Source organism: Paenibacillus sp. FSL W8-1187 (assembly GCF_037965485.1).
In the GTDB taxonomy this organism is placed as follows: domain Bacteria; phylum Bacillota; class Bacilli; order Paenibacillales; family Paenibacillaceae; genus Paenibacillus_O; species Paenibacillus_O pasadenensis.
This window is the reverse complement of the sequence record NZ_CP150181.1, coordinates 4401405-4457785: the sequence shown is the minus strand read 5'-3', so window position 1 is coordinate 4457785 and position 56381 is coordinate 4401405. Positions and strand designations below refer to the sequence as shown.

General features: G+C 65.2%; 51 protein-coding genes and 1 pseudogene (2 of these 52 cut by a window edge). 29 read left to right on the top strand and 23 right to left on the bottom strand.

Translation table 11 applies throughout. The annotated features are described in order from the left end of the window. From NYE40_RS19310 to NYE40_RS19270, 9 genes and pseudogenes are all read left to right on the top strand, one after another. On the top strand, positions 1-286 hold the final stretch of the coding sequence (locus NYE40_RS19310; RefSeq protein WP_028598393.1) for a 4-hydroxyphenylacetate 3-hydroxylase C-terminal domain-containing protein. It extends 1046 nt beyond the left edge of the window; only the last 286 of its 1332 coding nucleotides appear in the window; the start codon falls outside the window, past its left edge; its stop codon occupies positions 284-286. Between the two features lie 29 nt (positions 287-315). After that, a pseudogene (locus tag NYE40_RS19305) lies at positions 316-1053 on the top strand (ABC transporter ATP-binding protein); the annotation flags it as partial. A 287-nt stretch (positions 1054-1340) separates the two neighbouring features. Next, a complete protein-coding gene (locus tag NYE40_RS19300; protein ID WP_028598394.1) occupies positions 1341-2783 on the top strand; it encodes a 4-hydroxyphenylacetate 3-hydroxylase N-terminal domain-containing protein in 1443 nt (480 codons plus the stop codon). 596 nt (positions 2784-3379) lie between these two features. Next, on the top strand, positions 3380-4408 hold the full coding sequence (locus tag NYE40_RS19295) for an ABC transporter substrate-binding protein (protein WP_101808103.1): 1029 nt from the start codon (positions 3380-3382) through the stop codon (positions 4406-4408). A gap of 147 nt (positions 4409-4555) precedes the next feature. Then, positions 4556-5344, top strand: a complete 789-nt coding sequence (locus NYE40_RS19290; RefSeq protein WP_101808102.1) for an ABC transporter permease — start codon at positions 4556-4558, stop codon at positions 5342-5344. Then, a complete protein-coding gene (locus NYE40_RS19285) occupies positions 5337-6596 on the top strand; it encodes an ABC transporter substrate-binding protein (protein WP_180968396.1) in 1260 nt (419 codons plus the stop codon). Before NYE40_RS19290 ends, NYE40_RS19285 begins: the two co-directional genes overlap by 8 nt. Before the next feature lie 681 nt (positions 6597-7277). Continuing rightward, on the top strand, positions 7278-9281 hold the full coding sequence (locus NYE40_RS19280; RefSeq protein WP_101808100.1) for a Na+/H+ antiporter: 2004 nt from the start codon (positions 7278-7280) through the stop codon (positions 9279-9281). A 145-nt stretch (positions 9282-9426) separates the two neighbouring features. Then, positions 9427-10584 carry a winged helix-turn-helix domain-containing protein gene (locus tag NYE40_RS19275; RefSeq protein ID WP_101808099.1) on the top strand — a complete coding sequence of 386 codons (1158 nt, stop codon included), beginning with the start codon at positions 9427-9429 and terminating at the stop codon, positions 10582-10584. A 174-nt stretch (positions 10585-10758) separates the two neighbouring features. Next, positions 10759-12003, top strand: coding sequence for an MFS transporter (locus tag NYE40_RS19270; RefSeq protein ID WP_339278801.1), 1245 nt, complete (start codon positions 10759-10761; stop codon positions 12001-12003). 141 nt (positions 12004-12144) lie between these two features. On the opposite strand, the gene speD is transcribed toward NYE40_RS19270, so the two are convergent. The 5 genes from speD to NYE40_RS19245 form a co-directional block, all read right to left on the bottom strand. Continuing rightward, on the bottom strand, positions 12145-12951 hold the full coding sequence (gene speD, locus NYE40_RS19265; protein ID WP_028600743.1) for an adenosylmethionine decarboxylase: 807 nt from the start codon (positions 12949-12951) through the stop codon (positions 12145-12147). Between the two features lie 88 nt (positions 12952-13039). Next, complete coding sequence (locus tag NYE40_RS19260; protein WP_101808097.1) at positions 13040-13765, bottom strand: ABC transporter permease; 726 nt, start codon at positions 13763-13765, stop codon at positions 13040-13042. 11 nt (positions 13766-13776) lie between these two features. Then, positions 13777-14778: a glycine betaine ABC transporter substrate-binding protein gene (locus tag NYE40_RS19255; RefSeq protein ID WP_339278800.1), complete on the bottom strand. Its 1002-nt coding sequence runs from the start codon at positions 14776-14778 to the stop codon at positions 13777-13779. Further along, positions 14775-15443: an ABC transporter permease gene (locus NYE40_RS19250; RefSeq protein ID WP_101808095.1), complete on the bottom strand. Its 669-nt coding sequence runs from the start codon at positions 15441-15443 to the stop codon at positions 14775-14777. Before NYE40_RS19250 ends, NYE40_RS19255 begins: the two co-directional genes overlap by 4 nt. Continuing rightward, positions 15440-16687, bottom strand: coding sequence for a betaine/proline/choline family ABC transporter ATP-binding protein (locus NYE40_RS19245; RefSeq protein WP_339280078.1), 1248 nt, complete (start codon positions 16685-16687; stop codon positions 15440-15442). Before NYE40_RS19245 ends, NYE40_RS19250 begins: the two co-directional genes overlap by 4 nt. 178 nt (positions 16688-16865) lie before the next feature. Here NYE40_RS19245 and NYE40_RS19240 point away from each other — a divergent pair, with 178 nt between their 5' ends. The 4 genes from NYE40_RS19240 (at position 16866) to NYE40_RS19225 (ending at position 19438) form a co-directional block, all read left to right on the top strand. Further along, positions 16866-17591 (top strand): hypothetical protein, encoded by a 726-nt coding sequence (locus tag NYE40_RS19240; protein ID WP_028600745.1) that lies wholly within the window; start codon positions 16866-16868, stop codon positions 17589-17591. A 29-nt stretch (positions 17592-17620) separates the two neighbouring features. Continuing rightward, positions 17621-18361 (top strand): pirin-like bicupin family protein, encoded by a 741-nt coding sequence (locus NYE40_RS19235; protein WP_028600746.1) that lies wholly within the window; start codon positions 17621-17623, stop codon positions 18359-18361. Next, positions 18358-18699: a hypothetical protein gene (locus NYE40_RS19230; protein WP_028600747.1), complete on the top strand. Its 342-nt coding sequence runs from the start codon at positions 18358-18360 to the stop codon at positions 18697-18699. The genes NYE40_RS19235 and NYE40_RS19230 overlap by 4 nt, the downstream gene beginning before the upstream one ends. Before the next feature lie 94 nt (positions 18700-18793). Further along, positions 18794-19438 (top strand): hemolysin III family protein, encoded by a 645-nt coding sequence (locus NYE40_RS19225; RefSeq protein WP_028600748.1) that lies wholly within the window; start codon positions 18794-18796, stop codon positions 19436-19438. A 107-nt stretch (positions 19439-19545) separates the two neighbouring features. Here NYE40_RS19225 and NYE40_RS19220 read toward each other — a convergent pair whose 3' ends face one another. Continuing rightward, complete coding sequence (locus NYE40_RS19220; RefSeq protein ID WP_028600749.1) at positions 19546-20187, bottom strand: GntR family transcriptional regulator; 642 nt, start codon at positions 20185-20187, stop codon at positions 19546-19548. 502 nt (positions 20188-20689) lie between these two features. Between NYE40_RS19220 and rocD the strand changes: the two genes are divergently transcribed. The 6 genes from rocD to NYE40_RS19190 all read left to right on the top strand — a co-directional run bounded on the left by rocD (position 20690) and on the right by NYE40_RS19190 (position 30733). Beyond that, positions 20690-21898 carry an ornithine--oxo-acid transaminase gene (gene rocD, locus NYE40_RS19215; protein ID WP_028600750.1) on the top strand — a complete coding sequence of 403 codons (1209 nt, stop codon included), beginning with the start codon at positions 20690-20692 and terminating at the stop codon, positions 21896-21898. Between the two features lie 78 nt (positions 21899-21976). Beyond that, entirely contained in the window at positions 21977-22918 is a 942-nt protein-coding gene (gene rocF, locus NYE40_RS19210) for an arginase (RefSeq protein ID WP_052333667.1), read from the top strand. A gap of 844 nt (positions 22919-23762) precedes the next feature. Then, on the top strand, positions 23763-28196 hold the full coding sequence (locus NYE40_RS19205; protein ID WP_339278799.1) for a M20/M25/M40 family metallo-hydrolase: 4434 nt from the start codon (positions 23763-23765) through the stop codon (positions 28194-28196). A 301-nt stretch (positions 28197-28497) separates the two neighbouring features. Next, complete coding sequence (locus NYE40_RS19200) at positions 28498-29337, top strand: transporter substrate-binding domain-containing protein (protein WP_339278798.1); 840 nt, start codon at positions 28498-28500, stop codon at positions 29335-29337. A 23-nt stretch (positions 29338-29360) separates the two neighbouring features. Further along, the gene (locus NYE40_RS19195) at positions 29361-30014 is read left to right on the top strand and encodes an amino acid ABC transporter permease (RefSeq protein WP_339278797.1); all 654 of its coding nucleotides are present in this window, start codon (positions 29361-29363) and stop codon (positions 30012-30014) included. Next, entirely contained in the window at positions 30011-30733 is a 723-nt protein-coding gene (locus tag NYE40_RS19190) for an amino acid ABC transporter ATP-binding protein (protein ID WP_028600755.1), read from the top strand. Before NYE40_RS19195 ends, NYE40_RS19190 begins: the two co-directional genes overlap by 4 nt. A 119-nt stretch (positions 30734-30852) precedes the next feature. Here the strand turns inward: NYE40_RS19190 and map are convergent, their stop codons facing one another. The 4 genes from map to NYE40_RS19170 form a co-directional block, all read right to left on the bottom strand. Then, positions 30853-31596: a type I methionyl aminopeptidase gene (gene map / locus NYE40_RS19185; RefSeq protein WP_339278796.1), complete on the bottom strand. Its 744-nt coding sequence runs from the start codon at positions 31594-31596 to the stop codon at positions 30853-30855. 90 nt (positions 31597-31686) lie between these two features. Next, positions 31687-32049 carry a helix-turn-helix transcriptional regulator gene (locus tag NYE40_RS19180; protein ID WP_339278795.1) on the bottom strand — a complete coding sequence of 121 codons (363 nt, stop codon included), beginning with the start codon at positions 32047-32049 and terminating at the stop codon, positions 31687-31689. 119 nt (positions 32050-32168) lie between these two features. Then, entirely contained in the window at positions 32169-33002 is an 834-nt protein-coding gene (locus NYE40_RS19175; protein WP_244912729.1) for a lipase family protein, read from the bottom strand. A 179-nt stretch (positions 33003-33181) separates the two neighbouring features. After that, positions 33182-33346 carry a DUF1328 domain-containing protein gene (locus NYE40_RS19170; protein WP_028600758.1) on the bottom strand — a complete coding sequence of 55 codons (165 nt, stop codon included), beginning with the start codon at positions 33344-33346 and terminating at the stop codon, positions 33182-33184. Positions 33347-33694: 348 nt separating this feature from the next. On the opposite strand from NYE40_RS19170, the gene NYE40_RS19165 reads away from it, so the two are divergent. From NYE40_RS19165 to NYE40_RS19155, 3 genes are all read left to right on the top strand, one after another. After that, positions 33695-34297, top strand: a complete 603-nt coding sequence (locus NYE40_RS19165; protein ID WP_101808085.1) for a DUF948 domain-containing protein — start codon at positions 33695-33697, stop codon at positions 34295-34297. A gap of 144 nt (positions 34298-34441) precedes the next feature. Next, positions 34442-35596 carry a fused response regulator/phosphatase gene (locus tag NYE40_RS19160; RefSeq protein ID WP_028600760.1) on the top strand — a complete coding sequence of 385 codons (1155 nt, stop codon included), beginning with the start codon at positions 34442-34444 and terminating at the stop codon, positions 35594-35596. A 128-nt stretch (positions 35597-35724) separates the two neighbouring features. Then, complete coding sequence (locus NYE40_RS19155; protein WP_146000463.1) at positions 35725-36729, top strand: hypothetical protein; 1005 nt, start codon at positions 35725-35727, stop codon at positions 36727-36729. A 296-nt stretch (positions 36730-37025) separates the two neighbouring features. On the opposite strand, the gene NYE40_RS19150 is transcribed toward NYE40_RS19155, so the two are convergent. From NYE40_RS19150 to NYE40_RS19110, 9 genes are all read right to left on the bottom strand, one after another. Continuing rightward, positions 37026-37250 (bottom strand): hypothetical protein, encoded by a 225-nt coding sequence (locus NYE40_RS19150; protein ID WP_043112096.1) that lies wholly within the window; start codon positions 37248-37250, stop codon positions 37026-37028. Continuing rightward, positions 37247-37891 (bottom strand): DUF5345 family protein, encoded by a 645-nt coding sequence (locus tag NYE40_RS19145; protein WP_028600763.1) that lies wholly within the window; start codon positions 37889-37891, stop codon positions 37247-37249. The genes NYE40_RS19150 and NYE40_RS19145 overlap by 4 nt, the downstream gene beginning before the upstream one ends. After that, positions 37888-38376 carry a sigma-70 family RNA polymerase sigma factor gene (locus NYE40_RS19140; protein ID WP_255309803.1) on the bottom strand — a complete coding sequence of 163 codons (489 nt, stop codon included), beginning with the start codon at positions 38374-38376 and terminating at the stop codon, positions 37888-37890. The genes NYE40_RS19145 and NYE40_RS19140 overlap by 4 nt, the downstream gene beginning before the upstream one ends. 87 nt (positions 38377-38463) lie before the next feature. Further along, positions 38464-39345 carry an ABC transporter permease subunit gene (locus NYE40_RS19135; protein ID WP_028600765.1) on the bottom strand — a complete coding sequence of 294 codons (882 nt, stop codon included), beginning with the start codon at positions 39343-39345 and terminating at the stop codon, positions 38464-38466. Further along, a complete protein-coding gene (locus NYE40_RS19130) occupies positions 39345-40205 on the bottom strand; it encodes an ABC transporter ATP-binding protein (protein WP_339278794.1) in 861 nt (286 codons plus the stop codon). The genes NYE40_RS19135 and NYE40_RS19130 overlap by 1 nt, the downstream gene beginning before the upstream one ends. Positions 40206-41189: 984 nt before the next feature. Further along, on the bottom strand, positions 41190-42419 hold the full coding sequence (locus NYE40_RS19125) for a magnesium transporter CorA family protein (RefSeq protein ID WP_052333669.1): 1230 nt from the start codon (positions 42417-42419) through the stop codon (positions 41190-41192). Positions 42420-42568: 149 nt separating this feature from the next. Then, positions 42569-43351, bottom strand: a complete 783-nt coding sequence (locus tag NYE40_RS19120) for a sigma-70 family RNA polymerase sigma factor (protein ID WP_028600767.1) — start codon at positions 43349-43351, stop codon at positions 42569-42571. After that, complete coding sequence (rsbW, locus tag NYE40_RS19115; protein ID WP_028600768.1) at positions 43348-43806, bottom strand: anti-sigma B factor RsbW; 459 nt, start codon at positions 43804-43806, stop codon at positions 43348-43350. The genes NYE40_RS19120 and rsbW overlap by 4 nt, the downstream gene beginning before the upstream one ends. A gap of 33 nt (positions 43807-43839) precedes the next feature. Next, positions 43840-44160: an STAS domain-containing protein gene (locus tag NYE40_RS19110; protein ID WP_028600769.1), complete on the bottom strand. Its 321-nt coding sequence runs from the start codon at positions 44158-44160 to the stop codon at positions 43840-43842. A gap of 199 nt (positions 44161-44359) precedes the next feature. Between NYE40_RS19110 and NYE40_RS19105 the strand changes: the two genes are divergently transcribed. The 3 genes from NYE40_RS19105 to NYE40_RS19095 all read left to right on the top strand — a co-directional run bounded on the left by NYE40_RS19105 (position 44360) and on the right by NYE40_RS19095 (position 46851). Beyond that, complete coding sequence (locus NYE40_RS19105; RefSeq protein WP_164820196.1) at positions 44360-44515, top strand: hypothetical protein; 156 nt, start codon at positions 44360-44362, stop codon at positions 44513-44515. Positions 44516-44604: 89 nt separating this feature from the next. After that, entirely contained in the window at positions 44605-45144 is a 540-nt protein-coding gene (locus NYE40_RS19100) for a general stress protein (protein ID WP_028600770.1), read from the top strand. A gap of 165 nt (positions 45145-45309) precedes the next feature. After that, positions 45310-46851, top strand: a complete 1542-nt coding sequence (locus NYE40_RS19095; RefSeq protein ID WP_052333671.1) for a DHA2 family efflux MFS transporter permease subunit — start codon at positions 45310-45312, stop codon at positions 46849-46851. Between the two features lie 1552 nt (positions 46852-48403). Here the strand turns inward: NYE40_RS19095 and NYE40_RS19090 are convergent. The 3 genes from NYE40_RS19090 to NYE40_RS19080 all read right to left on the bottom strand — a co-directional run bounded on the left by NYE40_RS19090 (position 48404) and on the right by NYE40_RS19080 (position 50496). After that, a complete protein-coding gene (locus NYE40_RS19090) occupies positions 48404-49624 on the bottom strand; it encodes an FAD-binding oxidoreductase (RefSeq protein ID WP_028599476.1) in 1221 nt (406 codons plus the stop codon). 160 nt (positions 49625-49784) lie between these two features. Beyond that, positions 49785-49988, bottom strand: a complete 204-nt coding sequence (locus NYE40_RS19085) for a hypothetical protein (RefSeq protein ID WP_043111523.1) — start codon at positions 49986-49988, stop codon at positions 49785-49787. 13 nt (positions 49989-50001) lie between these two features. Further along, a complete protein-coding gene (locus NYE40_RS19080) occupies positions 50002-50496 on the bottom strand; it encodes a YtxH domain-containing protein (protein ID WP_052333375.1) in 495 nt (164 codons plus the stop codon). Positions 50497-50691: 195 nt separating this feature from the next. On the opposite strand from NYE40_RS19080, the gene NYE40_RS19075 reads away from it, so the two are divergent. Next, on the top strand, positions 50692-51780 hold the full coding sequence (locus tag NYE40_RS19075) for an asparaginase (protein ID WP_052333376.1): 1089 nt from the start codon (positions 50692-50694) through the stop codon (positions 51778-51780). Positions 51781-51845: 65 nt separating this feature from the next. Here NYE40_RS19075 and NYE40_RS19070 read toward each other — a convergent pair whose 3' ends face one another. Further along, positions 51846-52697, bottom strand: coding sequence for a helix-turn-helix domain-containing protein (locus tag NYE40_RS19070; RefSeq protein ID WP_101808083.1), 852 nt, complete (start codon positions 52695-52697; stop codon positions 51846-51848). 241 nt (positions 52698-52938) lie between these two features. On the opposite strand from NYE40_RS19070, the gene NYE40_RS19065 reads away from it, so the two are divergent. The 3 genes from NYE40_RS19065 to NYE40_RS19055 all read left to right on the top strand — a co-directional run. Then, entirely contained in the window at positions 52939-54117 is a 1179-nt protein-coding gene (locus NYE40_RS19065; protein WP_339278793.1) for a galactokinase, read from the top strand. Between the two features lie 98 nt (positions 54118-54215). Beyond that, positions 54216-55202 (top strand): UDP-glucose 4-epimerase GalE, encoded by a 987-nt coding sequence (galE, locus tag NYE40_RS19060; RefSeq protein ID WP_028598520.1) that lies wholly within the window; start codon positions 54216-54218, stop codon positions 55200-55202. A gap of 59 nt (positions 55203-55261) precedes the next feature. Continuing rightward, positions 55262-56381 carry the 5' portion of a UDP-glucose--hexose-1-phosphate uridylyltransferase gene (locus tag NYE40_RS19055; protein ID WP_339278792.1) on the top strand. The gene runs 536 nt beyond the window's last position, so the window shows 1120 of its 1656 coding nt (coding positions 1-1120); it begins with the start codon at positions 55262-55264; the stop codon falls past the right edge of the window.

Genomic DNA, 56381 nt, shown 5'->3' with positions numbered 1-56381 from the left:
CCCGGTGCGGAGCGCCGGCCGTTCCGGCGCTGCGGCTTCCGCCGATGCGGCCGCATCCGGGGAAGCGGCGCTGGCGGAGCGGGCGCGCTGCTGGAGCAGCGGCCGGCGCGCGCGGGAGCTGCAGCTCGGGCTGCTCGCCTGGGGCAGCGACGAGCAGCGGGCCGCTGCCAGCTGGAGCCGCTATCCGGCGGAGCGGCTGCGGGGGCTGTACCGGAGCTTTTGGCAAAGCTGGGAAGCGGGGCGGACGGTCGGCTCGGCGCAGCGACGAAAGGGGGAGGACGAATGACGGTCAAAATCGAGGCGCGGGGCATCCGCATGGCCTACGCGTCGGGGAGAGGAGCCGCCCGCGCTTCGCTGGAGGTGCTCCAGGACTTCGGCCTGCAGATCCGCGAGGGCGAGTTCATGAGCGTGCTCGGCCCGAGCGGCTGCGGCAAGTCGACGTTCCTCGGCATGCTGGCGGGCCTGGCCAAGCCGACGGAAGGCGTGATCACGGTGGACGGCCAGCCGCTGACGGGAGTGAGCCGCCGCAACGGCGTCGTGTTCCAGGGCTACGCGCTGTTTCCGTGGCGGACGGTGCTGCACAACGTGGAGACGGGGCTGCAGATCCGCGGCGTGCGCGCCAAGGAGCGGAGGGAGAAGGCTCGGCATTACATCCGGCTCGTCGGGCTGGAGGCGTTCGAGGACCGCTATCCGCATGAGCTGTCCGGCGGCATGAAGCAGCGCGTGGCGATCGCCCGGGCGCTCGCCTACGATCCCGACGTGCTGCTCATGGACGAGCCGTTCGGAGCGCTGGACGCGCAGACGCGGGAAACGATGCAGGCCGAGCTGCTCCGCATCTGGGAGGCGAGCCGCAAGACGATCGTTTTCATCACGCACAGCCTGGACGAAGCGGTCTACCTGTCGGATCGGGTGGCGGTCATGACCGCCCGTCCCGGCCGGGTGAAGGCGATCCTCGACATCCCGCTGGAGCGGCCGCGTCCGGCCTCGATCCGGGGCGAGGAAGCGTTCGTGGCGCTGCGCAGGCAGGCCGCCGCGATCCTGCAGGACGAGGTCGAGCAGACGGACCGGCTGCTGCGCGAGGAGGCGCTGTCCGGAGCCGGGGAGGCGGCGAGAGGGCATGAGGCGGAGGCGGGCGGAAGAGGGAAGGCTGCTCTGGAAGAGAGGGTAGCGGTGCAAGCAGGGGCGGGGGCGGTTGAACCGGACCGGGTCAAGCTCGAGCCCGTACAGGCGCAGCTTTCGGCCAGTACGGAGCCTATCGGGGCGAGTGAAGCGGCTCCGGCCAAGGCCGGACATGGCGAGGCTCCCGCTCTTGTCAGCGCGGCCGCTGCAGGAGAGTCGCGATGAGCGCCGGCAGCCGATATCTCGAGCGGCTGAACGACGGCCGCAACGTCTGGATCGGCGGCAAGCCCGCCGGCGACATCCGCGAGCATGAGGCGCTGCGCGGCACGGCGCGCTCGGTCGCGGCCGTCATGGACCTGCAGGACGATCCGGAGCTCGGGCCGAGGCTGACGTACCGGACCGAGGATACGGGCGCGCGGGCGAACCGCGCGTTCCAGAATCCGCGCAGCCCGCAGGAGCTGGCCGGCCGCCGCGAGGCGTTCTACCTGTGGTCGGCGGCGACGTTCGGCGTCATGAGCCGGATCGGCGGCTTTTACCGCGCGCAGCTGGCGGCATGGCACGAGCGGCGAAGCCTCATCGCGGCCGAGCAGCCGCAGTTTCCGGACAAGCTCGACGCGTATTTCCGCTATGTGCGGGACAACGACCTGCTGCTGACGGCGGCCGGCCACGATCCGCAGGTCGACCGCTCCAAGCTCACCTCCGAGCTGGGAGACGCCTATGCGGCGCTGCGCATCGTGCGCGAGACGGAGGACGGCCTGATCGTGCGCGGCTCCAAGATGATCGCCACCGGCGCGCCGTACATGGACGAGATCATGGTGTCGCCGCACAGCCCCAAGCAGCAGGCGGAGCATCGCTACGCCGTCATGTTCGCGGTGCCGGTGTCCTATCCGGGCCTGCACCTCGTCTGCCGCGAGCCGTTCCATGCCGAGGATACGGAGGACCATCCGCTGTCCGGCCGCTACGACGAGCTGGACGCCGTGCTCGTGTTCGACGATGCGCTCATTCCTTGGGAAAGGGTGTTCATCCACGACGATCCGGCCGCCATCTGGAAAATCCGCTCGGATCGGCTCGCCGCCTCGCTCAGCATCCATGAGAACATCGCGCGGCTGCTGGCCAAGCTGGAATTCACCGCCGCCGTCGGGCAGGAGCTGGCCGAGAGCATCGGCATTGCGCGCTTCGGCCATGTGCAGGCCAAGCTGTCCGAGCTGCAGCGCCAGGCCGAGTCGGTGCGCGCGCTGCTATTGGCGGCGGAGGATGGAGCCGAGCGCCATGAGTCGGGCGTCCGGGAGCCTCGCCTCGCTCCGCTGACGACGGCCAAAAATCTCGGCAACCGCTACTACCCGCGCGCCATCGAGATTCTGCAGCAGCTGTCCGGCGCAGGCATGCTGCAGACACCGGCGACGGCGCGCGAGCTGGACACGCTGGCGGGCGGCGCGCTGGCGCCGCTGCTGCACAGCGCCTACGGCGGAGCGGACCGCGGCGCTCCCGAGCGCGTGCGGCTGCTCAAGCTCGCCTGGGATCTCGTCGGCAGCCCGCTCGGCGCGCGGCATGAGTTGTACGAGCGCTTTTACGCCGGCGATCCCGCGCGCACCTATGCGGCCCAGTACGCCGAATACGACAAGAGCGCGCTGATCGCCCGCACGCTTTCCCGCCTCGGCAGCTGAAGCGGGGCCCGGGTCCGCGCGCGAACAAGGGAAGAAGTTCCCTTGTATCGGGGCAAAGCCCGGGTCCGCGCGCGAACAAGGGAAGAAGTTCCCTTGTTTCGGGGCAAAGCCCGGGTCCGCGCGCGAACAAGGGAAGAAGTTCCCTTGTATCGGGGCAAAGCCCGGGTCCGCGCGCGAACAAGGGAAGAAGTTCCCTTGTTTCGGGGCAAAGCCCGGGTCCGCGCGCGAACAAGGGAAGAAGTTCCCTTGTTTCGGGGCAAAGCCCGGGTCCAAGCGCGAACAAGGGAAGAAGTTCCCTTGTTTCGGGGCAAAGCCCGGGTCCGCGCGCGAACAAGGGAAGAAGTTCCCTTGTATCGGGGCAAAGCCCGGGTCCGCGCGCGAACAAGGGAAGAAGTTCCCTTGTTTCGGGGCAAAGCCCGGGTCCGCGCGCGAACAAGGGAAGAAGTTCCCTTGTTTCGGGGCAAAGCCCGGGTCCAAGCGCGAACAAGGGAAGAAGTTCCCTTGTTTCGGGGCAAAGCCCGGGCCGACGCATCGCTCAACCGCCCCTCTTTTCCGACAGCCCCTTATCCATAGATTCGAAAGGAGCCTATCTATCAATGAAAGCCATCCGCATCCACGCCATGCGCCGAACGAGCCTGACGGCGCTCGCCGTCATCGCCGCCGCGGCGCTGCTCGCCTCCTGCGGCAAGAACGAGCCGGCCGAGCCGGCGGAAGCCGCGGCCGGAGCCGGCGGCAAAGAAATCGTCGAGTTCAAGTACCCCGACAACCCCGGCTTCGACCTCGTCTATCTGGCAGACGAGCTCGGCTACTTCGACGGCACGTCCACCCGGCCGAAATATGTCGGCAAGATCGCCGCGCCGCAGATCATCCCGCTCGTCGGCACCGGAGACATCGACTTCGGCTCGCGGATGGTGCCTCTCGTCATCTCGGCGATCGCCAGCGGCGCCGACATCAAGGTCGTCTCCGCCGGCGGCAAGACGCTGGAGGACGCTCCGCACATGAAGTATTTCGCCCGGGCGGACTCCGGCATCAAGAAGGCCAAGGACCTCGAGGGCAAGACGATCGGCATCAACAGCTTCGGCGCCTGCGCCGAGTTCGTGTCCAAGAAATACTTCAAGGAGCAGGGCGTCGACGTGAGCAAGATCAAGTTCCTCGTCGTGCCGGACGACAAGCAGGAGCAGACGCTGGAGCAGGGCGGCATCGACCTGGCGATCATCCACGCGCCGTTCTCCGGCCGCGCCGGCAAGAACGAGAAGTTCACGCAGCTGTGGAGCGACTACGACCTCGACGGCGGCCTCGGCGGCATGGCGCCGTACAGCGCCAACGGCGAGTTCGCCCGCAAGCATCCGGAGGCGGTCCGCGACTTCGTCGCGACGATCGCCAAGACGGCCAACTGGGTGAACGACCATCCGGAGGAGGCGAAGGCGATCATCGCGAAGCGGCTGAACATGAACGTGGAGTACATCGACCGCTTCGCCTACGTCGAGGACCTGGTCGTCACCGAGCCGCCGATCCAGTACTATATCGATATTCTCGAAGAGAACGGCAAGATCGACAAGGGCAAGGTGAAGGTGAAGGACGTCTATACGAACGAATTCAACCCGAACGCGTCCGGCTCGGCCTAGCGGCATAACGTCAGAACGGACTAGCATCGCACCGCCATAACGCCATAACGCCATAACGCCATAACGCCATAACGCCATAACGCCATAACGCCATAACGACATAATGCATTGCGGCCAAGCGGTCTGCGCGAAAAGGAGAAGATGCTCATGGCTCGACCCTCGTCCGCCTTCTCGGCGGGACGAATCGTAGAACGGAGCGCGGCGATCGTCGCGTTCCTCGTCCTTTGGGAGCTGCTGCCCCGGCTCGGCGTCATCAGCGAGGCTTATCTCAGCCCGTTTTCCGTCGTGGCGGCCACCGTCTGGGAGCTGCTGAGCAGCGGAGCGGCATGGGAGCATGGGTCGGCCAGCCTGAGCCGCTCGCTGTCGGGCCTGCTGCTGGCGGCCGCGGGCGGCATCGCGCTCGGCCTGCTGATCGGCTGGTTCCGCCGCGTCGAGGCGCTGCTCGATCCGCTGCTGCAGCTGTTCCGGCAAATATCGGCGTTCGCCCTGCTGCCCGTATTCATCCTCTTCCTCGGCATCGGGGAAGCGTCCAAGACGGCGATCATCCTCTGGGCGTCGTTCTGGCCGATCCTGCTGAACACGGTGGGCGGGGTGCGCTCCGCCGACAAGCTGCTGATCGACTCGGCCCGCTCGATGGGCGCGTCGCAGGCGTACTTGTTTTTCCGGGTCATCCTGCCGTCGGCGGCTCCGAGCATCTTCACCGGCATCCGGCTCGGCGGAGCGAACTGCATCACGGCGCTCGTCGCCGCCGAGATGATCGGGGCTTCGGCGGGACTCGGCTTCTACACGCTCAACTCGCAGGAGATCTTCCAGATCCCCGACATGTATGCCGGCATCCTGCTGCTCGCGGCGATGGGCCTGCTGCTCAATTACGTCCTGGCTTGGGTGGAAAGGCGGTTCACGCGCTGGCGGAGAGGTCTGGCCGCTCATGGCTGAGGAAGGCCGGCCCGACCGGCAGCGCTGGAGCGATCCGCTGGCATCGGCTTCGCTGCCGGCCGGACTTCCGTCGTGGCCGGACGGATGCGGCGCCTCGGACCGCGCAGCCGCGGAGGCTGCCGGCGGCGCTTCGCAGCTTGCGGCGGCGGAGGAGAGCGGCGGACGCCGGCGCGGCGCTCGGCTGCGGTCCGGCAAGCGGCCCGGCGGCCGGACTGGACCGGCATCGCCTTGGCGGCTGGCCGCGCTGGTCGCCGCGAGCATCGCGCTGCTGGCGCTCGCAGGCTTCGGCAGACTGCCCGGCCTCGCCGGCGGAAGCGCGGGCGGCGGCCTCGGCAGCAGCTCCGGCAGCGGAGAATCCGCATGGGCGGATCGCAGCCTCGACCCGAAGCGGCTGACGATCGGCTACGTCAAAGACAGCCCGCGCGTGCTGCTGCGCGAGGACGAGGCGCTGCGGCAGGCTGCCGCGGCTGCGGGCGTCAAGCTCGCCTGGCGCGAGTACGTGGACAGCGCCGCTCTCGTGCGGGCCGTGCAGAGCGGCGAGGCCGACTTCGGCGAGGCGGACGATGCGGCGCTGGCGAGCCTGCATGAAGCCGGCGACGGGCTGCGGGCGCTGGCGGCGGAGCCGTCCAACCCGCAGGCCTATGCGATCGTCGCCCGCGAGGGAAGCGAGCCGGGGGACGTCGCCGGGCTGCGCGGGCGGACGATCGGCTACGTGCCGCGCAGCAACAGCCACGCGCTGCTGCTGCAGGCGCTGCGCCAAGCCGGCTTGTCCGAGGCGGAGGTCGAGCTGCGGCCGCTGTCGCCGGTGGAGCTGATCCGCTCTTTTCGCAAAGGAAGCCTCGACGCATGGGCGGCGCAGGAGCCGGAGCTGACGCGGCTGGAGTCGCTGGACGCCCGCGTGCTCGCGGACGGACAGGCGATCGCGGGCGCCGTCGGCCTGCGCGAGCTGCTGCTGACGACGGCCGAGAACGAGGCGAGCCGCGGCGAGCTGCTGGAGGCGGTCGTCTGGGCGTACGGCATGCAGGACGAGTACCTGCTGCGCGACTATCATGACGCGGCGGAGCGGCTCAGCGAGCAGACGGACGTCACGCATCTGCAGTGGCTGCGCCTGTTCGAGCGCAAAAGCTTCGGCACCGCTCCGCTGCTGCCCGGCATCCAGGCGGAGGAGCAGCGGCTCGCCGACGCGCTGGCCGAGCTCGGCCTCCGCGCGAGCCCGATCGACATGACGGAGCTGCTGCGAGCTCCGGAATAAGATTCCCCATGCTTAATATCGAAAGAAGCGTTCCAATCGGCTCGAAAGTGCCGGGCGGAACGCTTCTTTATTTCATGAGCTTCACTCTCGCAGCGCCGGCATCATGTCGAGGCATGCAAGCCTGACAGCGGGATTGCATAGACGCTCTAGCGATACGGAGAAGCCTTATTTTGTCGAATCGGAGGTTTTTGGCAATCTAATGATACTGGCGAGCGCTATTCAGTCGTTTCGGCATGGCAAAAGCTCTTTTTTGGAGCAATAAGCTCGCTGAGTATCGTTACGTTTTTAACGAGCCTCTTTTGAAGGAAATAACGTCTGTGAGTATCGTTGGAGATGCGGGTGGAGGGGGCCGACGGGAGGGCGCTGCTGGGGCGGGCTGCTCTAGAAATCGGGCTGCTTTAGAGATCGGACTATGGTCGATTCCGCGCGATGCAGGCATGCCGCCTTGATCTGGCGTGCCGCGAGGATGCAGGCGTCCGCCTTAATCGGGCGTGCGTCGCGATGCTGGCGTGTCGCCTTGATCTGGCATGCCGCCTTGATGCAGGCATGCCGCTCGACGCTGGCGTCCCGCCTGGGCGCAGGGCGTCGCGTCCCGGTTAGGCTCAGCCTGCTTTCTTATGGTAAAGTAATAAGATACTGCCTCATAAGGCTGTTCATTCGCTGAAGGAGCTTGATGGAATCATGGAGATTTTTCTGCTGACGATGGCGCTGCTGGTCATGATCGGAGCCTCGAACGTCATCCAGCGCCTCATCCCGTTCGTTCCGGTGCCGATCATCCAGATCGGGCTCGGCATCGCGGCGGCGTACATGCCGTTCGTGCATCATGTGCCGTTCGAGCCGGAGCTGTTTTTCGTGCTGTTCATCGCGCCGCTGCTGTTCAATGACGGCAAGATCACCCCGCGCGAGGAGCTGTGGCGGCTGCGCTCGCCGATCCTGCTGCTGGCGCTGGGCCTCGTCTTCGCGACCGTGCTGCTCGTCGGGCCGTTCATCCACTGGCTGATCCCGGCCATTCCGCTGTCGGCCGCGTTCGCGCTCGCCGCGATCCTGTCGCCGACCGACGCGGTCGCGGTCGGCTCGATCTCCGGCCGGGCCAAGCTGCCCGGCGGCATCCTGCGCCTGCTCGAGGGCGAGGCGCTCATGAACGACGCCTCCGGCCTCGTCGCGTTCAACTTTGCGATCGCGGCGACGGTGACGGGGTATTTCTCGATCACGCATGCGGCCGGCAGCTTCATCGTCATCGCGCTCGGCGGACTCGCCGTCGGCGCGGCGCTCGGCTTCGCCGCCGTCTGGCTGCGGGTGTGGCTGCGGCGCTGGGGGATGGAGGACATCACCGTCCACATGCTGATCCTCATCCTGACGCCGTTCCTCATCTTCCTTGCCGCCGAGCATCTGCATGTGTCGGGCATCCTCGCCGTCGTCGCGGCGGGCGTCGTGCATGCCGTCGAGCGCGACCGGATGGGACCGTCGACGATCCGCCTCAACGTCGTGTCCGACAGCACCTGGTCGGTCATCCTGTTCTGCCTGAACGGCCTCGTGTTCATGCTGCTCGGCTTCGAGATTCCGGCCGTCATCACGAAAATATGGGAGGATCCGAATTACCACAACGGCCAGGTCATCGGCTATATCTTCGCGATTACGGCGCTGCTGCTGGCGCTGCGCTTCGTCTGGGTATGGGCGAGCGACCGCCGCTGGAAGCCGGCGCTGCTGACGGCGCTGTCCGGCGTGCGGGGAGCCGTGACGCTGGCGGGCGCGTTCTCGATCCCGCTGCTGCTCGGCGACGGCTCGCCGTTCCCGGAGCGCAGCCTCATCCTGTTCATCTGCGCCGGCGTCATCCTGCTGACGCTCGTCATCGCGAGCGTCTTCCTGCCGCTGCTCACCCGCGAGCCGGGGGCGGCGCCGAAGGTCGGCGCGGAGGCCGCCGCCAAGGAAGCGGAGCGGCGGGCGCGCATCAAGGTGCTGGAAGCCGGCCTGAGCACGGTGCAGGCCGAGATGCGAGAGGACAACCAGGCGGCGGCGCTTGCGATCAAGGCCGATTACGCCCAGCGGCTGCAGGAGCTGCGCATCGGCCTGGCGGCCGACACGGAGTCCCGCTCGGCGGTCGTGCCGCTGCGGCTGGAAGCGCTGGAGGCCGAGCGCCGGCTCGCCCGCGAATGGCTGGCCGACGGGCGCATCACGCCGCAGCTGGAGGAGGCGTTCCAGTCGTCGCTGAACCGCGTCGAGCTGGCGCTGACGAACCGCTTCAAGCTGCTGGCGGCGCTGCTGTACGGCTTGTTCATCCGGCTGTTCACCAAGCGCGGCCGCCTGCGCAAGGCGCGTCTGAAGGCCGAGCGGGTGAAGGAAGAGTACAAGGATCTCAAGCAGGCGGCCATCGGCGCCTCGATCGAGCGCCTGCGCGAGCTTGAGGGCGAGTACAGCCCGGACCTCATCCAGGCGATGCTGGGCCATTATCGCGAGATGGCGCTGCGCCTGCGCGGAGACCGGTTCGGGCGGGGCGAGACGGGCACTGCCGCCGAGCGCCGCGAGCTGGAGCAGAAGGCGGTGCAGGCCGAGCGCAACGAGATCCAGCGGCTGTTCGAGGAAGGCGGCATCGACCGCAAGCTCGCGGCCAAGCTGCGCGTGTACGTCAATTATCGCGAGGCGAGCCTGCACGAGAACGAGCAGCTCGGCACGCACGCGGCCCACTGACGGCCGCCGCCGCATCCGTTCCTTGCAGTCCCGTTCTCGGCCAAGGCCGAGGACGGGACTGCTTTTTGCTTGGACATCCGCAGGGAAGCGGCTCTCGCGGAGAGCATGCTATAATGGCGCCAGGATCTTGAAAAGGAGCATCGTCATGAGACTGGAATTCAGCGAGAACGGATATGCCGTGTCGACGGAAGGGGTGTCGATCGAGCTCCTGCCGAAGGAATATGCCCTGCTTCGATTCCTTAGCCGCAACCAGGGGCAGGCCTTCAGCCGCGAGCAGCTGCTCGACCGCGTATGGCCGCGCGAGTATCCGGTCGAAAGGACGGTCGACGACCATATCTACCGGCTGCGCAAAAAGCTGGCCCCGCTCGACGGAGTCGAAATCCGCACCGTGCGGGGCTTCGGCTATGTCCTGACCATCGGCGGCGGCGGCGGCGATCCGGGCAAGCCCTCCGCGCAGGACGGAGAGCTGCAGGAGCAGATGCGGGAGATTTTCGTCAAATACCATCGCTACGGCCAGGGCAAGTCGATGCTGGCGCTGGCCCGCCAGCAGGATGTGCTCGGGTTCGAGCTGGACCCGTTCTATGCCGTCTACACCCGCTTCGTGCAAGGCGACGTGCAATGGCTGCTGGACGGCGGCGGCCTGAGGCCGCCGGAGCGGCTGTACTGGCTGCTGCTGTTCTTCCTGTTCGCCGGCAAGCCCGAGGAAAGCCTCGCCTACTGCGAGCGGGCGCTCGCCTCCGGACGGCTGCCGGAGAGCCAGCATCGCGAGGTGGAGCTGCTCAACATCCTGGATCTGTATGCGGCGTCGGGCCGGCCGGAGGCCGCGCTGGAGCGGCTCCGGCACACCCGGGAGCGGATCGCCCGCGATCCCGGCTTCAAGAGCTTCGAGACGCCCGCGGCCGTCTCCGAGCTGTACGCCCGGCTCTACATGGAGACGGACGATGAGCGGCTTCAGGCTCTGGAAGCCCGCATCGAAAGGCTGCTGGCCGAACAGCCCTTCCTGAGGGAGATCGGCAGCTTCCAGATCGTCAGCGGGCTGAGGCGCCTGCGCGCCGGCGACCGCAAGGCGGGGGAGGCGAGGATCGACGAGGGGCTCGGCGTCCTGGACATCTCCGGCTTCGTGCCGATCAAGCTGCTCGGACTGTTCCGCATCGTGCAGCTCTGCCGGCAGATGCCGGTCCCCGGCGCGGCGGCCGCCGTCCGCCGGTACGAGGGGCAGTTCGCGGAGGAGTCCGCCCGCTGCGGCCTGCCCGGCCTGCTGAGCCGGATCGGACGGGAGCTCGAGGCCGGACTGCAGGGCTGATTTCAGCGGCGCGCCCCGGACGGATTTTTTGGCGCTCCTCTGATCATCCTCTGACATTCCGCCGCTAAAGTGGATCTCAACCAACGGCTTCCCGCCGGACAGGAGAGATCCGCCATGACCCATCCATCCGCAGCAGGCCGCGGCCTGCTGGCCAACAAGGCGTAATGGCGCGTCTTGGGCGCCTATACGTTCGCCGTCTTCGGCGACTGGTTCGACATGATCGCCATCCAGGTGCTCGTCGCCTACCGCTGGGGAGCGAGCCCGCTCATGCTGGCTCTCATCCCCGTCAGCCTCGCTCTGCCCGGCATCGCGTTCGGCTCCTTTGCCGGCGTCATCGCCGACCGGGTCGACAAGCTCAAGCTGATGCGCCTTTGCGATCTGGCTACGGCGCTGCTGACGGCCTCTTTGCTGCTCGCGCCGAACCTATACGCGCTCTTGCCGCTGCTCGCCCTGCGGTCGGCCGTCTCCTCGCTGAATGTGCCGGCCCAGCAGGCGCTGACCCGCAGCCTCGTCCGCGAGGATCAGCTGCTGCAGGCCTCCTCGCTGAACGGCCTCGTGAACCAAAGCTCCAAGATCGCCGGACCTCTGCTCGGCGGACTGACGCTGAGCGTCCTTTCGCCGGGCTGGTGCATCGCCCTCAATGCCGTCCTGCGGCTGCTCTCCTGCCTGCTGCTGCTCTTCGTCAGGCCGGAGGCCGCGGCGTCCGGCTCCGCCCGCGGCGCTGGGGCGCCGGCGGGCGCCGGCGATGGCGGCCCTCCGCCGATTCCGGCCCGGCAGATGTGGCGGGAGGGCTGGAGCTTCATCCTCCGCTCGCGCCTGCTGCGCAATACGATGCTGTTCGGCCTGGCGGGCACGCTGCTCATCCAGATCGTCGACTTCCAGTTCGCCAGCCTGTTCCTCGCGATCGCCCCTGAGCGGGACGAGCTGCTGGGCTGGCTCATCGCCGCGGCGGGCGCCGGAGCGGTGGGCATGATCGCCCTGATGAACCGCGCCGGAGCGAAGCTCAGCCACGGCGTCCGGCTCGGCGGAGGCTACGCGATGATCGGCGCTGCCATCGCCGGGCTCGGCCTGCTGCAGCCCGGCGTCGACGCGCTGCCGGTCCTGCTGCTCGGCCTGCTGCTCGGCGCCGGCAACGGCATGTTCATGGTCGCCTTCAGCTATTGCCTGCAGAAGGAGACGCCTCCCGCCATGACGGGAAGGGTGTTCGGCATCCAGAGCATGGTGCTGGGCACGGTCATGATCGTGGCGCCGCTGCTCGGCGGGCTGCTCGTCGGCCTGGCCGGACCGCGCCTCATCTTTGCCGGTCTCGGAGCCCTGATCGCGGTCGTCGGCGTCGGAGGCCTGCTGCTCGCAGGCCGGCTGTGGCCGGCCGCGGCGCCCGTCCAGAGCCCACCTCCCGTCCGCGCGGCCCAAGGCTGAGCGCCGCTGACGGACGCGCGCCGCCGCTCCTGCGTCGTCGACGCCATGCGAAAAAAGACGCCTCATCGAATCGTCATCGGCTCGGCCCCCTGGGGGGCGCCGATGTCCATTCGGCGGGGCGTCTTTCCTTTTCCGCGGCGGTCAGCTCATGTTTTTTCCGTAGAAGATCTCATCCATCTCGGCCTTGAGCTTCTCCGTGATCTCGTCCTGCTCGGCGCGGCTCAGCTTGTCCCGGGTGTAGCCGAACAAGTAGTTGTCGAGGTCGAACTGCTTGAGCTTGCACTTCGTGTGGAAGATGTTCTCCTGATAGACGTTGACGTCGATCATATGGAACAGATCCTGCGCCTCGTCGGGAATGTAGTTCTGGATGGAGCTGATGTCATGGTCGATGAACAGCTTGTGCCCGGTAATGTCGCGCGTGAAGCCGCGCACCCGGTAGTCGATCGTCATGATGTCGGTATCGAACGAGGAGATCAGGTACGTCAGCGCCTTCAGCGGGCTGATCTCGCCGCAGGTGGAGACGTCGATGTCCGCGCGGAACGTGCTGATGCCCTCGTCCGGATGGAACTCGGGATACGTGTGCACGGTGATATGGCTCTTGTCGAGCTGCAGCACGACGTTGGCCGGCATCGGGCCCGGCGACTCGTCGAACGCTTCCTTGGGCACCTGGACGACCGGTCCCTCGGAGACGAGCAGCGTCACGCTCGCGCCCTGGGGCTCGTAGTCCTGCTTGGCCGTATTCAGCACATGCGCGCCGATGATGTCGGCGACATGGCGGAGGATGCCGTCGAGCCGATCCGAGTTGTACTGCTCGTCGATGTAGGCGAGATACGCCTCGCGCTCTTCCTTCGTGCGCGTGTAGCAGATGTCGTACATGTTGAAGCTGAGCGACTTCGTCAGGTTGTTGAAGCCATGCAGCTGAATCACTTGCTCGTGCGTCAGTTTCATCCGGCAGTCCTCTCCTTCGCTGCGATAAGTCCGTCTTCCTTATTACCCGGCCGCGGCAAAATGACCCAAAGGCCCCGAGCGCCGGCGCTCAGCCCTGCGCCTTCGGCACCGGCGGCACGGCCGCATCGGCGCCGTCCTTGCCGGACGCGCCGCCGCCGGCGCGCGGCCGCCGCAAGCGGGCGGCGGCCGGATCGAGCCGGCGCTGGAGCGCTCCGAGGCCGATGTCGGCTACGATCGCGAGCAGCGCGGCCGGCAGCGCGCCGGAGTAGATGCGCAGCGAGTTCTGGCCGTTGATGCCGGCGTACACCTCGCGGCCGAGGCCGTCGCCGCCGACGAGCGGCGCGATCGTGGCGACGCCGATGGCGATGACGGCCGCGACGCGCAGGCCGGTCATCATGTACGGCAGCGCGAGCGGCACGCGCACGCGCCACAGCTGCTGCCAGCGGCTCATGCCGACGCCGCGCGCGGCGTCGATCAGGCTGCCGCTCACCTGCTGCAGCCCGACGTAGGTGTTGCGCACGATCGGGTTGAGCGAGTAGAGGAACAGCCCGGCCATCACGGTCGCGTTGCCGAGTCCCATCCACAGCATGAGCAGCACGAGCATGGCGAGCGAGGGCACGACCTGCAGGATGCCGGTCACGGCGAGGACGAGGCGCGCCGTCCAGCGGCCGCGCATGCACAGGATGCCGAGCGGCACGCCGGCCAGCAGGGCGAGCCCGACGCCGGCGGCGACCATCTGCACATGCTGGAGGAAGTATTCGCCCATGAGCCCGCGGTTGCGCCAGAAATAGTCCGCGAAGTCGGCGAACGTCATGTCCGGTTCCGTCACTTCGGAATCAGCCCTTTCTGCTTCAGGTAGGCGAGGGCGACCTCGCGCTCGCTCTTTTTCTCGATGTCGACCTGGTAGTTGAGCCCGATCATCGTCTCCGCGTCGATCGCGCCGATCAGCGGCCGCAGCGCCTCCTTGACGCCGGGATGGAGCGCCTCCATCTCCTTGCGCATGACCGGCGAGGCGTCATAGGGCGGGAAGAAATGGCGGTCGTCCTGCAGCGTCTGGAGATCGAACGCCTTGAGCCGGGCGTCGGTGGAGTAGGCGAGCACGATGTCGACCTGCTCGTTCTTGACCGCCGTATAGACGAGGCTCAGCTCCATCGGATACGCCTTGGCGAACGAGATGCCGTACTCCTGCCGGAAAGCCGGATAGCCGTCGCTAGCCCGCTCCAGCCAGGACGTGTCGACGCCGAAGCGCATCGAGGCCGCGTCGGGCTTGATGTCGGAGATGCTGCGATAGCCGCTGGCCTCCGCGACCTGGCGGCGCACGGTGAAGGCGTATGTGTTCTCGAAGCCGAGCGGATCCATCCAGTCGAAGCCGTAGTAGCGGTCGAAGCCCTCCTGCGCCTGCCGCAGCACCTCGGCGCGGTCCTTGGTCAGGCTCTCCAGCGGGAAGTGGTTGTTGAAAATCTCGCCCGAATACAGCGTCGCCAGGTCGATGTCGCCGCGGTCGAGCGCGCTGAAGACGAGCGGGCTGGCCGCCAGGTCGGGAATGACCTTGACGTCGAGGCCGGTCTTCTGCTCGATGAGCGCCTTGTACATCTCGGCGAGGATCTTCGTCTCGGTGAACGTCTGCGCCCCGATCCGCAGGTCGGGCCGGGCGCCGCAGCCGGCTCCCGCCAGCGTCAGCAGCAGGACGAGGCAGGCGCTCGCCGCCGTCCTCGCTGCCCGAGGCTTGCCGGCCAGAGCCTTTAGAGCCGTCGCTGTCTTCGGCCAGCGCCAGCCGCAGCGTCCCTTGTCCGTGCCGCGCTCGCCGCATCGCCGTGCCAGGCTCATGCCGCCGCACCTCCCCGCAGGCCGAAGCGGCGTCCGAGCGCGGATTCGAGCCAGCCGAGCAGCAGGTCGGCGGCGAGCGCCAGCACGATCGCGCCGAGCGCGCCGGCGACGATCAGATACGGCTGGTTGACGCCCATGCCGGAGACGATGAGCTGGCCGAGGCCGCCCGCGCCGACGAGCGTGGCGAGCGTCGCCCAGCTGATGACGTACACCGTCGTCAGCCGGATGCCCGACATGATGTACGGCACGGCGAGCGGCAGCTGCACCCGCAGCAGCCGCTGGGCGGTCGAGTAGCCGAGGCCGCGCGCCGCCTCCAGCACATGCGGATCGACGGAGCGGAAGCCCTCGTACGTGTTGCGCAGCACCGGCATGATCGAGTAGAGCAGCAGCGCGAGCACCGCCGGGCGCGCCCCGATGCCCATGAGCGGGATGAGGATGGCGAGCAGCGCCAGGCTCGGGATCGTCTGCAGCAGGTTCGCAAGGAAAAAGACGGCGCTGTTCAGCCAGCCGATCCGGCTGTAGACGAGCAGCACGCCGAGCGGGAGCGAGATCGCCGAGCCGATGAGCACGGCGATCAGCGACAGCGTCAGATGCTCGCGCAGCGCGAGCAGCAGGTCCGGCAGCCGCTCGCCGAGAAACTCAAAAAAAGAGAGGCCGGCGCTCATGAGTGCTCCTCCCGATTGCCGCCTTGCGGGCCGAGGCCGGTAGAGGAGCCAGGCTCCTCCCCGTTGTCGCCATGCGGCAGCTTCTCCGCCAGATGCCGCACGACGCTGCCGCGCGTGATGAGGCCGATGAAGCGGCTGCCCTCGTCGATGACGGCGACGTTGTGCAGCCGGTGGCTCGCCAGCAGCTCGACCGCCTGCGTCAGCGGCGTGCCGGACTGCACGGAGTAGCGCACCGGCATCATGACGTCGGCGACCGTCTTGTCCTCGTCGCCGTAGCTGTCCATCACGTTGTAGATGGATACGCTGCCGAGCAGCTTGCGCTGGCGGTCGACGACGTAGAGCGAGTCGACCTTGCGCCGCTCCATCGTCGTGATCGCCTCGGCCAGGCCGCGTCCCGGATAGGTGACGGCCGGCTGCGTCACCATGACGTCGTTCACCGTCGGCCCGTCGGCCATCACGAAGCCGCCGAGATCCGGTCCGGCCTCGCGCTCGGCGACGTCCGCCGCTCCGCCAGCCTCGAGCCGCTTCTGCCCGATGAACGTGCGCACGAAGTCGTTCGCCGGACGCCGCAGCATGCGGTCCGGCGTGTCGCTCTGCACGACCTCGCCGTCCTTCATGAGCACGATCCGGTCGGCGATCTTGAGCGCCTCGTCCATGTCGTGGGTGACGAACACGATCGTCTTGTGCAGCTCCTGCTGGAGCCGCGCCACGTCCTCCTGCAGCTGCTCGCGGCTGAGCGGATCGAGCGCGCTGAACGGCTCGTCCATCAGGATGATGTCGGGATCGGCCGCCAGCGCGCGCACGACGCCGACCCGCTGCTGCTGTCCGCCGCTCAGCTCCGACGGATAGCGGTCGCGGTACAGGTCGGGCTTCAGCCCGACCATGTCGAGCAGCTCGTCGACGCGCCGGGCCGTCTTGTCCGCGTCCCAGCGCTTCAGCCTCGGCACGACGGCGACGTTGCGCCCGATCGTCATATGCGGAAACAGGCCGACGCTCTGGATGACGTAGCCGATGCTGCGCCGCAGCTCGACCGGATCGATCGAGCGGATGTCGCGGCCGCCGATCTCGACCGTGCCGCTCGTCGGCGAGACGAGCCGGTTCACGAGCCGCATCGTCGTCGACTTGCCGCAGCCGCTCGGGCCGATCAGCACGGTCATTTCGCCTTGGCGGAATTCGAGATTGATGTTCTTGAGGGCATGAAAGCCGTCGTCATAGCGTTTGTTCACGTCGCGGATCTGGATCATCGTCATCCTCGCTTCACCTCCGGATGCGGCTTCATGCCGCGCATGCGATGGGTAAAGTATGTTCCTGATGCTGGAGCTTCATCCGTCCGCTCCCTGCCTCGCCTCGCCGGCCGCCGAATTGGCGCCGCGGAATCGGAACATGCTACAATTTAGCAATCGGGGAAAGGGGGGACGGAGCATGGAGCAGCAGCTTCCGCCAAAGATGACGGTGTACCATGTCGCGGGCGTCGCGACGTATCCGTCCACCTTTTACGAATGCCGGCGCCGCCTCGAGCGGCTGCTCGGCTTGATCGGCACGGAGGCCGAATTCGAGACGCTGTTCCCCTACGGCGACTATTCGCGGAGCCTCTGGCGGCAAGTGTGGGAGGTCCGCTCCGACCTGGCGCGCCGCGTGCTGCCCTCGCGGATCGGCGGGCGCTCGATGGTCAAGGAGATCGAGCGCACCTACGGCGGGGCTGGCCCGATTCTGTTCATCGGGCATAGCGGAGGAGGGCTGGCCGCCTATCAGGCCGCCCGCCTGCTCCATCAGCGCGGCGTGGACGCCGAGCTGCTGCGCGTCGCCCAGGTCGGCTCGCCCAAGACGCCGATCGACGACGCGCTGCAGGCGTCGGTCGCGTATTTCTACGCGGTCGACGCCGCCGGCAAGCCGGACGATCCGATCACGCGCATCGGCGGCTGGGGCGGCTGGCGGTCCGTTCCCGGACGGATGCCGCAGTGGAGCCGCGTCCGCCATGCGCCCGGCCATGTGGAGGGGCTGCCGGTCATCGGCGGGCATACGAACTATTTCCGGCATCAGCTTCCCTATGTGGACGCCAGCTCGCGCAGCAATCTGGAAAAGACCGTCGACGCGATCTATTCCTGGTTGAAAGCCGGCTATTCGTCCGCTACACTTATAAAAGGTTAGCTGATTCAATAAAGAAAGGGGAATCTTCCATGCAGGCCATTATCCGCAACGAGGACCGGTACCACCGCGAGAGCGACTGGCTGAAAAGCAGCTTCAGCTTCAGCTTTGGGGAGTTTTACGACGAGGCGAATCGCAGCTTCGGGCCGCTGTGCGTATTCAACGAGGACATCATCGCCGGGGGCAAAGGCTTCGGCGCGCATCCGCACCGCGAGATGGAGATCGTCTCCGTCGTCCTGAGCGGCCGGCTGAAGCATGAGGACAGCGCGGGCAACAGCGCCGTCACGACCTATGGGGGAGTGCAGCGGATGACGGCCGGCACCGGCATCGTGCACTCCGAGGTCAATCCGGATCCGGAGGAGCCGGTCCATCTGCTGCAAATCTGGCTCGCCCCGCAGACGCGGCGGCTCGAGCCTTCCTATGAGACGAGCGTCTTCGATCCCAAGTCGGCGCGCGGCCAGCTGCTGCCGATCGTTTCCCGCGATGCGGCCGGACCGGGAGCGGCCGCCATTCATCAGGACGTGACGTTTTATCTGACCGTGCTGGACGAGGGAATGACGGTCGAGCATTTCACGCGCGAGGAGCGGCTGCTGTATCTGTTCGCCATCGACGGCCAAGTGGAGATCGAGGGCATCGGCGAGCTGTTCAAGGGCGATACGCTGCGGGCGGACGGCCTGTCGCGGCTCTCCCTCAAGGGCGGCGCGGGCGGCGGCCGGCTGCTGCTGCTGGACATGGGCGCGGGCGCGCCGGCCGGGGGAGGAGAGGGCGCATGAGCGAAAAGCGCAGCGAGAAGCTGCTCATCAAGCTCGTCATCGGCCGGACGCTCATCGACACGGCCGAGCACAAGCTCTCCGCGCATGTCGAGGAAGGCGGCCGCGGCTGGATCATCACCGTCAGCGCGCTGACGCCGCGCGAGGCCGACTATATCGGAGCGAACGTCGGCCAGCTGAACTTTTTCCACTTCATTACGGAGGCGGACGGCGGCGAGGAGCGCATCCGCAAGTTCTGGCTGTATGATCTGGACGAGCCTGCCTATCAGTACGACCCGGCGACGGGCGAGGCGATCTTCGAGGTGAACGCCAGAGTGGCGTATTCCAACGAGCGGGTGTAGACTTTAAGGACGAGCCGCTCGTCTAACGAGCGATGCCGGAACCGCCCAGGCCCAAGCGCCATAGGATGGAGCAAGACCGGAAAGGAGGGGCCCCATGGCCAACACGCATACGTACACCCGCCGCGAGGAGGTCGCGAACGCGATCACCCACGGCATCGGCACGGCGCTCAGCATCGCGGCGCTCGTCGTGCTCATCGTCTTCGCCGCCTGGAAGGGGACGGCGATGCATGTCGTCAGCTTCACGATCTACGGCACGGCGATGCTGCTGCTGTACACGGCTTCGACGCTCGTGCACAGCTTCCGCGACGGACGGATGAAGGACATTCTCGAGGTGCTCGACCACTCGTTCATCTATGTGTTCATCGCCGGCACGTACACGCCGCTCGTGCTGCACACGATCGGCGGATCGCTCGGCTGGACGCTGTTCGGCATCGTCTGGGGGATCGCCGTCGCCGGCGTCGTGTTCAAGGCGTACTTCACCAAGCGCTTCCTGTTCACGTCGACGCTGCTGTACATCCTGATGGGCTGGATCGTCGTCTTCGCCTGGGGCCCTCTTACCGCGAGCCTCGCTCCGGCGGGCCTGACGCTGCTGATCGCCGGCGGACTGCTGTATACGGTCGGCACGGTGTTCTACGTCTGGCGCAGCTTCCCGTACCATCACGCCGTCTGGCATCTGTTTGTGCTGGCGGGGTCGATCGCGCATTTCTTCACGATCCTGCTGTACGTGCTTCCCCGCTGATCGGGGAGGCTCCCTATCCTAAAAGAGCCCGCCGCTCCAGCTTCCGATCCTCTTGGGTCGGGAAGCCGAGCGGCGGGCTGTTTTGGCTGCTGCCGGTCGAAAGCTGTTCAGATCATGTCGAAGTCGATGATCCGCCAGTGATGCTTGATCGCCTGCTCGAGCCGGAGCTTGTCGCGCTCGCGGAACAGCTGCGCGATCAGCCGATGCTCGGCGTTGACCTGGCGGAGCAGCGACGCGAGCCGGCCCTTGTCGTCGCTGGCGTAGCTCTGGCGCATGAAGCCGTTCTTGAGCGAGTGGAGGCTGTCGACGAGCGGCGAGTTGCCGCAGCGGTTCTGGTAAAAGTCGTGGAATTCCGCCTGGCGGGCATAATAGCCGCCGAAATCATGGGCATCGAGATCGTCCTCGATCGCCTCGACGATCCGGTCGAGCTGCTTCCAGTCGCGTTCCTCCAGCCGTTCGCAGGCGAGCGAGGCGGCGAGCGCGTCGAGCGTGCCGAGCAGGAGGGAGTAATCCTCCTTCTTCTTGCGGTCGAACGCCTTCACCGTGAAGCCCCGACGCGGCAAGTAGTCGAGCAGATTGTCCGAAGACAGCTGGAAAAGCGCCTCCCGCGTCGGCGTGCGGCTGATGTCGAGCCGCTTGCAGATTTCCGCCTCGTTGATCTTGGAGCCGGGCTGCAGGCTGCCGTCCTGAATGCGCTGCGCGATATATTCGTAGACATGGTCCTTCAACGATTGATACTTGAGCTGCATGCCGAAGACTCCTTTGCGGCGTAATGGCGATCATCCTGCTATGTATGGTTATGCAATATAATGTATACAAATGATCTACCGTCATCATATCACTGCCTCCTTGCCTCATCAAGCTTCTTTCCGTCTGAAATGGAAATAAAAGGCGGGCCTGGGGGGCCGCCATCGGAAACGTCTGAAAATTCCGTTGATGGTTTTCGAATCCTATGTTATGATCTCTTCCATAACTCTCTCTTTTTTTTGATTCAGACTGAATATTGTATACATAGGGGTGAGCCGGCGGCGACCCGGACGCTGGGACAACCGCCCCATTCGGGCGCAGCAGGAATCGGACAAGCGCTGTCCGAATAGGATAGAGCAGCCCATTCTTTGCTCGAATTCGAGCAGCGGGGATTTTCGCTGGAAGACGCTTTTCCGCCTGGATGCCGAGGGCATGCAGGTTTTTTACCGGCATGATTTGTATACAAAATACAATATGCATATTGATGCAGACGGGAGAGGATTTATGAACTCGGCTCGCACGATTGAACTCTCGGAACGGTATGCGGCGCACAATTACCATCCGCTGCCGGTCGTCATCGAAGAAGCCCAGGGCGTCTGGGTGAAGAGCCCGGAGGGCAAGTCGTACATGGACTTTCTGAGCGCCTACTCCGCGCTCAACCACGGCCATCGCCATCCGAAGCTCGTCGCCGCGCTCAAGGAGCAGGCCGACAAGGTGACGCTGACCTCGCGCGCGTTCCACAGCACCGCCGCCGGCGAATTTTACGAGAAGCTGGCCCGCTATACGGGCAAAAGCCGCCTCATCGCCATGAATACGGGAGCGGAGGCGGTCGAGACGGCGCTGAAGGCGGTCCGCCGCTGGGCGTACCGCGTCAAGGGGGTGCCGGACGGCCAGGCGGACATCATCGTCTGCAGCGGCAATTTCCACGGACGCACGCTCGCCATCACCTCGTTCTCGTCGCATGAGGAGTACAAGAGCGGCTTCGGCCCGTTCCTGCCGGGCTTTACGATCGTTCCGTACGGCGATCTGGCGGCGATGGAGGCGGCGATCACGCCGCATACGGCGGCGATCCTCGTCGAGCCGATCCAGGGCGAGGCCGGCATCGTGCTCCCGCCGGACGGCTACCTGCGCGGCATCCGCGAGCTGTGCGACCGCCAGCGCGTGCTGATGGCCGCGGACGAGATCCAGACCGGCTTCGGCCGCACCGGCTATCCGTTCGCCTGCGACCGCGAGGGGGTCGTGCCGGATCTGTACATCATGGGCAAAGCGCTCGGCGGCGGCATCCTGCCGATCTCGGCCGTCGCTTCCAGCGATGAGGTGCTCGGGCTGTTCGAGCCCGGCTCGCACGGCTCGACGTTCGGCGGCAATCCGCTCGCCTGCGCCGTCTCGGCAGCCGCGCTGGACGTGCTGGAGGAGGAGGATCTCGCCGGCCGCTCGCTCCGTCTGGGCGGCCTCGTCATGGAGCGGCTGCGCGCCATGGGCAGCCCCGCGGTCAAGGAAATCCGCGGCAGCGGCCTGTTCATCGGCATCGAGCTGCAAGGTCCGGCGCGTCCGTACTGCGAGCAGCTCATGCAGCTGGGGCTGCTTTGCAAGGAGACGCATGAGAATACGATCCGGCTGGCGCCGCCGCTGACGATATCGGAGGAGGAGCTGGAGTGGGCGCTGGAGCGCCTGCGGCTCGTGCTCGTCGGCGACGGCCACGGACTGGATTGAAGCGGTTGACGTGAATGAATTGAATCTGACCTCGAGCTGAATTCGATTTCCATTCTATCGATAAAGGGGCAATCCGATATGTTCAGCTATGCCGAATCGTTCCACAGCCGCCCGGAAGCGGCGAAAAAAATCCAGCTGATCCATGCGCCGTTCTGGCTGGGAGGCGGAAGGGCGGGCGCCGAGCTCGGCCCGGAGAGCATCGTCGAGGCGGGCATGAAGCGCCAGCTGAAGCATATGGGCCTCGAGCTGGCGGAGGAGATCGTCGTCGATGTGCCGCGTCTCGCCGCCGAACCCGCGACCGCCGGGACCAAGATGAAATACTTGGCCGAGGTGAAGGAGATGGCGGGACTGCTCGGCGAGCAGGTGCACCGGGCGGCCGCGGGCGGACGCTTCCCGCTCGTCCTGGGAGGAGACCACAGCATCGCGATCGGCACGCTGGCCGGACTGACGGGGCATCGGGGCAATCTCGGGCTGATCTGGTTCGACGCGCACGGCGACTTGAACACGGAGGAGACGACGCCGTCGGGCAACATCCATGGCATGGCGCTGGCCGCCGCGATCGGGCGGGGCGGCTTCACGCTCGCCGACATCCCGGGCGCGGGTCCGTTCATCCGCAAGGAGAACGTCGTCATCATCGGCGCCCGCGACCTCGATCCGGGCGAAAGGGAATTCATCCGCGCGGAAGGCATCCGCTGCTTCACGATGCATGAGATCGACCGCATGGGCATCCATGCCGTCATGGAGCAGGCGATCGCCATCGCCGGCGACGGCACGGACGGCGTGCATGTCAGCTTCGACCTCGACGTGCTCGATCCGCTCGAAGCATGCGGCGTCGGCACGCCGGTGCCGGGCGGGCTGAACTACCGCGAAGCGCATTATGCGATGGAGCTGCTGGCCGAAAGCGGACTCGCCACGTCGCTGGAGCTGGTCGAGGTGAATCCGCTGCTCGACCCGAGCCGCCGCACGTCGCGGCTGGCCGTCGAGCTGGCCGCCTCGCTGCTCGGCAAGCGGATTCTGTAAGGCGGCGCGCCCGCAGCAGCGGCTGCGGGCGCCGCAGGCCAGCGCGCCAGGCGCCTGAGTGACGCGGGGCACGGCAAAGCGCCAACTAGTTTGCCTCTCGATTGGAGTGCGGGACATCGGCGGATGGAGTGAGGTCCGTTTTTACCCGTTGATTGGTTTACGGAACGCTAGCTGAGCGGATAGCGGCAACTCGCTGCTGGCTCATACGACGCGTGAAGGAAGTTTGAGCTCGCTACGCACGGTTTTTCCGCGCGTAGCGAACCAGACCGAGGGGGCAGGGCTCGCTATGCACAGTATTTCCGCGCGTAGCGGGCCAGGCCGAGGGAGCCGAGCTCGCTACGCACAGTATTTCCGCGCGTAGCGGGCCAGACCGAGGGAGCTGAGCTCGCTATGCACAGTATTTCCGCGCGTAGCGGGCCAGGCCGAGGGAGCCGAGCTCGCTACGCACAGTATTTCCGCGCGTAGCGGGCCAGACCGAGCGAGCTGAGCTCGCTACGCACAGTATTTCCGCGCGTAGCGCCCTCGATCTAGCGAGGCAATTCCTCCCGTGGCAGCTAAACCCGTCCATCTCCATCGCCGCCGCCATAGACGCGGCAGTTGCGTTCCGCATGCAACGGCATGCGTTCGGATAAGTTTGGTCTCGGAATCTATGAATAAAGATGCAGATTGATCTCGATTCGCGCCCGATCGCGATTTTTCGCTATTTTCTCAAAAAAGGGCTGGGCAGAAGGCGGGCGGGGTGTTATAATTTCTCCCATACAATATACAATGTTATGAATATTGTATACATAGCATTCAGCGAGCAAGGGGAAGAAGAGAGATTTCATTCGGGGAGGAATGAACGTTGGTCGAACAGAAGCGCAGCAAAAAGGCGAGAAAGCCGTTCCTGGCGGCAGTCGTCGCGCTGTCCGTCGCAGGCACGCTCGTATCTCCGGCTGGTTGGGCGGTCACAGCCTATGCCCAAGAAGCCGCAGTCGTCACGGAGCCGACAGCATTGCCTTACAACGTACTGGCGAGCACGTCGCTGCAGCCGGGACAAGCCGGCTACGACGCGTATGTGTATCTGAACCATCTGGCAGGCGCGATCGGTGCTCGTCCGGCGGGCTCGGCAGAGGAGCAAGCGGCCCGGGATTACATCAAGCTGCAGTTCGAGGACATGGGCTACAGCCCTACGGTCACGGAGTTCACGTATACGACGAAAACGACTCAAGGCAAGTCGAGCAACGTCGCCGCCGTCAAGCACGGCAAGTCGCCGCGCACGATCATCGTCGGCGCCCACTACGACAGCGTGAAGGCGCCGAGCAAGGGTGCCGACGACAACGCCTCTGGCGTCGCCGTCATGCTTGAATCCGCTAAAGCGGTATCGCAGCAGCAGGATCTGCCTTATACGATCAAGTTCGTCGCTTTCGGCTCGGAGGAAAACGGCCTGCAGGGCTCCAAAGCCTACGTCGCGGCCATGACCGAGGAAGAGAAGGCGAATACCGTCGCGATGATCAATCTCGACAGCCTCGCCGCCGGCGACAACATGTACGTCTACGGCAACGAAGGCGAGGCCGGCTTCGTCCGCGAGCAGGCGCTCGCCATCGCGCAGCGGCTGAACCTGGACCTGCAGACGCAGCTGGGCGAAAACGCCGAGTATCCGGCCGGAACGACAGGCGACTGGAGCGACCATGCGCCGTTCGAGGACGCGGGCATTCCGTACGGTTATCTGGAAGCGACCAACTGGAGCCTGGGCGACAAGAACGGCTACACCCAGACGGAGAAGGACGGCGAGATCTGGCATACGGGCAAGGATACGCTGGACTATTTGAACACGAACTATCCGGGCCGCATCGAGGAGCGCCTGAGCACGTTCGCGTCCGTGCTGACGCAGCTGCTTCGGGAAATCAAGGAGCCGGGCGCGAAGCTGGAGCTGAGCAGCGACAAGGCATCGCTGACGAAGAAAAGCGAGATCGAAGTCGAATTCACGGTGCCGAGAGGCTTTACCGTATCGGATGACACCTACTTGAACTGGAGCTTCGGCGGCAAGCCGCTGTCCGACTGGAAGCAGCGCGACGCCAGCGCCAAGCCGACGAGCAATGCCTTCATTTATTTGAAGGACAAGCCGGTCGTCGCAAACGGCAAGGTGACGGCGACGGTTGTGTTCGACCAGGCGTACAAGGTCAACAATCAGCCGTACGAGCAGCTGAACGTCTCGCCGTCGACGCTGCGCCGCGACTATCCGAGCCTGCTCGGCACGCATGAGCTGATGGTGACGGACAAGCAGGGCGAACGCATCGGCTCCGCGCCGATCAAGCTGAACGTGTACGACTCGTACCGCACGTACGACGAGATCCGTCCGGAGATCGACCGCATCACGGCCGAGGCCGAGTCCAAGCCGGGCCGCTATATTAAAACGGAGGTGCTCGGCAAGTCCGTGCAAGGCCGCGACATCAACTTCACCGTGCTGGCCAAGGACAAGGCGTCCGTCGACCAGTACGTGAACGAGACGCTGCCGCTCATGATGGACGATCCGGCCGCGCTGCAGGCGAAAATCCGCAGCGGCCAGCTGACCGGCTACAAGGTGCCGATCTGGATCAACAACATCCATCCGGACGAGGCGCCGGGCGTCGACGCGATCCTGAACTTCTTCGAGGAAATGACGAAGAAGGACGAGATTTCCTACGAGACGACCGATGCCAGCGGGCAGAAGCAGCAGGTGACGATCGACATCGACGAGGCGCTCGACAACGTCATCTTCCTGATGAACTTCACGCAGAACCCGGACGGGCGCTTCCTGAACACCCGCGCCAACGCCAACGGGTTCGACCTGAACCGCGACAACTCGTACCAGACGCAGCCGGAGACGCAAATCGTCGCCAGCGAGATCGCGAAATGGTCGCCGCTGTCGTTCCTGGACCTGCACGGCTTCGTGGGCGAGTTCCTGATCGAGCCTTGCACGCCGCCGCATGATCCGAACATCGACTACGACCTGCTCATCGACAGCATGGTCGAGCAGGCGGATGCGATGGGCCGCGCGGCGATCGCCAACACGTACTACGACAAGTACCATATCCCTTACCTTGAGGCGAAGAAGCTGGCCGAAGGCAAGGATGGCGAAGTGATCGCGAACGCGACCGGATGGGATGACGCATCTCCGGCCTACACGGCGGTGTACGCGATGCATCACGGAGCGCTCGGCCATACGATCGAGATTCCGGAGCTCAACGAGGAGTCGACGACGGCGCTGCTGTACACGCTGTTCGCCTCGACGGACTATGTGATCCACAACAAGGAAAAGCTGTTCCTGAACCAGCTTGAGGTATACAAGCGCGGCGTGGACAACGTTGACAGCCCGAACGTCGACAAGTATCTCGTGAACGCCGAGTACAAGCCGATCGGACGTCCGCGTCCGGAAGGCAAGAGCTTCTTCCCGGACTATTATGTGCTTCCTGTAGACGCATCGCTGCAAAAGAACGCGCTCGAAGCGGCCAACATGGCGAACTACCTCATCCGGGGCGGCGTGAAGGTCGAGCGCACGACCCGTCCGGTCCTCGCCGGCGGCGAGCTGTATCCGGCCGGCACGTACATCGTGCCGATGAACCAGGCGAAGCGCAGCTTCGCGAACCTGGTGCTGTACGACGGCATCGACGTCTCCGACTTCGGCGAGATGTACGCGGACATCGTGCAAAGCTTCTCTTATATGAGAGGATTCGACCGCTATGCCGTCTATGACAAAGGCGCATTCGCCGGCGCCACGGAGCGCGCGGCCAAGGCGGCCAAGCCGGCCAGCTCCCTCTCCGGCAGCGGCGACGCCTATGTCATCCGCAGCACGAACAACGACGCGGTCCGCGCGGTGAACGAGCTGACGGCGGCCGGCAAGACGGTCACGCTGCTGACGGCCGGCGGCGCGGGCTACGAGAAGGGCGACTACCTCGTCTCGTACGAGAGCCTGAAGCCGTTGCTCGCGAAGTATACGCTGCAAGCCGTCCGCTACCCGGGCGGAACGATCTACGGCAAGCCGCTGCCTGCGGTGAAGGTCGCCGCCTCCGGCGTGCCGGCGTTCGCCCTCAAGGATCTCGGCTTCAACGTGACGACGGACGCCGCTGCGAGCGACGTGCTCGTCAATACGTGGAACAAGCCGCTCGTCGAAGCGGGCAAGCCGTACATCGGCTACGGCCGCGCGGCGATGAGCACGCTGAAGACCTCCGGCCTGCTGCCGGGCTTCGACTTCAAGACGACGGGCAGCACGCATGAGGGCCTGTTCAAGGCGACGATCAGCCAAGACAGCCTCATCGGCGCTCCTTATGAAGCGGACGACTATCTGTATACGCAATCCGGAACGTTCGTGACGAGCGTGCCGAGCGGCTCGACCGTCGTCGCCAAGGCGAGCGACGCCCCGGACTTCTTCATCGCCGGCTGGTGGCCGGGACATGATGCGGTCAAGGGCCAGACGATCGGCTTCACGTACCACAAGGATCTGACGTATGTGACGGCCTTCTCCAACGAGCTGACGAACAAGGCGCATCCGCAGGCACAATACCGCCTGCTGGCGAACGCCATCTACAACGCGGCGACCAAAGCCGAGTTCGCGGATGCGGGCAGCATCGTCGCGCCGACGCCGACGCCGGATTCGGGCGGCCCGATCTATGTGCCGACGCCGACTCCTACGCCTAGCCCGACGCCGACTCCGTCGGCAGAGCCGACGGCTACGCCTAGCCCGACGCCGACACCGGTCGTCGTGCCGAACTTCAAGGATCTCGGACCTGTCCTGAGCTGGGCGGGAGCGGCCATTCAGGAGCTTGCGGCCAAAGGCATCCTGAAGGGACTGACCGAGGACGCCTTCGGTCCGAAAAAGACGCTCACCCGTGCTGAATTCCTGACGATGCTGGCGCGCGCTTACGGGCTGCCTGCCGTCAGCGGCGGGACGAGCTTCAACGACGTGCCGGCGGGAGCCTGGTACAGCGAGGCGATCGCCAGCGCCGTAGCGGCCGGCATCGTGCAGGGCACCGGCACCGGCAAGTTCGAGCCGAATCGCGCCGTAACCCGCGAGGAGATGGCGATCATGGCCGCGAACGTCTGGAAGCTGAAGGCCCAGCCTGCCGCTCCGGACACCGCTTCGACGCTTGCCGGCTTCGCCGACCAAGCCAAAATCGGCGGCTACGCCAAGGACGCCGTCGCGCTGCTCGCCAGCGCCGGCATCATCCTCGGCACCGGCGACGGCAACTTCACGCCGAAGGGCGACGCGAACCGCGCCCAGGCGGCGGTCATCGTCAGCCGCCTGCTGGCGGTATCCTAGATGCCGAGCGGAACCTAGCATGCGAAGAAAGGACTGCCTGCGGGCAGTTCTTTCTTGCTGCTAAGACAAGCAACGGATGAAGCGATGATGCGGTAATCCGATAAAGCTTATTATTTTGCTTGCAGCATCGACATGCAGGGAATAAATGCTAGTATTTTGGGTAATATTGTTAAGTCGACTGCCTAATTATGCTCGGCAGTTGTGCGGGAAGTCCGGCAATGTTATACTGGCTTCCGGTAATTAATTATTACTTTTCATGCATATTTCATCACAACTCATAGAGGCAGGGGAGATGCAGCCAATGAAAAAGGTTTGGACGGTTACGATTGCGGCAGCGCTGCTGCTGACGGCATGCGGACAAAAGACGACGAACGAGGGCGGAGCGGGAGCGACGGCCTCGCCGGCGCCGACGGCGGAGGCATCGGCAGCCCCGGGCGGACTGCAGATGGACAAGCTCGTGCTCGGCACGAGCGCGGACTACGCGCCTTACGAATTCCACAAGAAGATCGACGGCAAGGACCAGATCGTCGGCTTCGACATCGAGATCGCCAAGGAGATCGCCAAGGATCTCGGCGCCGAGCTGGAGATCAGCGACTCGGACTTCGACGGGCTGCTGCTGGCGTTGAACGGCGGCAAGGTCGACCTGGTCATCTCCGGGATGACGCCGACGGAGGAACGCAAGCAGAACGTCGACTTCTCCAAGATCTACTATAAAGCGGAGCAAGGCGTCATCGTGAAGAAGGGCGAGGAAGGCAGCTACGGCTCCCTGGACGATCTGAAAGGCAAGAAGATCGGCGTGCAGAAGGGCTCGATCCAGGAAGGCATCGCCCAGGAAGTCGAAGGCGCGAAGCTGACGTCGCTGGCGAAAATTCCGGAGCTGATCCTGGAGCTGACGAGCGGCCGCGTGGACGCGCTGATCGTGGAGAAGCCGGTTGCGGACCAATACGTCAAGACGCAGGACAGCATCGCGCTGGCGGACGTGAAGATCGAGCAGTCGGAAGAGGAAGCCGGCTCGGCGATCGCGATCAAGAAGGGCAATCAGGAGCTGCTGGACGCCGTGAACAAGACGATCGACCGCTTGCAGGCGAGCGGCGACATCGACCGCTTCGTCGTGGAAGCGAACGAGCTCGTCGGCGAATAAACGACGGACGGAGCGTTCTATAGATGAACTTGAACTTTTCCTTTCTGGATGAGTACGGCTCGTACTTCATCAGCGGCGCGTGGGTGACGCTGCAGCTGTCGTTCTTCGGCGTGCTGCTCGGAACTCTGTTCGGCATCGGCTTCGCCCTCATGCGGCTGTCGCGGATCTGGATCGTCAAATTCCTGGCGACCGCCTACATCGAGGTCATCCGCGGCACGCCGATGCTCGTGCAGATTCTCATCATCCACTACGGCCTGACGAACTTCGGCGTCAACCTGCCTGCCTTCGCGTCCGGCGTCGTCGCGCTGACGATCAACAGCGCCGCCTACATGGCGGAGGTGTTCCGCGCCGGCATCCAAGCGATCGACAAGGGCCAGATGGAAGCGGCCCGCTCGCTCGGGATGTCGCGCTGGCAGGCGATGCGCCTGATCGTGCTGCCGCAGGCGTTCCGTAACATGCTGCCGGCGATCGGCAACGAGTTGATCGTCATCATCAAGGACTCGTCGCTCGTCTCGACGATCGGCATCGCGGAGCTGCTGTACAACGCCCGCACCGTGCAGGGCAATACGTTCATTCCGCTGGAGCCGCTTATCGTAGCGGCCGGCGTCTACTTCATCATGACCTTCACGCTCTCGCAGCTGCTGGGCGTGCTGGAGAGGAGGCTGGGCAAGCGATGATCGAGATCCAGGGATTGCGCAAGTCGTTCGGCAGCAATGAGGTGCTCAAAGGCATCGACGCCAGCATCCAGAAAGGCGAGGTCGTCGCCGTCATCGGACCGAGCGGCTCGGGCAAGAGCACGTTCCTGCGCTGCCTGAACCGGCTCGAGGAGCCGACTGGCGGCACGATCCGGTTCAAGGACCGCGACGTGACCGCGGCTCAAAAGGAGCTCAACGAGATCCGCCAGAAGATGGGCATGGTGTTCCAGCATTTCAACCTGTTCCCGCATATGTCCGTGCTGGACAACCTGACGATCACTCCGTGCAAGGTCAAGGGCTTGAAAAAGGAGGAGGCCGAGCGGATCGCGCTGGAGCTGCTGCGCTCCGTCGGCCTCGAGGACAAGCGGGATGCGCGTCCCGACAGCCTCTCCGGCGGCCAGAAGCAGCGCATCGCGATCGCGCGGGCGCTGGCGATGCAGCCGGAGGTCATGCTGTTCGACGAGCCGACGTCCGCGCTCGACCCCGAGATGGTCGGCGAGGTGCTCGACGTCATGAAGCGGCTGGCGCAGAACGGCATGACGATGATCATCGTCACGCATGAGATGGGCTTCGCCCGCGAGGTCGCCGACCGGCTGATCTTCATGGACGGCGGCTACATCGTCGAGCAGGGCGACCCGCGCGAGGTCATGGCCGCTCCGCAGCATGCCCGGACCAAGGAGTTCCTGTCCAAGGTGCTGTAAGCAGCCGAGGCTGAGCCGCTTGCAGCAGCCGGTTCTCCGCGGCGGCCGGAGTCGTGATTGACGTTCCCAGGCACAGATGTGCCTGGGATTTTTTGTTTGCTGGATGCCCCCGGCCTCCGCTACAGCACGGTCAGGATGTGCGGACCGTCCTCCGTGATCGCGACGGAATGCTCGTACTGGACGCAGATCGAGCGGTCGGCGGTGCGGGCGGTCCAGCCGTCGCTGTCGACGAAGGCGCGCCAGTCGCCGAGCGTGAACATCGGCTCGATCGCCAGCACGAGGCCGTTCTGGAGCAGCGGGCCTTTGCCCGGCAAGCCGTAGTGGGGCACGGACGGCTCCTCCCACAGCTCGCGCCCGAGCCCGTGTCCGCTGAAGTCGCGGACGTTGCCGTAGCCGCGGGCCCGGGCGAGCTGGTCGACGGCCGCGCCGATATCGCCGACATGCCGTCCCGCGACCGCCTGCGCGATGCCGAGGAAGAGCGCTTCATGGCAGTCGTGCATGAGCCGCCGGATCGGCTCGGAGACGTCGCCGACCGCGTAGGTCCAGGCCGAGTCGCCATGGAAGCCCTGATAAAAGGCGCCGATGTCGATCGAGATGACGTCGCCCTCGGCCAGCGGCCGGTCATCGGGAAAGCCGTGGCAGATGACGTCGTTCGGCGCGGAGCAGATCGAGTAGGCGAAGCCGTGATGCCCTTTGAAGCTTGGAACGGCGCCGCGCCTGCGGATCATTTCTTCGACGAGACGGTCCAGCTCCAGCGTCGTGACGCCGGGCTTCACCCGTTCCTTCAGCAGCTCGTGGCACTCCGCCACGATTTGGCCGGCCTTGCGCATGAGGGCCAGCTCTTCCTTCGTTTTCAAGTTCATGGAATCCCTCCTGTTGGAAAAGATGCGGCGCCGAATGTCCCTCTCATGCAGGCCCTCGCCGGCGTCGCTGCAGCCGCCAAGGCAGCCGCATCAGAATCCGCGCAATCGCAGCGCGGATCGATAGGCTTCGAGGCTGGCGAGCAGAAACTCGCGCTCGTCGGCGCGGAGGCCCGAGAACGCGAGCGGATCGTCGCCCGACCGAGGAAGCGACGGAGGGACGGCAGCCTCGGCGGAGAGGCCGAGCAGGTGGTCGGACGACACCCCGAACAGGCGGCACAGCCGAACCAGCATGTCATAGTCCGGCGCATTGACGCTGTTCTCGTATTGGGAGACGGTCGACTTGGCGACGGACAGCTCGTCTGCCAGCTGCTGCTGCGTCCAGCCGAGCCGCTGCCGCTGCACGCGCAGACGGCCGCCGAGGCCGATGCGGCCGGGGGCGTTCGAAGTCGTCATGGGTCAAGGCCTCCTTTGGCCGGACAGCCGGCATGGAATCGCCTCATTATAGCGCAGCGCGAGCGCGCGCAAAAGGCGTCCTTCTCCGAGCCGGAGGGAAAGGACGTCTTTGGCCAGGACTAGCTGCCCTCGCCGGGCAGCTTTTGCGCGTTCGGACACCAGCCGATCGGACTGCGGCACATCGCGGCGGCGAACTCGGGCTCCCGTGCCGCCAGCGCGTTGAAGTAGCCGAGCAGCACATGATTGCCGGAGAAGCTGCCGCCGCTGAAGTCGAGCTCGGCCAGCTCGCTCACATGGGCGTAGTAGTAGATCAGCTTCGTTCGCGGATCTTGATAGACGAGCGGCGGCAAATAGGTGACGATGTCGTTGCTGTTCGCCAGCCGGAAGCTGCGCGGGACAGCTTTGGCGTACGCCTCGGCAAAATCGGAATCGCCGACGCGCGGCGCGGCGAACGTGTAGACGATCGGCTTGCGGACGGGGTCGTTCTTCGCCAGATCGAGAGCGGCCAGCGTCGCGAGCGCGCCGCCGAGGCTGTGTCCGGTCAGGAACAAGGGCTTGCGCGCTCCGGTCCGTCCGAGCAGCTCCCGCAGCTGAGGGCGCAGGCTCTCGTAGAGGGAGGTGAAGCCGCGATGGGTTTTGCCGCCGTCCTTGACGATGGCGTAGTCGACTTGCTCGGCCATGAAGTCGGTCAGCCACTCCGACGTCGAGCTCGTGCCGCGGAACGCGGCGACGACCGCATGCGGCGATTCGGCGACGAAGCCGAACGGCTGGGCTGGGGCTCCGGCATGCCCCCCGGCCTGAAAGACGCCGACCACCTCGTAATCGTCGGGCAGCCGCACCTCTCCCGTTCCTTTCAGCAGCAGATAGGTTTGTCCGCACACGGCCGCAAGAAACAAAGCCGTTCGCTGATCCATGACAGGGGTGGCGCTGCTGAGTTTCACTTTTCTGCTCACGCTGCCCAGCTCCTTTGGCGCTAGAGTGCTTGTAGAGCAGTATATGCAGCAGCGCATCCGGTTGCGCCTAAGCCCAGAGCCGATGCCGGGTTATCCTTCGCTATAAAATAGAAACATCCCGAAGCCCTTGTCAAAGGGATCGGGATGTCTAGTCTGAATTCGCTGCCGCCTGTCTAGCGTCAAGGGGTCGTTCGACGTCCGGTAATGAGGGAGATGACGAACAGCACCAGGAAGACGAAGAACAGGATTTTCGCGATGCCGGCTGCGGCTCCTACGATGCCGCCGAAGCCGAAGATTGCGGCGACGATGGCGATGATCAGAAAAATAACGGCCCATCTCAACATGGGATTCACCATACCTTTCAAAGTAGAGTTGGTTGGCGCGGATCCGGATGATTCGGCTTGCCTCTGCTGGAGGCTTCCGAAGCTTTCGGATCCGCCGGACGGTTGCTTGCCGTCCGCTGATGTAGCTGTATTAACCCTGGCCTTTGAGCCCTAAACAATCGTTCCCTGAATTTGTCCGGCCTTACATCTAATCTGAATTTTTGAGCGCGCTCGCGACCCTGCCGACCTGCGGCTACCGGCCGCAAAAGCTTTCCAGCGGCCGATCCGTTGATTGGATCGACGAAGCCCGGGGTATTAACGCTTAAGTCAAAATCGGTCGATAAGAGCCGTCTGAGGAGGATATAGAACATGGACTATTTGATTGGAATCAGCGTGCTGATCATCGCCATTTCGATCGCGGTGCTCGTCGTTTATTTGGCTCAGACGCTCAAGAAAGTGCAGTCGTCGCTTGACGCGGCGAGCGGGGCGATCCGCGAGGTTCAAGGTGCGGTGCAGGAATGGAAGGGCGATGTCGACGAGCTGGTCGTAAGCGTGAAGGATCTGACCAAACAGGTCAATCACCAGATCGATGCCGTCGATCCGCTGATGGCTTCGGTCCGCGAGGTCGGCACGACCGTGCATGAAGTCGCCGCTGCCGCCCGCGAGTTCTCCACCGGCTGGACGAACCGCCTGCGCCGCAAGGCGCATGAATCGGCGGTGACGGCCGAGCTGGAGGAAAAGGGCCTGAAGGCGAGCCTGCCCGCAGCGGAAACGGACGCTCGCAGCGGCAGCGCCGCCGCTTATGCCGGCACGGCCGTGCCGCTGCGCTCCGGCGGCTCCGCTGCCGGCCAGCCGCCGAAGAAGGTTCCGGTGCTGGCCGAGGACGCTTCCGGCTCGCCCGCATGGGTCGGCTGGCTGGACGTCGGCATCCAGGCGGCGCGCCTGATCCGTTCGAGCCGCTCCAAAGCCTAGATTCGTACGAGCCGCGCCGCGCGGCGGCTGGACTTTGCCGGCAAGTTGCTTTAGGATAGAACCAAACGTTTGGCTATAAAGGCAGGCAGGGGGGCCGCTTCGGCTGCCTTGCTTTTGCCGCGATTTCGGGGAGAAGGAATCATCATGCGGATAGTAGTTGTCGACGATAACGCGATGAATATAACGGTCGTTCAGGAGATGCTCAAGCGGGCAGGCTACTGGGACGTGAGGGCCGCTGCCTCCGGCATGGAGCTGTTCGCCATGCTCGGTCTGGAGGAGAACGGCGCCGAGCCGGCGGAAGGCATTCCGACGCCGGACGTGGACCTCATCCTGCTGGACATGATGATGCCCCGCATCGACGGCATTGCGGCCTGCCAAGCCATTCAGGCGTCGGAGCGGCTCCGGGACATCCCGGTCATCATGGTCACGGCGATCGGGGATTCCAAAAAGCTGGCCGAGGCGCTCGATGCCGGCGCGATCGACTACGTGACCAAGCCGATCAACCGCATCGAGCTGCTCGCCCGCATCCGCGTAGCGCTGCGGCTCAAGCAGGAGAAGGATTGGCATCGCGAGCGCGATCGGCGCATCCGCGAGGAGCTGCAGCTGGCCAAAGAGGTGCAGTCGGCGGCCTTGCCGCCGAAGCTGGAGGAGAGCGGAATCGTCATCGATGCGATCTACCAGCCTTCCGAGGAGCTGTCCGGCGATCTGTACGCCTGGAACCGGATCGACGAGCATCGCTACGGCATCGCCGTCATCGACGCGATGGGCCACGGCATCTCGTCGTCCCTCGTCTGCATGTTCATCGCTTCGGTGCTGAGGGACGCGATGGTGACCAAGGTCGAGCCGGTGCTCGTCATGGAGGAGCTCAACCGCCGCGCGCTGCAGCTGCAGTTCGCGGATCAGCTCATCCAGTATTATTTCACGGCGCTCTATATGGTCGTAGACCTGCAGCGGGGCACGGTGGAGTACGTCAATGCGGGCCATCCGCCGGGACTGCTCGTGCGCGCGGGCGGACAGGGGACGGAGGAGCCGCTTTCCGGCGGAGGCATGGCGGTCGGATTGTTCGAGGGCGTCACCTTCCAAAAGCAGGTCGTGGAGGTGCAGCCCGGCGACCAGCTGCTGCTGTTCACGGACGGCCTGCTGGAGCTGGTGAGCGGACCGGAGGAGGGCCGGCTCGAGATGCTGATGGAGCGCATGGCCGGAGCCGTGCGGACGAGCGGCTCGCTGCATGAGCTGCTCCTGTCCGAGGACGGGCCTCGGCCGGACGACTGCTGCCTCGTGCAGATCGGCATCCGCTGAGCGGCTGCCCGCCTTGCCATCCGATGGAATTGAAAAAGGCCTCAAGCTCTGAAAAGCAGAGCTTGAGGCCTTTTTTTGCGAGGAGCTGCCGGCTCCTGCGCCAACACGCTCAGGACCGTAAGAACGGCATGAGGTCTCATCGGTTCGTCGAGGCTGGCATTGCCGGGGAGTCGAAAGTACCCTGGCTGGTGGAAATGAGGCGCAACGGCTCCACGAGGGAGTCGAAAGTGCCCTGGCTCGATGAGGCGTGGCAAATCGACTCGATGAGGGAGTCGAGAGTACCCTGGCTGGTGGAAACGCGGCGTATCGGCTCCACGAGGGAGTCGAAAGTGCCTTGGCTGGTGGAAATGAGGCGTATCGGCTCCATGAGGGAGTCGAAAGTGCCTAGGCTGGTGGAAATGAGGCGCATCGGCTTCGTGAGGGAGTCAAAAGTACCCTGGCTGGTGGAAATCCGGCGCATCGGCTCCACGAGGGAGTCGAAAATGCCTGGGCTGGTGGAAACGCGGCGTATCGGCTCCACGAGGGAGTCGAAAGTACCCTGGCTGGTGGAAACGCGGCGTATCGGCTCCACGAGGGAGTCGAAAGTACCCTGGCTGGTGGAAATGAGGCGCAACGGCTCCACGAGGGAGTCGAAAGTGCCTAGGCTGGTGGAAATGAGGCGTATCGGCTCCACGAGGGAGTCGAAAGTGCCCTGGCTCGATGAGGCGTGGCAAATCGACTTGATGAGGGAGTCGAGAGTACCCTGGCTAGTGGAAATGAGGCGCAACGGCTCCATGAGGGAGTCGAAAGTGCCCTGGCTGGTGGAAATGAGGCGTATCGGCTCCACGAGGGAGTCGAAAGTGCCCTGGCTCGATGAGGCGTGGCAAATCGACTCGATGAGGGAGTCGAGAGTACCCTGGACGGTGGAAATGAGGCGCAACGGCTCCATGAGGGAGTCGAAAGTGCCTAGGCTGGTGGAAATGAGGTGCATCGGCTTCGCGAGGGAGTCGAAAGTACCCTGGACGGTGGAAATGAGGCGCATCGGCTCCACGAGGGAGTCGAAAGTGCCCTGGCTGGTGGAAATGAGGCGCATCGGCTCCATGAGGGAGTCGAAAGTGCCTTGGCTCGATGAGCGTGGCAAATCGACTCGATGAGGGAGTCGAAAGTGCCCTGGCTGGTGGAAATGAGGCAAATCGGCTCAATGAGGGAGTCGAAAGTGCCTTGGCTCGATGAGCGTGGCAAATCGACTCGATGAGGGAGTCGAGAGTACCTTGGCTGGTGGAAATGAGGCGAATCGGCTCCATGAGGGAGTCGAAAGCGCCTTGGATCGATGAAACGCGGCGTATCGGCTCCACGAGGGAGTCGAGAGTACCCTGGCTGGTGGAAATGAGGCGAATCGGCTCCATGAGGGAGTCGAAAGCGCCTGGGCAGAATGGAGCTGGTCATTCGTTCAGGCTCGTTTGTCGCGGCTGCGGCCCCAGGCATGCCAGAGCCAGTAGACGAGCAGCGGCGTCGGCACCTGGATCAGCCCCCATAGTCCCCAGAACCAGCGGTTGCGGCCATGCCGGGTCGCGTGGACGAACAGCCAGGTGCTTTGGGCGAACAAGGCGGCGAATATCAACACCCACCCATACAGCGGAAATGCGGACAATGCCTCCCAATCCGTTCGGTTCATACGCTTCCCCCTCCGTTCCCGGCTGCTTTTTCGTTGCGCCTGCTCTCGAGCGGCCGCCGCAGCAGGCCGGCCAGCGCGACGAGAGCCAGCACAGCGGCTGTCAGCGCGAGCTGCGCCCCGACGTAGTAGGCCGGAGCCGCTCCGGCCGCCCAGATGCCGGCGGCGAGCAGCACGGCTGCCGCCAGCCAGAAGCGCGCCAGGTCGCGCAGCAGCCGGCGGCGCTGAGCGGCCTGGACCTCGCGCACGAGAGCGAGCATCTGCTGCGGATCGGCCTCCTTTTCCGGCAGCGCTTCATCCATCCGCTTCAGCTCGAGAGAGAGGCGGCGCTCGAACGCTTCCTGCGCCCGTTCCTCGGAGCGATGCTCCTCCCGCCGCGCGGCGTCCGATCCCGCCTGCTCCACGCCCGGCGCTTCATCCTGACCATCCGCGGGCCGCGCGGCGTCCGATCCCGACCGCTCCACGCCCGACACTTCATCCTCTCCTTCCTCCGGCCGCGCGGCGTCCGATCCCGCTCGCTCCATGCGAGGCGCTTCATCCTGACCATCCTCCCGCCGCGCGGCGTCCGATCCGTCTCCTCGCCGCCGCTCCTCCCGCCGCGGCGCCTCGTCCCGGGCCGCTTTTGGACGTTCCTTGTCCTTCATTCCTCCGTCAGCTCCTTCCGCAGCTTGGCGAGTCCGTGATGGACCCGCGACTTGGCCGTGCCGGCGGCAACGCCGGACAGCTTTCCGATCTCCTCATACGAATAGCCGTAATAGTGCTTCAGCAGCACGGCGGCCCGCTGCTCGTCCGGCAAGGCGGCGAGCGCCTCCAGCAGCTCGAGCCGCAGCTCCGGATGGCTGTGCGCCAGCTTCATCCGCTCCGCTTCCGCGTAAGCGGACTGCCGCCGATCCCGCCGCGCTTCCCGCCGCTTCTCATCGAGATAGACGCGGGTCGCGATCGCCAGCAGCCATGTCGAGAACGCGGACTCGCCCCGGAACCGCCCGATGCTCTCCACGGCGCGGATCATCGTCTCTTGTGCGAGATCCTCCGCCAGCGGCCCGCTCAGGCATAGCTTGAGCAGGTACTTGCGCAAAAAGCCGTACTGTTCCCGCAGCAGCTCCGCAATCGCCCCGGCATCGCCCCGCACGGCGCGGCGGAGGCGGGGATCCTCCGTCTGACGTTTGCTCCAAGCTCCGATCTTGACCTTCTCCGCCTCCTTCCGCAGCTCCGGCGGTCAGCCGAGCTTTTCGAGAAATTGATGCCGCTGCGCCAATCGCCGCGCCGAGCGCAGCAGCAGCCAGGCGATCAGCGCGAGAGCGGCAGCCATCAGCAGCATCGCGCCGCTGCCGAGCAGCAGCAGTCCCGTCGCCTGTCCGCCGGCGAGCGCGAGCACCGGCAGCACGACGACGCCTCCGAGCTGGTACGCCTCTTGGAATCCTTTGACCTTGGCCGAGATGAGCATCGTCGCCAGCACGATGACGGCCGTCAGCGCAGGCACGACGAGCAGCATCAGCGGGAGCCAGTTCCACGTCGGGAAGATCAGGCCGCCGAACACCGGGTACGCCAGCGAGTTGACGACGATGCCGTAAAGGAGAAAGCTGCCGAACGTCAGCCCGAGCGCGGGCAGGAGGGCTGACAGCGCCTTGCCGAGCAGCAGCTGGTTCATCGAGATCGGTGCATACAGCAGCCCCTCCAGCGTCTTGCGCTCCTTTTCCCCGGCGAAGCTGTTGGCGGTGATGATGCTGGCGGCCATCGCAGGGATGAGCAGGAACATCGGTGCGAGCAGGTAGGTCAGGGCGAAATACAGCACCCGCTCGATGTCGCCCGGCAGCGGCGCGAGCTGCGCCTGCAGCGCAGGCGGGGCGGACGTGGTCACGAGCTCGAGCAGGAAATCCAAGTTGCCCATGCGGCTCACTCCTTCGGCTCCGGCCGGCAGCGCGGAGAAGCGGACGACGGAGATGAGGATCGCCGGCAGCACGCCTCCGAAGACCAGCGGCACGATCAGCATCGGCAGCCATAGCTGCACGCTTGCCTTGAGCGCGCGCATGTCCTTGAGGGCGATCGCCCAGACGGGACCGAAGCGGCTTTGACCCACGAGTTTTTCATGCCGGCTCATCAAGACTCCTCCTTCCGGATCTGGAAATAGACCGACTCGAGATCGTCGTTCAGGATGCGCGCCTCATACAGGCGGCTTTCCGCGGCCGCCCGGGCGATGAGCGCCGGCAGCTCGCCGTACGACGGCGCCTCGACGACGAAGCGGCCGCTTCGTCCCTCCCAGCCGTCCGCGCGCAGCTCGACCCGCAGGCTGCGAATGTAGCGGGAGCGCAGCTCGTCCAGCGTGCCCTCGGTCTTTTTGACGCCCTGCTCGAGAAAGATATACCGGCTGCAGACGGTTTCCAGCTGGGCGAGCACATGCGAGCAGATGAGCACCGTGACGCCTTCGCGCTCGTTCAGACGGCGCAGATAGCCGAGCACGTCCCGCGTGCCGTCGGGATCGAGCCCGTTCGTCGGCTCGTCGAGCAGCAGCACTGACGGACGGTGCAGCATCGCGCGCGCCAGGCCGAGCCTCTTTTTCATGCCGGTGCTGTACGTCCCGGTCGCCCGATCGAGAAAAGCGTGCAGAGACAGCACGTCGGCCAGCTCCTCGATGCGCTCCTCGGCCGGAATGCCGTACAGGTCCGCATAGAAGCGCAGATTGGCCCGCCCCGTCATGTCCTCGTAAAGGCCCGGCTGCTCCGTAAGCGTCCCGCAGCGACGCCGCACCTCGTCTCCATCCTGCAGCGGACTGAGCCCGTCAACGGAGATCGTGCCTTCTTCCGGCCGCAGCAGGCCGTTCAGCAGCCGGATGAGCGTCGTTTTGCCGGCGCCGTTCGGCCCGATCAGGCCGGTGATCGCTCCGGGCTCGATCTGCGCGCTGAAGTCTTTCAGCGCCGTCTTGTCTCCGAATCGTTTCGTCACCTTGTCGAACCGGATCATAGTCTATCGCCCCCTGTCTTTATTCTGCCTATAAGTCGTCTGCGGGAGCCGATTCGTTCAAAGGGAGGGAAGTTTTTTTAAGAGGGGCTGCCGCTAGAGAAGTCGACTTGGATCCGATTGGAGAAGGGGGAGCGATGGGAGCGGGAACGAGCTTGCAGCCGGCCTGCGAAGTTGGTGGGAAGGCAGGCGGACCTATCGGCAGGGCGAGCGGCGCCGAATCAGACTTTGAGGCGAGCTTCTTGGCCAGCGCGTGCGTCGGATTATCAGCGTCGATTTTACTTGCGATGTAGGCGTTCATGCAAGAGGGAAGACGGAGGGAGTGCAGGAGGAAAGACGGAGGGAGTGCAGGGGGAGACGGACGGAGTGCAGAAATGGGGGGGCCGGGAGCTGGCGGCAGCGATTGCGGCCAGCCGGAAGGGGAAGGCGACGGGGCGCTGAGCTTGGCGCGACCCGTTCGTGACGGTCCCGGCTTTGGGGACGCGCCTGGACCTGGGAGAAGCGCCGATATTCGGGGAATCGCCGCTGCCATGAACCAGTCCGCCGCCGCACCGCGGCCCGAACCGGGCGAATCGAAGGCACAATTGTGCCTTGGTGCCCGCTCCGCAGCCCGAACCGGGCGAATCCAAGGCAGAAAAGTGCCTTGGATCCCGCTGCGCGGCTCGAACCGGGCGAGTCCAAGGCACAAATGTGCCTTGGTGCCCGCTCCGCGGCCCGAACCGGGCGAATCCAAGGCAGAAATGTGCCTTGGTGCCCGCTGCGCGGCCCGAACCGGGCGAATCCAAGGCACAAAAGTGCCTTGGTGCCCGCTGCGCGGCCCGAACCGGGCGAATCCAAGGAACAAAAGTGCCTTGGTGCCCGCTCCGCAGCCCGAACCGGGCGAATCCAAGGCATAAATATGCCTTGGTGCCCGCTGCGCGGCCCGAACCGGGCAAATCCAAGGCACAAAAGTGCCTTGGAGCCCGCTCCGCAGCCCGAGCCCGGCGTCTAGTCCCGCTTCTCCCCGTCATCGCCGGGGTACGGGCGCCGGCTGCGGCTGCCGCCGGAAGCGGCGGCTTGCGGGCGCTTGGCCTTGGCCGGCCGCGAGCGCTTCGGCATCGGCGCGGCTGCGGACGGCTCCGCGGCGGCCTGCTCCTTGCCCCGCCGGGCGCGCCTGCGCGATTCGGCGCGGTCGGTGAGCAGGTCGCCCGTCCAGCCTTTGAACCAGAGCCAGGCGTACAGGCCGGCGGCGAACAGCACGATCGAGGCGCACAGGATCGGGAAGCCCCAGCGGCTGTCGATTCCCGGCAAGTAGCGAAAGTTCACGCCCCACAGCGTGCCGGCGATCGTCGGCGGCACGAACAGCGCGGTGAAGATCGTCAGCGTCTTCATAATGTCGTTGCCGCGGAAGCTGGCGATCGCATCGTCCATCGCGATGAGCGTGTCGATCTCCGACGTGTAGCGGGTGAGCAGCGAGTCGATGCGTTCAAGCTTGTAGCCGAGGCGCTGGAATTCCGGCGTATCCAGAATGGCGTCCACATACGCTTCCTTGACGGAATCCTGCACCTCGCGGATCGGCAGGAACAGATGCGTCCAGTGCAGCAGCTCGTGGCGGCGCTCGAAAATGACGGGCAGCAGGGCGGTGCGGTTGCGGCTGTGCACGGCACGCTCCAGCTCCGTCAGCTTCCGCTCGTAATCGTCGAGGCCGCCGTGGAACGCCTCCAGCAGCGCTCCGAGCAGCACGAGGAACGCCTCGCGCGCGCCTGGGCAGCCTTCCATCCATTCGGCCCAGGACCCCGCCTGCAGCTTGAGCGGCAGGCGCGGGTCCTCGTGCCAGGTGACGAGGCGGGAGCCGCACAGCCAGTAGTGCAGCGGCTGCGGCTCGCTCTCGGCGGCGTCCGGCTGCACCATGAGGGTGCCGGAGAGCAGCGGCTGCTGCCGCTCGTCGAGGCTGAAATGGACCTCGTTGCGGCGGCGGCCCTCCGTCTCGCGGAGCCATGAAGAGCAGAAGGGCAGCTCCGACGCGAGCGCGCGGAGCTGCTCGGCCCGCTGCGCGGCGATCTGCTCAGCCAGGCGTCCGGCCTGCTCCATGGCCGGATCGGCGGGCCGGCGCCGGCCCGCCGAGCGCGACCGGACAAGCGGAGCTTGCCCGTCCGGGAGGAAGGAGCGGGCATGGCGATCGTCCTGGATGACATGCCATTCCCATCCGGCCTTATAGTTGAGCTGGCGATGAATCATGGGCTCCGTCCCCCTCCCGCGCTTGGCGTCGATCTTTCCATCATACCCCGAAGCCGCCGCGCTTAACAACCGGCTCCGTTCCTGCGCAGGCCGCGCCAAAAGGCCGCATCCGACGTTCGGATGCGGCCTTTTGGCGCGGCATGAGGTCGCTACGCCTCGTCGTACGGCTGGCCGTCCTCGGAGAGCAGCCGCTTGAGCTTCTCGATGGCGCGGCGCTGGATGCGCGAGATGCTCATCTGCGAGACGCCGAGCCGATCGGCGATCAGCCTCTGCGGGATGCCTTCCTCGAAGGCGAGCTGCAGCACTTGCTGCTCCTCGGGCTTGAGCTGCTCGAGGGCGGCCTTCAGATCCATCTTTTTGTCCACGGTATCGAAGTCGTCCGCCTGGGAGCCGATCAGCTCCCCGAGCGTCGTCGTGCTCTCGTCCTCCGAAATCGGAGTATCGAGCGAGATATAATGATATAAGTCCCGGCCGCCGAGAATTTCCAGCGTCTCCTCGACGGATAGATCCATGCGCAGGGCGATCTCCTCGATGCGGGGCGAGCGCTCCAGCTGGACGGTCAGCTCGTCGATCGCCTGCTGCACGGCGATGCCTTTTTCCTTGATGCGCCGCGGAACCTGGATATACCAGGATTTGTCCCGCAGGTAGTTTTTCATATGGCCAATGATGCTCTTCATCGCGTACGGCTCGAACTGCACGCCCATCGAGGCGTCGAACTGGGCGAACAGCCGCAGCAGCGCCATCTGGCCGACCTGGTACAGATCCTCGTACAGATCGGGGCGGTTGCGCGCGATCTTGCCGGCCGCCATCTTCACCATCGGCTCGTAATGCGTGATGAGCTGCGTCGCCAGATCGTTGTTCGGGTTGTTCTGATATTCCAGAATAAGGGCTGTTCCTGCCTGGGGAGAAGGGCTGGCCGGTTGCATGCTCATGCCATCTCCCCACTTTTTACCAGACGTTTGGTAAGTACGACCTCCGTCCCTTTTTCGCTCCGCACTTCGACTTCGTCCATGAGAGCTTGCATCAGATAAAGGCCGAGGCCTCCTGCCTGGATGTCGTGAATGGACTTGCCATGGAGCGGCTCGGCTCTCTGGGCGACGGAGGCGGCGTCGAAGCTGTCCCCCTCGTCCCGTACGACGATCGACAGCGCTTCGCCGGCCCGGAGGAAGCTGACTTCCATCTCGCCGGCCGGCTCGCTGTCGGCGCGTCCGGCATAAGCGTACAGGACGGCGTTGTTGCAGGCTTCCGACACGGCGACTTTCATATCCTCGATCTCCTCGTAGGTAAAGCCGACCTTGGTGGCCACTCCGTACAGAGTCAGCCGGATCAGGTCCAGATAGTCGGATTTGGCCGGCAGGCGCAGCGTGATTTTTTCTTCAGCAGTCATGGTTGATTCGGTCCTTTCTGGGCGCCGTAGGCTTCAGGATTTGGTGAGGAAGGAAGTGATTCCGGTCATGTCGAACAGCTTGCGGATGCCGGGCGGAATCGCCTCGACTTCGAACGGGGCGTTTTTGGCGTGCCGGGCTTTCAGGACGGAAACGAAAATGCCGATTCCCGTGCTGTCGATGTATTTAAGGTCGCGCAGGTTGAGGATCAGCTCGCGGTCCGTCAGCTCCATGAGGGGCGCCATCGCGGCGCGCAGCTGGGACGCGGAGTCGAGGTCGAGCTCTCCGCTCAGGTAGACGATGCAGCGGCCTTCCTGAGTTTCGGTGCGTAGTTGGAACTTCTCATTCTGGTTCATAGATCCCTCTCCTGGTTCTGATTGATGATACTTCGGCTTCATTAATAGCTCATAGCAAGATAATAACCCTTCCGAGACGGAATGAAACGGGCGCGGCCTGGGAAAACCGTCCTTTTTTTTGCGTGGAAAGCGGTTTTTCTCCGGCGGCCCCGGGTTAATAGTGCAATAAGCAGGGCGAAACCAAAAGGAGGTCCTATCCATGGACAATCGGAACGTGCAAGTCGAGGAAAGGCATGTGGAGCACAAATCGGACTCGAGCATGGTCGCATCGACGTTCATCAAGTACGCCGCTTATCTCATCATCTTTTTCGGCGTCCTGTACTTCCTGATCCAATACATCATCCCCATGTTCTAGCGCCGGCATCCGGGAGGCCGCCTGACCGCCAGCAGCGGATGGAGGAGCGGCGCCCGGGGAAGCCTATCTTTCACAAGGAGGAGAACGATATGAGCAGAACGATCGGAATTTTCGACAACCAGGAGCAGGCCGTCAAGGCCGTGCAGGCGCTGCGCGACGGAGGCTACGCCGCAGACGAGATCAAGGTCGTCGGGCGGGACCGCGACGCGGTACGCTTCGTCGAAGCGGATACGGACGTGCATGCCGACGAGCTGCAGGAAATTCGGGACGCGCGTGGCGGCGACGGCACCGGCATGCCCGGGACGTTCGTCGTAGGCGCGGCTCCGCTTGGCGGAGGGACGATGTCCGGCACCGGCGTCGCGCCTTATCTCGGCGGAGCCTATCCGGCCGTTGCCGGCGGCTTGATCGACAGCGGCGACACGCCGTTCGAGAACATCTTCAAAGACTTCGGCCTCGGCGAAAGCGATGCGGAAGCTTGCCGCGACGCCGTATCGGAGGGCCGAATCGTCATCATCGCGGACCGCGATGACGGCTCGGACGGCGGTTATGAGGCCGACGGACCGACGGAGGCCGCCCTCGGCGAGGCCGAGACGCTGCTCCGGGCGAACGGAGCGGTCAAGATCCTTTAAGGCACGAGCAGCACGGCATGGCGAAGAGCCTGCGCAGAAGCCATTCTGCCGCGGGCTTTTTGGACTTAGCGGAAACATCCATTGACTGTCCAATCCCTTTAGAAGTAAGATATACATCTGTCAAGAACATCAGAAGGAAAGAGGGGATAGTCCTTGAGCAAGTCCATGCCGGCTGCCGGCGTGCCAGACGCCGCCGCGGCCTCCATCCGCAAAGGACCGATCGTCGCTGCGCTCATCATCGGAGCGTTTGTCTCGCTCCTCAATCAGACGCTCATCAACGTCGCGCTGCCGACGATTTCGGCCGATCTCTCGATCGAGCCGAGCACTGCCCAATGGCTGACGACAGGCTTCATGCTCGTCAACGGCATCCTCGTGCCGCTCAGCGCCTATCTGGTCGGCCGCTTCACGACGCGCCTGCTGTTCCTCGTGTCGATGATCCTGTTCTCCATCGGCACCGTCATCTGCGCGCTCTCCGGACAGTTCCCCGTCCTCATGGCCGGCCGGATCGTCCAGGCTGCGGGAGCGGGCGTGCTCATGCCGCTGATGAACGTCATCTTCCTCTCGATCTTCCCGGTCGAGAAGCGCGGCCAGGCGATGGGGCTCATGGGCATCGCGATGATCTTCGCGCCGGCGGTCGGTCCGACGCTGTCCGGCTGGGTCGTCCAGCATTACGACTGGCAGGTGCTGTTCTATATCGTGCTGCCGATCGCGATCGCGTCGCTGCTGCTCGGAGCCTTTACGATGAAAAACGTGCTGCCGCGCCGCGAGGTGAAGCTCGATTATCTCGGCGTCGTGCTGTCCACGCTCGGCTTCGGCGGCCTGCTGTACGGCTTCAGCGAAGCCGGCACGAAGGGCTGGGACAGCTCGCTCGTGCTGGCGATGCTGGCGATCGGCGCCGTCAGCCTGGTCCTGCTCGTCTTGCGCCAGCTGTCCATCAAAACGCCGATCCTGGAGTTCCGCGTCTTCAAGTTCAACATGTACGCCCTGACGACGGTCATCAACATCCTCGTCACGATGTCGATGTTCGGCGCGATGATCCTGCTGCCGCTCTACCTGCAGAACATTCTCGGCTTCACGCCGATCAAGGCGGGGCTGCTGCTGCTGCCCGGCGCGATCCTGATGGGCATCATGAGTCCGATCACGGGCATGATCTTCGACCGTGTCGGCGCCCGCTGGCTCGCCGTCACCGGCCTTGTCATCACCGTCGTCACGACATTCGAATTCAGCCAGCTGACGGACTCGACGTCCTATCAAGTGCTGATCCTGCTGTATACGGCGCGCATGTTCGGCATGTCGCTGCTCATGATGCCGATCATGACGGCGGGACTCAACCAGCTGCCGCGCGAGCTGCTCGCCCACGGCACGGCGATGTCCAACACGCTGCGCACCGTCGGCGGCGCGCTCGGCACGGCGCTGCTCGTCTCGATCATGAGCAGCCAGGCCAAGCAGCAGGGAGCGGACATGATCCGCCAGGCGGGCATCGATCCGAGCGACGCCGCGAACAAGGCGGCGGTCGCTCATATTACCCAGGAAGCCTATATCCACGGCATCAATTCGGCTTTCCTGCTGGCCACGTGGATTTCGGCCGCGGCGCTCGTGCTGGCGTTTTTCATCCGCAAGACTTCGCCGCAGGAAGCGGTCGTGCAGTCGGTGCCGGCCGCCGCGGTTGCCGGCCACGCTCCGACGGAAGGCAAGCTGGAGGGATAAGGTCCATGCTGGGAAAAGGAAAGGCTCGCGCGATGCGCGGGCCTTTTTGATGGGTAAAAATGGATGAACAGGCCGCTGCGCCAGCTCGAGCCGAATGGGACGAATAGGCCGCTGCGCGATCCGAGCCGAATGGGACGAACAGGCCGCTGCGCGATCCGAGCCGAATGGGACGAACAGGCCGCTGCGCGTGCCGAGCCGAATGGGACGAACAGGCCGCTACGCGAGCCGAGCCTTTCTCCGATTCCACTGGAAGCCGGATGCCCTGATTTCCTGACCTCCTAGGCGGAGGCCATCCGTCTTCCAAGAGGACCGCTGCCGCTTCTCCGAAAGGCATCGTCTCGCTCCGCTTCCTTCGTCCCGGCGCCCGCCTTCACCCCCTTTTTATAGGGGGTGGACCACGTCTCCCGCAGACCCGGGAGACGGCAGTCTCCATTGCGCCCAACGCTTACTAGCCAAGCGAGTTGGCGTGCTCTTACCAATCACCTGCTCGTGCCTGCATAGCTGCCACTCGCTTGTTGCCAACTCACCTTTGGTCTCGGAGGCGCGAAATCGAGCCCGTAAGTCGAAAAAATCGAGTTAGCCGGCGCTTGGGGCGCGAAGTCGAGTCAGTAAGTCGAAAAAATCGAGTTAGCAGGCTCTTGGGGCGTGAAGTCGAGTCAGTAAGTCGAAAAAATCGAGTTAGTTGGAATGCGGGTCGGAGGAAGGGAGCGCAGTTACGCGGAAAAACCGAGCAACTCGGGTAGGAGAAGGCCCAAGCGGTCGGAGTTACACGGAAAAACCGAGCAACTCGGGTGAGAGGAGGCCCAAGCGGTCGGAGTTACGCGGAAAAACCGAGCAACTCGGGTGGGAGGAGGCCCAAACGGACGCAGTTACGCGGAAAAACCGAGCAACTCGGGTAGGAGGAGGCCCAAACGGTCGCAGTTACGCGGAAAAACCGAGCAACTCGGTCGTGCAGACGGACAGGGGCGGTAGCAATTAGTCAGCGGAGCGGGTTGGATGAGCTTTTGCTTGCAAGGGCGGAGGCCTCCTCGCGAAGAAGCAACGTAGGCTCAAGGACCAGCAGTGAAGCGAACGGGGAGCTCGTGGAGAAGCGGCAGCGGTTCCCTTGGAGGCCGGATTCCACCCCAGCTGGGGAATGGGATCAAAGGAATCTGGGCTCCAGGGAGATCGGAACGAGCCCCCGTCCCGCGAAGCGAATACGGTCCTGGCCTGCGTTCGCGAAGCGATTACGGTCCTGGCCTGCCCCCGCGAAGCGAATACGGTCCTGGCCTGCCTTCGCGAAGCGAATACGGTCCTGGCCTGCCTCCGCGAAGCGAATACGGTCCTGGCTCCGCCCCCGCGAAGGGATCGCGGTCCTGGCTCCGCCCCCGCGAAGGGATCCCGGTCCTCCCCCGCCTCCGCGAAGGGATCGCGGTCCTGCCTCCGTCCCGCGAAGGGATCGCGGCCTGCCCCCGTCCCGATCCGCCGATCCGTGAAAGCGGGCCGGGCCTTCCGCCGATTTTGCTCTTTTCGTCTTGCAGCCCCCGTCCCGCTCGGTTGCACCGCTGAGCAGCTACTGAAGGGAGGGGCGGGAAAGCCCGACAATGGCCTCCATCGGATGCGACTCGCCCCGGATCAGATCGCGAAGCAGATGCGCCGCCATCATGCTGTAGACGGTGCCGTTGCCGCCGTAGCCGAGGCAGTAATAGACGCCGTCGCGCTCCGGATCGCGGCCGATGAACGGCAGGTTGTCCCGCGACTCGCCGAAGGCCGCGCTCCACTCGTAGTCGAGCGTGCTGTCGAGCATGGGGAACAGCTCCGCCAGCTGCCGAGACAGCTTGGCGATCCGCTTCTGGCGGGCCGCCTCGCCCTGCACCGGGTCGGGACGCTCCTCGTCGAGGCCGCCGATGACGATCCGGCCGTCGACGGTCGTGCGCAGGTACAGGTACGGCCGCGCCGTTTCCCACAGCATCATCCCTTGATGCCAGGGCTCCAGCGACTGCTGGACCGGCGTCACGCCGGCAAAGGAGCGGTTGATCGCGGCCTTGATCAGCTGCCCGCGCAGCTCCTCCGGCTCGTAGCCGACCGCATAGATGACATGCTTCGCCTCGATGCTCGCGCCGTCGGCCGTCTCGAGCACCTGCTTGCCGCCGTTCAAGCGGTGGAGCGCGATCTCCGTCCGCTCGCAGATGAGCAGTCCCGCATTCACCGCGGCGTTCGCCATCGCTTGCACGAACTGGAACGGATTCACCTCCGCGTCGCCGGCTGTGACGATCGCGCCCGGCTTGGAGAACGGGAAGCGGGAAGCGATGTCCTGCGGCTCCCAAAAATGGACCGGGAAGCCGTGTTCCCGCAGCGCCTCGTATTCCTTGCGCAGCTTGGGCAGATCCTGCTCGCTGCTGGCATAGTAAAGGCTGCTCCGGCGGCGGAAGCCGATGTCTCCCGGCAGCGTGGAGGCGGTCAGAGCCAGCTGCTCGACGGCATGCAGGCATTCCCGGTAGAAGCGCACGGCGTCGGTGCGGCCGATCTGCTCGATCAGCTCCGTCAGCATGACGTCATTGGAAAATTGCAGCAGCCCCGTATTCGCCGACGTGCTCGCTCCAGCTACGGCATCCCGCTCCAGCACGCAGGCGGAAATGCCGCTGCGCGCGAGCACGAGGCCGCAGCAGATGCCGGACATCCCGCCGCCGATGATGGCGACTTCGACTTGCTGCTTGCCCGCCAGAGGCGGATAGGACTCGACATGGGTCATCGTCAGCGGCCAAAACAGCTTGCCGGCATGGTGGTCGTTCATGGACAGATCATCTCCTGGTCATAATATAGCCCATCCGGCGAATCGGCTATGCGCGGTTATCGCGAGCGCCCGCTCCCGACATCGGGACCGGGCAAGCGGCAAAAGCCCCGCCCTCATCCATGAATAGATGGATGAGGGCGGGGCTTCGCAGAGCGCGGCTTTACTCCTGGACGGGATCGGGCACGAGTCCATCCTGCTCGAGCTCGGCATTGGTGCGCACGCGCTCCATGTCGTTGCCGAGCCGCTTCATGTCATCCACGTCCTGTACCATCGACCCGTTCTCGGCCTCGTCGACGTCCCGGTGGGGAGCGCCGGCCTGTCCGTCGCGGATCGGACCATTGTCCTTGGATTCAGGGCTGCTCATCGGAATCGCTCCTTTAGTTGGAGAAGCCGGCTCCGCTGCTGTCGTTCTTGAACACGTTGGCGGAAGCCTGCGCGTCCTTCTTGTTCGCCTCGGCCTCTTCCTTGATGTTGTCGACGTGGCGGCTCGCTTCGGAAGACACCTGCTGGGCATGATCCTTCACGTCCGCGATCGCTTCCTTCGTCTCGGAGACTGCCGTCGCCGCCGTCTCCTTGATGGCGTCCTGATGGACGAGAGCCGCTTCCTTCGCCTTGGCGGCGAGCTCCTGCACCTTGGTGCCGATAGCGGAAGCCTTTTCGCCGGCTACGGCGGCCGTCGACTTGGCCTGCTCGGCGAGCAGCGCGCCTTGCTTCTTGGCGTAATCCGCCGCGTCCGAGGACTTGCGGGCCAGATCCGTACGGAGCTCCTTGCCCGATTTAGGGGCGAACAGGAGGGCTGCCGCCGCGCCGATCGCGCCTCCGATCAGAATGCCTTTCGTTACGCCTCCGCCTTTAACGGTTTCGTTTGCCATGACCGTTCATCTCCTTTAATTCGTCGTTGAAGATAGATAACCGCTATTCGTTTCGTTGAAACGAGTACGGTGGTGCTTGGACGAATCGGACTGGTATAATGGATTGCCGGCTGCTCGGACGTCACCCGTCCGAGGAATCGGGAATACATCGGTAGAAGATCATCGGCACGATCAAAGAAAGGAAGCCTGACGCAGATGGACTACACGCAACAGCATCATCCCGGCGTGCCTCTCTCCGGCACGACGCGAGGACAATGGGCTGAAAACATCCATACCGGCCGCATCGCGGTCGTCGACGCCTCGGGCCGCCTGCTGGCAGCCGCAGGCGATCCCTACGCCGAGGCGTTCATGCGCTCGACCGCCAAGCCGGTGCAGGCGGCTCCGTCCATCGCGGCCGGCCTCATGGAGCGCTTCGGGCTCCCGGAGGAGGCGATCGCCCTCATGTCGGCCTCGCATCGCGGAGCGCCGGAGCATATCGCGCTGCTGGAGCGCATGCTGGAGCTGACGGGAGTGCGGGAGGAGCAGCTCGCCTTCCACGACGACCTGCCGCTCGGACGGCATGAGCGCGACGAGGCGATGCGGGCCGGAGCCGCGCCGCGCAAGCTGTATCATACCTGCTCGGGCAAGCATGTCGGCCTGCTCGCTTACTGCCGGATGATGGACTGGCCGCTCGAAGGCTACACGAACCCGGAGCATCCGCTGCAGCAGCGGATGCTGGAGGCCGTCGCAGCGTTTGCGGATCTGGAGCCGGAAGAGATCGGCCGCGCGGTCGACGGCTGCGGCTTGCCGGTATTCCGGCTGCCGCTCGAGGCGATTGCGCTGACGTACGCGCGGCTCGCGCTGCCGGAAGCCGCGATGGCGGACGACGAGGCGCTGCCCGCCGCCAGGCGCGTCGCGGAGGCGATGCTGGCGCATCCCGCCCTCGTCGAGGGCGAGGGCAGGCTCGCGAGCGTGCTGCTGGAGCATGGCATTCTCGCAAAAAGCGGCGCCCAGGGGATGTTCGCGCTGGCGATTCCGCAAGCCGGAATCGGCGCGGCGATTCAAGTCGACGACGGCGGAGAATCCGCCTGGCCGGTCATCGCGGCGGAGCTGCTCGACCAGCTGCGCGGCAGCCTGGACCTCGCCGGGGTGCTCCCGGAGGATCGGATCGACTTGGAGCGGCTGCTGTCCGCTGCGGCCGAAGGCGTGCGGGCCCAGTTCCCGGAAGTGATGGTCAGCTCGACGGGCGTCGAGACCGGCCGGCTGCGGCCGGCCTTCGAGCTCGAATGGAGCAGCGGCTTGTAACGAAAGAAGCTGTCCCGGGCGGGACAGCTTCTTTTTGCGGACTGCAATTCAAAGCGGGATGGAGGTCAGGAGCCCCATACCGACTGCCTGTACTCGCTCGGCGATTCGCCGTAGAAGCGGCGGAACTGCCGCGAGAAATAAAGCGCGTCCTGCAGGCCGACGGAGGAGGCGATCTGCTCGACCGTCAGATCCTTGCGCTCGCGCAGCATGAGCCGGCCTTTGTCGATGCGCAGCCGCAGCAGGTACGAGACCGGCGTCGCGCCGGTATGGCGCTTGAACACGCGGGACAGGTACGCGCGGCTGTAGCCGAGCGACTCGGCGATGCCTTCCATCGTGACGGGCTCGGCATACTGCGTCGACAGCAGCCGCAGCAGCGCGCGCACGAGCGCGTTGTCCTCCTCCGCGCCGCCCGGCGCATCGCCGGGCTCGTCGCGGCGCGCGCAGGCGCGGGCGATCTCGCCGAGCGCCAGCTGCAGGCCGCCCGCCGCGGCGAGCTGCGCTCCCGCCGGCTGGCGCAGGGCGTCCATCGCCAGCCGCAGGGCGGCGGCCGGCCGGCGGCTGCGCCCCGTATCGGCGACCGTCCGGCCCGCGCCGAAGGCGGCGGCCGCCTCGGCCGCCCAAGGCCCGCGAAAGGCGATCCAGCGGTACGCCCACGGATCGGCGCGGTCGGCCTCGTAGGAGACGAGCTGCTCCGGCTCGATCAGGAACGACTGGCCGGCGCCGAGCTCATGCTCGGCGCCGCCGCCCGTGAAGCGGCCGCGGCCGGACAGCACATGATGGAGCAGGTAAAAGTCGTACACCTTCGGGCCGATCCGATGACCGGGCCGCGTCTGGCCCTCGCCGGCAAACAGGATCTCCAGCGGCTGTCCGGCGCCCGTCTCCGCGCTGGACGCGACGCGATAGTAGAATTCCTTCACTCGCAAGCGCCTCCTTTATAAGGTAGATTGTATCCGCGACGGGCCTGATTGAACAGAAGAAGTCACATATATCCATATTCAGTTCACATGCTGCCATTCCGTGCGAGCTTTGCCGGACGTATACTGAGACTGTAACGAGCGTCGCGGCAAGCATGAAAGGCGCGGCCCGGAGCCGGAGAGGCAAGGCCGCTCGGGCCCGATTTGTCTATAATGACCAATTCCGAGAAAAGGATGATTGAACATGGCGGATTTGAAACAGCTGACGGATTCGTTCCTGACTTTGTTTGGCGGCGAGGCGGAGAACATCCGCTTCTACCAGGCTCCGGGCCGGGTCAATCTGATCGGCGAGCATACCGACTACAACGGCGGCTACGTCTTCCCGGCCGCGCTCACGTTCGGCACGACGCTGCTGCTGCGGCCGCGGGAGGACCGCCTGCTGCGGTTCGCCTCGACGAACTTCCCGGACAAGCGGTTCGACGTGGCGCTGGACGGCATCGCGCATCGCGAGGAGGACGACTGGAGCAACTATCCGAAGGGCATCGTCCATGAGCTGCAAAAAAGCGGACGGGGACCGGAGAAAGGCTTCGACCTGCTCTACCATGGCGAGATTCCGAACGGCTCGGGCTTGTCCTCCTCCGCTTCGATCGAGGTCGTCACCGGCTACGCGCTGCTGACCGAAGGCGGGCATCCGGTCGACCTCACCGAGCTGGCGCTGCTGGCGCAGCGGTCCGAGAACGAGTTCAACGGCGTGCAGTGCGGCATCATGGACCAGTTCGCCGTCGCGAACGGCCGCGAGGGCCAGGCGATGCTGCTGATGTGCGACACGCTCGAGTTCCGCCACGTTCCGTTCGAGTCGGGCGACCATGTGCTCGTCATCGGCAACACCAAAAAACGGCGGGGACTCGTCGACTCCAAGTACAACGAGCGGCGCGCCGAATGCGAGCAGGCCGTGCAGGAGCTGCGCTCCGCCTATCCGGAGCTGACGCTGCTCGGCCAGCTGACGCCGGAGCAGCTGCGCGCGGAGGAGAGCCGCATCGCCAGCGAGACGGTGCGGCGCCGCGCGCGGCATGTCGTCGAGGAGATCGACCGCGTGCTGCAGTCGGTCGACGTGCTGGAGCAGGGCGATCTGGCGGCTTTCGGCCGGCTGATGAACGCCTCGCATGACTCGCTGCGCGATCTGTACGAGGTGACGGGCCGCGAGCTCGACGCGATGGTCGACGCCGCGCGCAAGGTGCCGGGCGTGCTCGGCTCGCGCATGACGGGCGCCGGCTTCGGCGGCTGCACCGTCTCGCTCGTCCATAAGGACAGCGTGGACCGCTTCCGCGAGCAGGTCGGAGCCGAGTACGCCGCGGCGACGGGGCTGCAGGCGGACTTCTACGTCTGCTCGATCGGCGACGGCGTGTCCCGGATCGACGTCTAGCCTTCGCGGACCATATGCCGGAGGCGGGGTTTGTCGTATGATCGTAGAGGCGGCAAGCCTGGCAGAGACCGCATGAGCTTGGGAGAGGAGAGATCAGCATGGCAGTTCTGGTAACGGGAGGCGCGGGCTATATCGGCTCGCATGCCGTAGCCGCGCTTTTGGAAAAGGGAGAAGAGGTCGTCGTCGTCGACAACCTCCAGCAGGGCCACCGCGAGGCCGTCACAGGAGGACGCCTGTACGAGGGGGATCTTCGCGACGAGGAGCTGCTGGACCGCATCTTCCGCGAGAATGAGATCGACGCGGTCATCCACTTCGCGGCGAACTCGCTCGTCGGCGAGAGCATGAAGCTGCCCGGCAAGTACTACCACAACAACGTATACGGCACGCTCTGCCTGCTGGAGGCGATGAACCGCGCCGGCGTGAAGCGCATCGTGTTCTCCAGCACGGCCGCGACGTACGGAGAGCCGGAGAGCGTCCCGATCCGCGAGAGTGACCGGACCGAGCCGACCAACGCCTACGGCGAGACGAAGCTCGCGATGGAGAAGATGATCCGCTGGTTCGAGACGGCCCATGAGTTCCGCTACGTCTCGCTGCGGTACTTCAATGCGGCCGGCGCGCACGAGAGCGGCAAGATCGGCGAGGACCACGATCCGGAGACGCATCTCATTCCGATCGTGCTGCAGACGGCGCTTGGCCAGCGGCCGCATATCTCGGTATTCGGCGAAGACTATCCGACCGAGGACGGCAGCTGCGTGCGCGACTACATCCATGTCAGCGACCTGGCGGACGCGCATATCCTTGCGGTCGAGCGGCTGCGCAGAGGCGAGGCGAGCGCCGTCTACAACCTCGGCAACGGGCACGGCTTCTCGGTCAAGCAAGTGATCGACATCGCCCGCCGCGTGACCGGACGCGAGATTCCGGCCGTCATCGAGCCGCGCCGCTCCGGCGACCCGGCGGTGCTGATCGCCTCCTCGGAAAAGGCTCGCGCCGAGCTGGGCTGGAATCCGCATCGCAGCGATCTGGAGGCGATCATCGCCTCCGCCTGGGCCTGGCACCAGTCCCGTCCGCAAGGGTACCGCGGCTAAGGCGTGCAGGCAAGCACGCCCTAGTCCGGCCCGTTCCATCTAGAAAGGAGCTGCATCCCATGACAACGCATCAACCCGCTTCGTCCGCCGAGCAGGCGCTGCAGGCGGTCGAGGCACTGATCGCCGGCGCGCTGAGGCGCGGCCTGCTCGAGCCGCTCGACGCCGGCGCGGCCCGCAACGCCGTGCTCGACCTGCTCGGCTTCGACGCGCCGCTGCCCGGCGAGGAAGAACGGCCGGCCTGGAGCCAAGGCCTGCTCGAGCCGCCCGCCTGGGCGTCCGGCAAAGCCGGCGCCTCCCCGTCCGCCGACGGCCCGGGCATGCCGGAGCTGCTCGCTCCGCTGCTCGATTATGCGGCGGAAGCCGGCATCGTGCCGGATCGGACCGTGACGCAGCGGGATCTGCTCGATGCGCGCATCATGGGGCTGCTCCTTCCAAGGCCGTCGGAGACGCAGGCGCGCTTCGCCCTGACCGCGGCGAGCCAGGGCGTGGCGGCGGCGACCGACTGGTTCTACCGGCTCAACGTCGACAGCAACTACATCCGCATGGACCGCGTCGAGCTGAACCGGAGCTGGACGCATCCGACGGAGTACGGCGAGCTGGAGATTACGGTGAACCTGTCGAAGCCCGAAAAGGACCCCGCCGAGATCGCCCTGCTCAAGACGCTGCCTCCGTCGAGCTACCCGAAATGCCTGCTCTGCAAGGAGAACATGGGCTACGCGGGACGCGCGGACCATCCGGCCCGCCAAAACCACCGCATCCTCCCGCTCCAGCTGAGCGGCGAGGCATGGTTCCTGCAATATTCGCCTTATGTGTACTACAAGGAGCACTGCATCGTGTTCCGCGCCGAGCATGTGCCGATGGCGATCAGCGAGGAGAGCTTCGGACGGCTGCTCGACTTCGTCCGGCAGCTGCCGCATTATTTCGTCGGCTCCAACGCCGACCTGCCGATCGTCGGCGGCTCGATTCTGAGCCATGACCATTTCCAGGGGGGCCATCATGCGTTCCCGATGCAGACGGCGCCGATCGAGGCGAGCTTCCGCCATCCCGGCTACGAGGATCTCCGCTTCGGCATCGTCCGCTGGCCGATGAGCGTGCTGCGCGTCAGCGGCAGCGATCCGGACCGGCTGCGGCGGGCGGCGGGCGAGCTGCTCGCGGCCTGGCGAGGGTACAGCGATCCCG

Excerpts from the sequence above, each read along its gene's own strand:
- NYE40_RS19110 (WP_028600769.1), bottom strand. The coding sequence starts at position 44,160 with ATGAACCAGAATGAGAAGTTCCAACTACGCACCGAAACTCAGGAAGGC.
- rocD (WP_028600750.1), top strand. The coding sequence starts at position 20,690 with ATGAACTCGGCTCGCACGATTGAACTCTCGGAACGGTATGCGGCGCAC.
- NYE40_RS19260 (WP_101808097.1), bottom strand. The coding sequence starts at position 13,765 with ATGACGTTCGCCGACTTCGCGGACTATTTCTGGCGCAACCGCGGGCTC.
- NYE40_RS19155 (WP_146000463.1), top strand. The coding sequence starts at position 35,725 with ATGAGGTCTCATCGGTTCGTCGAGGCTGGCATTGCCGGGGAGTCGAAA.
- NYE40_RS19150 (WP_043112096.1), bottom strand. The coding sequence starts at position 37,250 with ATGAACCGAACGGATTGGGAGGCATTGTCCGCATTTCCGCTGTATGGG.
- NYE40_RS19075 (WP_052333376.1), top strand. The coding sequence starts at position 50,692 with ATGGACTACACGCAACAGCATCATCCCGGCGTGCCTCTCTCCGGCACG.
- NYE40_RS19225 (WP_028600748.1), top strand. The coding sequence starts at position 18,794 with ATGGCCAACACGCATACGTACACCCGCCGCGAGGAGGTCGCGAACGCG.
- speD (WP_028600743.1), bottom strand. The coding sequence starts at position 12,951 with ATGAAACTGACGCACGAGCAAGTGATTCAGCTGCATGGCTTCAACAAC.
- NYE40_RS19230 (WP_028600747.1), top strand. The coding sequence starts at position 18,358 with ATGAGCGAAAAGCGCAGCGAGAAGCTGCTCATCAAGCTCGTCATCGGC.
- NYE40_RS19245 (WP_339280078.1), bottom strand. The coding sequence starts at position 16,687 with ATGATCCAGATCCGCGACGTGAACAAACGCTATGACGACGGCTTTCAT.
- NYE40_RS19065 (WP_339278793.1), top strand. The coding sequence starts at position 52,939 with ATGGCGGATTTGAAACAGCTGACGGATTCGTTCCTGACTTTGTTTGGC.
- NYE40_RS19160 (WP_028600760.1), top strand. The coding sequence starts at position 34,442 with ATGCGGATAGTAGTTGTCGACGATAACGCGATGAATATAACGGTCGTT.
- NYE40_RS19170 (WP_028600758.1), bottom strand. The coding sequence starts at position 33,346 with ATGTTGAGATGGGCCGTTATTTTTCTGATCATCGCCATCGTCGCCGCA.
- NYE40_RS19235 (WP_028600746.1), top strand. The coding sequence starts at position 17,621 with ATGCAGGCCATTATCCGCAACGAGGACCGGTACCACCGCGAGAGCGAC.
- NYE40_RS19080 (WP_052333375.1), bottom strand. The coding sequence starts at position 50,496 with ATGGCAAACGAAACCGTTAAAGGCGGAGGCGTAACGAAAGGCATTCTG.
- NYE40_RS19200 (WP_339278798.1), top strand. The coding sequence starts at position 28,498 with ATGAAAAAGGTTTGGACGGTTACGATTGCGGCAGCGCTGCTGCTGACG.
- NYE40_RS19300 (WP_028598394.1), top strand. The coding sequence starts at position 1,341 with ATGAGCGCCGGCAGCCGATATCTCGAGCGGCTGAACGACGGCCGCAAC.
- NYE40_RS19220 (WP_028600749.1), bottom strand. The coding sequence starts at position 20,187 with ATGCAGCTCAAGTATCAATCGTTGAAGGACCATGTCTACGAATATATC.
- map (WP_339278796.1), bottom strand. The coding sequence starts at position 31,596 with ATGAACTTGAAAACGAAGGAAGAGCTGGCCCTCATGCGCAAGGCCGGC.
- NYE40_RS19165 (WP_101808085.1), top strand. The coding sequence starts at position 33,695 with ATGGACTATTTGATTGGAATCAGCGTGCTGATCATCGCCATTTCGATC.
- NYE40_RS19285 (WP_180968396.1), top strand. The coding sequence starts at position 5,337 with ATGGCTGAGGAAGGCCGGCCCGACCGGCAGCGCTGGAGCGATCCGCTG.
- NYE40_RS19135 (WP_028600765.1), bottom strand. The coding sequence starts at position 39,345 with ATGAGCCGGCATGAAAAACTCGTGGGTCAAAGCCGCTTCGGTCCCGTC.
- NYE40_RS19295 (WP_101808103.1), top strand. The coding sequence starts at position 3,380 with ATGAAAGCCATCCGCATCCACGCCATGCGCCGAACGAGCCTGACGGCG.
- NYE40_RS19120 (WP_028600767.1), bottom strand. The coding sequence starts at position 43,351 with ATGAGCATGCAACCGGCCAGCCCTTCTCCCCAGGCAGGAACAGCCCTT.
- NYE40_RS19240 (WP_028600745.1), top strand. The coding sequence starts at position 16,866 with ATGGAGCAGCAGCTTCCGCCAAAGATGACGGTGTACCATGTCGCGGGC.
- NYE40_RS19255 (WP_339278800.1), bottom strand. The coding sequence starts at position 14,778 with ATGAGCCTGGCACGGCGATGCGGCGAGCGCGGCACGGACAAGGGACGC.
- NYE40_RS19100 (WP_028600770.1), top strand. The coding sequence starts at position 44,605 with ATGAGCAGAACGATCGGAATTTTCGACAACCAGGAGCAGGCCGTCAAG.
- NYE40_RS19145 (WP_028600763.1), bottom strand. The coding sequence starts at position 37,891 with ATGAAGGACAAGGAACGTCCAAAAGCGGCCCGGGACGAGGCGCCGCGG.
- NYE40_RS19195 (WP_339278797.1), top strand. The coding sequence starts at position 29,361 with ATGAACTTGAACTTTTCCTTTCTGGATGAGTACGGCTCGTACTTCATC.
- NYE40_RS19095 (WP_052333671.1), top strand. The coding sequence starts at position 45,310 with ATGCCGGCTGCCGGCGTGCCAGACGCCGCCGCGGCCTCCATCCGCAAA.
- NYE40_RS19275 (WP_101808099.1), top strand. The coding sequence starts at position 9,427 with ATGAGACTGGAATTCAGCGAGAACGGATATGCCGTGTCGACGGAAGGG.
- rocF (WP_052333667.1), top strand. The coding sequence starts at position 21,977 with ATGTTCAGCTATGCCGAATCGTTCCACAGCCGCCCGGAAGCGGCGAAA.
- NYE40_RS19105 (WP_164820196.1), top strand. The coding sequence starts at position 44,360 with ATGGACAATCGGAACGTGCAAGTCGAGGAAAGGCATGTGGAGCACAAA.
- NYE40_RS19090 (WP_028599476.1), bottom strand. The coding sequence starts at position 49,624 with ATGAACGACCACCATGCCGGCAAGCTGTTTTGGCCGCTGACGATGACC.
- galE (WP_028598520.1), top strand. The coding sequence starts at position 54,216 with ATGGCAGTTCTGGTAACGGGAGGCGCGGGCTATATCGGCTCGCATGCC.
- NYE40_RS19180 (WP_339278795.1), bottom strand. The coding sequence starts at position 32,049 with ATGACGACTTCGAACGCCCCCGGCCGCATCGGCCTCGGCGGCCGTCTG.
- rsbW (WP_028600768.1), bottom strand. The coding sequence starts at position 43,806 with ATGACTGCTGAAGAAAAAATCACGCTGCGCCTGCCGGCCAAATCCGAC.
- NYE40_RS19125 (WP_052333669.1), bottom strand. The coding sequence starts at position 42,419 with ATGATTCATCGCCAGCTCAACTATAAGGCCGGATGGGAATGGCATGTC.
- NYE40_RS19290 (WP_101808102.1), top strand. The coding sequence starts at position 4,556 with ATGGCTCGACCCTCGTCCGCCTTCTCGGCGGGACGAATCGTAGAACGG.
- NYE40_RS19085 (WP_043111523.1), bottom strand. The coding sequence starts at position 49,988 with ATGAGCAGCCCTGAATCCAAGGACAATGGTCCGATCCGCGACGGACAG.
- NYE40_RS19250 (WP_101808095.1), bottom strand. The coding sequence starts at position 15,443 with ATGAGCGCCGGCCTCTCTTTTTTTGAGTTTCTCGGCGAGCGGCTGCCG.
- NYE40_RS19280 (WP_101808100.1), top strand. The coding sequence starts at position 7,278 with ATGGAGATTTTTCTGCTGACGATGGCGCTGCTGGTCATGATCGGAGCC.
- NYE40_RS19190 (WP_028600755.1), top strand. The coding sequence starts at position 30,011 with ATGATCGAGATCCAGGGATTGCGCAAGTCGTTCGGCAGCAATGAGGTG.
- NYE40_RS19130 (WP_339278794.1), bottom strand. The coding sequence starts at position 40,205 with ATGATCCGGTTCGACAAGGTGACGAAACGATTCGGAGACAAGACGGCG.